Origin of the sequence: Anoxybacillus sp. FSL W8-0104 (genome assembly GCF_038004465.1) — a bacterium.
Lineage (GTDB): Bacteria > Bacillota > Bacilli > Bacillales > Anoxybacillaceae > Anoxybacillus > Anoxybacillus flavithermus_G.
This window is the reverse complement of sequence record NZ_JBBOQU010000001.1, coordinates 713,358-770,375: the sequence shown is the minus strand read 5'-3', so window position 1 is coordinate 770,375 and position 57,018 is coordinate 713,358. Positions and strand designations below refer to the sequence as shown.

Genomic DNA, 57,018 nt, shown 5'->3' with positions numbered 1-57,018 from the left:
GACTTCAGCGAAATGCTTTTTCGCCCAAAATAAACAAGTCGTGCTATCTTGGCCGCCACTAAACACGACGACTGCTTTTTCTTTTTTCATCTTTCGCTCCCCTTTCTAACATCGTGAGAAGAAAGAGCGTTCTAAAACAAAAAAGCTATCCCTCTACGGACATAGCTATCCCTAGTTTTTTTATAGAGGGTGTTCTAGAACCTCTCCTGCGCCGCGCACAGAATTCTTCTTCAATTGTACGCCTAACAATATATCATAAAACATATATTCATTCTACAAAAAAATTATGCTTTATTTGTGAACTGTTTTCAGGATATAATAACAACAAAAAAAGTTAGGTGATTCAACATGACAAAACGCCCTACATTTGATGCAGCGCTTCAACAACTGCGAGAAAAATTAATGACGATGGTGTCTGCTTCCCAACATGCTTTACACGAAGCAATTGAAGCACTCAAAACACAAGATTTGGCGAAAGCGGACGAAATTATCGAAAATGATAAAAAAATTAATGAGTTTGAGCGCGAAATTAATGAGCTTGCGATTATGACGATTTTAAAGCAACAACCGGTCGCATCCGATTTACGCCGATTAATTGTTGCGCTAAAAATTTCATCTGATGTAGGACGCATCGGAGATATCGCTGTCAACATCGCCAAATCCGTCAAATTTATCGGCACAGAGCCACACGTGAAACCGATCGTTCACATTCCTGAAATGGCAGCAATCGTCAATGAAATGTTAGATCATGCGCTTCATGCGTTCCATAACGATGATATTGAAGAAGCGAAACGCATTGCGCTTGAAGATGATCGCGTAGATGAGTTGCAAGGAAAAATTATTCAAGAATTAATCGACTTAATGAGCGAAAAACCTGAGTTTACAAACCAAATTACACAATTATCGTTTGTGACGCGCAATCTTGAGCGCGCTGGCGACCATGTAACAAACATCGCTGAAAATATTTTATATAGCGTTAAAGGAATTCGTATTGATTTAAATTATTAAGCATTCGGATGCCTCATACCGTTTGAGGCATCTTTTTATTATGTCGATTTTTCTATGATCTGGTGATATAATCGTGTCGGGGGGGAGGTGAGTGAACATGGATGAGATGCTCAAACGTATTTTCGATGAACTTGCATCGCTACGCAAACATATGGCTACAAAAGACGATATCGCCAGCATCGAACAACGTATGGCCACAAAAGACGATATCGCCGCCATGGACAAGCGTATCGGGCACATTGAGCAAACGATGGCCACGAAAGACGATATCGCCAGCATCGAACAACGTATGGCCACAAAAGACGATATCGCCGCCATGGACAAGCGTATCGGGCACATTGAACAAACGATGGCCACGAAAGACGATATCGCCAGCATCGAACAACGTATGGCTACAAAAGACGATATCGCCGCCATGGACAAGCGTATCGGGCACATTGAACAAACGATGGCTACAAAAGACGACATCGCCAGCATCGAACAACGTATGGCCACGAAAGACGATATCGCCAGCATCGAACAACGTATGGCCACGAAAGATGATATCGCCAGCATCGAACAACGTATGGCTACAAAAGACGATATCGCCAGCATCGAACAACGTATGGCCACGAAAGATGACATCGCAGATCTTCCTCTTATTAAACAAGCTGTATTTGAAATACTAGAGGCAGTCAATGAAATCCCAACGATCAAGCAAAACCTCGCTGACATGTCCGAGAAACTTGAAGATGTCATCGCAACCCAAGCACGACACGAGCTCGCGATTCAGTCGCTTGCTGTTCGATCACTTGTACATGAAAACGAAATTCGTGCACTAAAAGCAAAATAACGACGCAAAAGGCTGTCACAAACTTCCTTGGGACAGCCTTTTCCATTTATTTTTCCTCTTTTGCTAGTTGTTCAAACGACTTCACTTTCCCGTGCGGTTCATTTTGCGCTTGCTTTCGAACGGTCCATTGTCGCTCTTTTTGTCGTTTCGATTGAGTCATTGTGCCACCTCCCCTTTTATCATTTGTCCATTCGTTTATTTTATGACTTTTTTATTGTTTGAAAATTTTGTATATTTTAGATAAGGGGAAAAGAGGGAGAGGAAATTGCTACAATCGAAACAAGCAAAAAAAGCGTTACAAAAAGTGCAACGAGTCGCGAAAGAAGCAGCCGTGTTGGCAGAAAACGTCAATCAGCTGAAACAAATTTTACATCGGTTTGGTATTTCATAAAAACGACAAAAGCGAGCCTAGTGCGCATTGGCTCGCTCGTTTTTTGTGCGATAAACGTATGCCCCGATCCCGATGACGGAAAGAACGAACGGCAAAAGCATCTCCCCTGCTTCTAAACTAGCTACGACGCTACATCCGAAACAAAAGAGAAGCGGCTGTTTTAACCACGCTTCATGGCTAAACATCCACCATTCTAACAATCCTATCGTAAACGCCAACACATACATCGTTCCGTCGTTAAGCAAAAAGTACTGGCTAAACGCAAACGCCCCGCCCCATAGCGCAATGGCAGCCGGCAATAAAAGAAACGCTTCGTGCTCCCGCACACCGCGCTTAAACACATATATATGAACAATAAGTCCGAAAGAAAAAACAACTGTCGGCCATACACTCGCACGATACCATTGAATGATATGGAACGTTTCAAGCGTAAATAAAAGCAAACTGCCTACGCCGAAAGCAACCATCGCTTTTTTCACGCGCTCCCACCTCCTCTACATTCAATGTACTACACTTCTTTTTTTCTAGCTAGGCATTTTTCGATAGAAAAGTAAAAAAATAAAGATGATACTAACATACCCAAACAAAGGGTACAATACGGTTAAAAGCGCATGATACCCGACTAAACTAAACGCATACATCATAAGTAAAAGCACGATGAGAACAAAGATCGGCGTTTGAGAAAAAAGCGCCAATTTTCGATGCAGTCCGAACACCCCTGCAACAAACGATGAAAAAATTTCACCGTAAATGATCACAACATATAGCCCATAAAACGAAGCGAGCGAACGTTTCACGACTTCCGCCATCGGAATGCTGTAAGATAGCAAATTAGGAAGTAAAGAAAGCGCGAAATGACTGCTAAATAAAATAAACATAAGCAATAAGCCGCCAAGCCATCCCCCAAGGCGAATCGCCCGTTCATCTTTTACTTCAGTTGCAAGCGGAACGAGCACAACTTGTGCCATCGCTAAATTAAACGCCACATACGCAAACGGAGAGAAAAAAGCGGCAAGCGGCGGCTTTGTCCAAACGATCTCTCCCCCATTCATAAACGAAATCGATAAACTAAATGCGATCATAAGCGGCACGACAATGAGATTGACGCTTAAAATGCCGTTTAAACCAAACAACATCGTCACAAACGCAAGCAACACCGTAAACATAAGCCCGACATGCGCCGGCATATGAAGCTGTTCTTCAAACACCGCCCCCGCCCCAGACAACATAACAGACGTCACGCTAAATAGCACAACAAACATAAACAAATTGACAACTGCGCTCATTTTTCCAAACAAATATGCATTCATTTGTTCATACGATCGCGCTTGAAGCCGATTTGCCATCACCATTAAACGCGTCCCTAAAAAAATAAATAGACCTCCGCTTCCTGCAATCATGACCGTCCCAATTGCTCCGTATTGCGTAAAAAACTGTACAATTTCTTTTCCTGTCGCAAATCCAGCCCCGACTACCGTTCCGACATATACAAACGCAATTTGAATCGCCCGCATCCACATACGCTCTCCCCCACTCGTCCATTTTTTCTACATGTATATGAAAAAAAACGGCGAATATTTTCCGCCGTTTTTCTTATTCTACAACTATATCGACTTTTGGCATATTGTGCATATTTTTTGCCGTCACATGTGCCACAACCGAATACGTCCCTTTGTCTGGAAACGTATAGCGCGCGACATACTTTCCGTCGCCCGCATGCTTTCCTTCAATCATTTCGCGATTGTCATCGCCATGTTTCCATACTTCAAACTTCACTTCCAATGCATCGGTCACTTTTTCGTCACCGTATGTCACAAAACATGCAAGCTCGACTTCTTCATTTGCCGGAAGCTTTTCTTCTACCGCCATTTTGACGTCCAAATACGCCAGCTCTTCTTCTTCTGCTTTGTTTGCACAACCTGCCACAACAAGCAAAGCGAAGACAAACAACAACAACCACTTTTTCATTTTAATCTCCTTCCATGTTACAATAATTTCACAAAATCATCACAAATGTTTGCTACAATGATGATACATATACACGATGGAGGATGCGTACGATGCAAGTTCGTTTCTTTTTTTTGCTTATCATCGTCGTTTTATTGGCAAGCTGCACACCAGAGACGTACACCCCAATTCCCCGAAACAAATCGGTCGTTGGGGTCGTCAATATAAAGGAGCAAAGCTTATCCTTCGTTGATTATAACACAAAAAAAACGATGGCAACATGGAAGATGAAAAATCCGGTAACGAAAGCCATCCTCCTTCCTGATGGCGATACGGTCATGTTGTTTGGACAAGACATGGATGAAATGATGATGTACACGCTATCGACAGGGAAAGAGAAAAAACGTTGGCGCGTAAACAAAGGGGTTACCGATGTGCTCGTCACAAAACACGAATTGCTCGTTGTGAACGAAAAAGACGGAACGGTATCGGTCATGACGTTCGACGGAAAAGTAAAAGAGACGATCGCTACTCCCCCCTCCCCTTTTTCCATCGTCGCCGACGACAAACATCGGCAATGGATTGTCATTCATTTTAAAGACGGAGCAATCTCATTCATTGATCAGGCGACAAAACAAGTCAAACGAACGGTCGATACGCTCGATTTTGCGGTCAGCGGCTTAGTTGTTGCTGAAACGGATGAACTATGGGTCGGTGGACATGGCAGCGGAGCGTATATTCAGCAAGAAGCGTATGTTCATTCGCTTGTCGACGGACGGTTGCTTGCGCGTGTGAAGGCAGAAACGATGCCGATTCAATTTTCGCAAACGAGCGAAGCGGTATATGTACTTTGTCACGGTTCAAACATGCTATATGCATTTGAACCGAAAACGAAACATGTCATACACTCACTTAACATTGGCGCGAATCCTTTTGCGATGATAAAAACAAAAAGCGAGCTTATCATCGCTAGCTACGACAGCAACGAGCTCGTTTTTGTCGATGAAAAAACATTCAAACAAACGAAAACCGTTTCCGTCGGACAAGGGCCGTTTTACATCTTTTTCCGCGATGCGAAGGAGGAATAAATATGCCAACGATTTTAATTGTTGACGATGAAAAAGAAATGCGTGAATTGCTTCGTCTTTATTTAGAACCTGAAGGGTTTACGTGCATCGAAGCAGAAGACGGTGAAGCTGGACTTGCCGAGTTCGGACGAAAACATATCGATTTAATTTTGCTCGATATTATGATGCCAAAACTAGACGGCTACCGCTTTTGCATGCACGTGCGTGAACGTTCGCAAGTGCCGATCATTTTTTTAACAGCACGAAGCGATGAGTGGGATCGCGTTTATGGATTACAAATTGGCGCGGACGACTACATCGTGAAACCGTTTAGCCCAAATGAAGTCGTCGCACGCGTGCACGCTGTCCTTCGCCGAACGAAAGGAACAGACGTAACGACGTCATATGAAGCAGGCCCAATTGTTGTTGATGAAAAAGCACGAAAAGTGATCGTAAACGGAAAACCGGTTGTATTAACGTTAAAAGAGTTTGAACTGCTCGTGTTGTTTGTCAAACATCGCGGTCAAGTATTTACACGCGAACAGCTGTTAGATCGCGTTTGGGGCATTCATTACGTCGGCAGCACGCGCACCGTCGATACGCATATTAAAACGTTGCGCATTAAACTCGGCGAAGCCGGACAGTGCATTCAAACAGTATGGGGAGTGGGATATAAATTTGATGAAACGATTTAATTCTCTCTCACTCCAACAAAAACTATGGCTAACGATTAGCGCCTTTTTAATGCTTGCGGTGTTGCTTTTATATGCTGTTGCTGTTTATATATATGAAAACATTTATATCACCAACGTCGAACAACGTTTATTACAAGAAGGAATGAACATTGCCGCAAAATATAAAGGCGGTGCACTCACCGACTCGTTTCGCAACACCGTTTCTATCATCAATGACGTATCCGATACGGAAATTGTACTCGTGAACAACCCACGTGAATTGAGCGCATGCTTGCCGTTTGAAGTCGACCATCATGCGATTATTAGCGAAGCGGAACGACAACAACTACTCGCTGGAAAAACGGTAACGAAAAAAGGATATGAACAAACATTTAATCGGCATATTGTCGGTGTCATCATCCCGCTACTCGATGAACATCGCCTCATGAGCATTTTATATTTGTACGTGCCGCTTGCATCGATTGAAGATGTGCTTAAGCGCATTCAAACGTTCATCATTATTGGTGGAAGCTTTTTTTTACTCATTACTGTATTTGTCGGACGAAAAATCGCGATGCATTTCACGAAACCGCTGCAACATATGCAACAAGCCGCCTATCGCGTCTCGCAAGGCGATTTTTCCGCACAAGTGAACGTCGAAGCGGAAGACGAAATTGGGCAACTTGCCAAAACATTTAACCAAATGGCAAAAGCGCTCGCGCAAGAAGATGAACGAAAAAAAGAATTTTTAGCAAACGTCTCTCATGAATTGCGCACGCCGCTAAGCTATGTGAAAGGATATAGCGAAGCGCTACTAGACGACGTCGTGAAAGATGAAGCGCAACAAAAAAAATATATAAAACTCATTCATCGCGAGGCGAGCCGCATGCAACGCCTCGTGCGCGATTTGCTCGATTTAGCACAACTCGAAGGCACGTATCCGCTTGTACGCACACCATTTTCAATTGCACAATTAGTCGAGGAGACGATTGAAAAATATGAACCGATGTTGCAAGAAAAAAACATTCGCCTTTTGCTTGACCTCGATCACGACTTAATCGTCGATGGCGATCCCGACCGTATCGAACAAGTGTTGCAAAATATGCTCGATAATGCGTTGCGCTATACTTCTTTCGGCGGAACGATTTCGTTGCGTGCAGTAAACAAACAGCCGATGTGCGAACTCATGATCGCTGACTCCGGATGCGGCATGTCAAAAGAAGATATCGAACGATTAGGCGAACGATTTTTCCGCGCCGACCGCTCGCGCTCGCGCGAACATGGCGGCACAGGACTTGGCATTGCGATTACTAAACAAATTGTCAAGCTACACGGCGGCTCGATTCGTTTTGAAAGCGAACGAGGGAATGGAACGACCGTATACATCGAATTGCCGCTATACGATGCGATATAGTACAACAGACTTACCCCATGATTAGAAGGACACAGCGCGATGAAATTACATGCTATTCCTAAAAATAATGGAAAATGAACTCCCTAACCTCAATAAAAAATTAGCGCAATGGGCTTATGCAGGAATTGGAGGCTATGGGGATCCAAAGATTCATTGGGCAAAATATATGGTTGTTTTCAAAAATGAAACAAAAGAGATAGAAATGGAAAAAATGGATACGTACATTAAAAATATACTACAAAATACGAAAGGACAAATGGGAACTCCTTTTCAATAGACTTATCCATCTAAGAAAAAAGGAAAATCCATACAGCTAAAAGGAAAGATCGTTTAACTTTTTCTATTTGGAAAATGTAAGAAGGTGTCCAAATCTTTTAGGACACCTTCTCATGTTTTTCAGCTTTTACGACGATGCGATCGTCCTCTACGTCGATATGGATCGTGCGCACATCATGCTCATCAAGCAGCACGTCGGCAATTTGATCTTCGACATGTTCTTGAATGACACGGCGGAGCGGACGAGCACCGAACGTTGGATGATAGCCGAGTTCAGCTAATTTTTCTTTCGCTTTGTCGCTAATCGTCATCGTCACATGTTGTTCAGCGAGCGTACGTTGCAATTCCGCAAGCATAAGGTCAACGATTTGCAACATATGCGCTTTTTCAAGCGGTTTAAATTCGACAATGGCGTCGAGACGGTTTAAAAATTCTGGTTTAAAGTATAGGCTGAGGCGTTGAAGTAAGTCACCTTCTCCGATCGTACCAGCGTTTGATGTCATAATGATGACCGTATCTTTAAAGCTGACGGTGCGGCCTTGGCTATCTGTTAAACGACCATCTTCTAAAATTTGCAAGAACATATGTTGAACGTCTGGATGCGCTTTTTCCATTTCATCAAGCAAAATGATGCTGTAAGGGTTGCGGCGCACTTTTTCCGTCAATTGACCAGCTTCTTCATGACCAATGTAGCCAGGAGGTGCACCGATAAGTTTCGATACAGCATGTTTTTCCATATATTCGCTCATATCTAAGCGAATCATCGCATCTTTTGAGCCGAATAATTGTTCAGCAAGCGTCTTCGATAATTCTGTTTTACCTACGCCAGTCGGACCGACGAATAAGAACGAACCGATCGGACGGTTTTTCGCTTTTAAGCCAGCGCGGCTTCTGCGAATGGCTTTCGCGATTTTTCTCACCGCTTCTTCTTGACCGATCACTTTTTTCGCTAAGTTTTCTTCTAAATGTTTCATTTTCGTTTGTTCCTCAGCTTGTAATTTGCCGACTGGGATGCCTGTTTTTTCTTCAATGATTTGTTGAATGTGAATGACGTCAACGACAGGTTGTTCCGCTTGTCCGTTTTGTTGTAATTGTTTTTCAAGTTGCAATTCTTCTGTGCGCAATTTCGCCGCTAATTCGTAGTTTTCTTCTTGCGCAGCTTTTTCTTTTTCTTTTCTAATTTGTTCGAGACGTTGTTCGATCGCTTCTTTATTTGTCGGTGTCGCTTTTAAGCTTACTTTTGAGCCCGCTTCGTCTAATAAGTCAATCGCTTTGTCAGGAAGGAAGCGGTCTTGAATGTAGCGATGCGACAATGTGACGCAGGCGTGAATCGCTTCATCTGTATATTTCACTTGATGGAATTGTTCATATTTTGGCTGAATGCCTTTTAACATGTTAATCGCTTGCTCGATCGTCGGTTCATGGACGATGACAGGTTGGAAACGGCGTTCAAGCGCAGCGTCTTTTTCAATTTGACGATATTCTTTTAACGTTGTTGCGCCGATGATTTGTAATTCGCCGCGAGCAAGCGTCGGTTTTAATATGTTGCTTGCGTCCATCGAGCCTTCTGCCGAACCTGCTCCGACGAGTAAATGAATTTCATCGATGAATAAAATGACGTTTTTCCGTTGTTGCAATTCGGCAATTAATTGCTTCATTCGTTCTTCAAATTGACCGCGAATGCCTGTATTGGCAACGAGCGATGCAACGTCAAGCACGTACACTTCTTTATTTAACAATTTCGTCGGAACAGACCCTTCGGCAATTTTAAGCGCTAATCCTTCTACGATCGCCGTTTTACCGACACCTGGTTCACCGATGAGTACCGGATTGTTTTTATTGCGGCGATTTAAAATTTCGATGACGCGTTCAATTTCTTTTTCGCGTCCGATAACCGGATCGATAAGTCCTGCTTTCGCAAGTTGTGTTAAGTTGCGACCGAATTGATCAAGCAATCCATTTCGTTTCGGTTGTTGTTCTTGTTGTTGTTGGACATGGGAAACAGATTCGCTAGTCAGCGGTGCGAAGAAGTCGGAGAACAATTGATCGAAATGATCGAAGTGGAATCCTGCTGGAACTTTTAATTGTTGTTTTTGTTTTTCATAGCACGCATCGCAAAGGTGTAATTGTTGTTTTTCGTTATTGACTTGCACGTGTAAAAAGACGTTCGCTTGTTTTTGTTTACATACTTGGCACATCATAGGCACCAACCTCCTTTTGACTTTGACTATATTTGACCTTTCTGTCTTTATTATAATTTGACCTTTTTTGATTTTCAAGACCTTTTTTAAAAAAAAATAAAAAAAATGATAGAAAAATTCCCTATCATGTTTTCTTCAACCCATTCATCAAAAACTGAATCGTCCGATCGATTTCTTTTTCATCATCCCACGGATAATCCGGCATGACGATAAGGCGCGTTAATAAAAAACCGGCAATTGTCGTGACCTTTCCGGCGGAAGTGGATATTATATATATTCCGTTCCCTTCTTGTAAATATGTGCTAAAAATTTTTTCGTTGACGAAAGGAAAAGATTTTTGTACGATAGAAACGACAATGAAATACGAAATCTTTCTCGTCAACTAAGATGAGATAGAGGTCGCGGCAAATAAGAGTAGTTTCATCGAGGCGCAGAGACGCCGATGAAGTGGAATGAAAGGATTTGTCGCCGAAGTTTATAGCGTGCTCTGGCGCTATAAGCTGGGCCTGTGACCGAATAGGTGCAGGACTGTCATCGCGCATGCGGTGGAGAGCTATCGATCTTAAGTTTGATGCGGATGTGTCATATATTGTGCACCCGTTGAAAACTTAGGGTGCACTTTTTTATTTTTCGTATGACAACAGCCCTCCGCCCGCCTGCGTCGCCATAATCATGAATGAAAGGATGACGAACATGAAACAACAACAACTCGGGTTTTGGTTATTGACAGCGCTCGTTGTCGGCAATATGGTCGGATCGGGCATTTTTATGCTTCCGCGCTCGCTTGCTGAGGCGGCAAGCCCTGCTGGCGTGTTGCTCGGTTGGCTGCTGACGGGGGCTGGGGTGTTAATGATTGCGATCATTTTTGGCAATTTAGCTATTCGTAAACCGGAATTAAACGGCGGACCGCAAATTTACGCGAAGGAACTGTTTCCGAAAGGTTCAAAAGCATCCATTTTATCCGGTTTTATGGCTTCTTGGGGCTATTGGATCGGCAACGTCGCTGGAAACGTTGCGATCATTACGACGTTTGCTAGTTATTTATCGACGTTCTTCCCTATTTTAACGAGCGGACATGTCGTCTTCTCTGTTGGCTCATTTACATTAAAACTTGGCAATCTGCTCACGTTTCTCGTCTGCACCGCACTTTTATGGATGATGCATGCGATCATTTTACAAGGAGCAGAAAGTGCCGGAAAGTTGAACTTTGTCGCAACGGCAACGAAAGTGCTTGGCTTTTTCTTATTCATTGTTATCGGATTGTTTGCGTTTGAAAAAAGCTATCTCCAACCGTTTGTTGCTCCGCGTTACGATGAAGCAGGTCATACGCTCGGATTGCTTTCGCAAATTAACAACGTCGCGTTAAGCACACTTTGGGCGTTTATCGGCATTGAATCAGCGATCGTTTTTGCTTCGCGTGCCCGAAAACAAAGCGATGTCAAACGCGCAACGATTGTCGGACTATTCATTGCTTTAGCCATTTATATTGGCATTAGCATACTCGTCATGGGTCTGTTAAAACAAGATGTGCTCATTCAATCTGAAAAACCGCTCGTCGATGCAATCGGTACGGTATTAGGTCCTATCGGATCGCAACTGCTTGCCGGACTCGGTTTAATTAGTTTAATCGGCTCAACGCTCGGCTGGATTTTTTTAAGTGCTGAAGTGCCGTACCAAGCAGCGAAACAAGGATTATTTATTCGCGCCTTTTTACAAGAAAACGAAAAAAGCATGCCGCGCTTTTCTTTAATCGTCTCAAATATGATTGCCCAATTATTTATTTTTTCAACGATTTCAAACTCAATGGCGGCCGCATTTGATTTCGTCATTTATATTGCAACATTATCGTATCTCGTTCCGTATTTCATCGCCTCCGTCTTCCAATTGAAGCTCGTTTGGACGGGTGAAACATATGAAACGACGAAACAACGAATGACAGACGGCATCATCGCCCTTCTTGCGACCGTTTATTCCATTTGGCTCGTCAAAGCAGGAACGGCCGATATGAAAACATTTTTGCTCGGCGTCGCCTTGCTTGCAAGCAGCTTACTTTTCTATCCGCTTGTTGTCAAACAACATAACGAACAACCGAACAAACAAAAACAATCAGCATAACAAAACCCCCGTCCATATTTGGCGGGGTTTTTTCATTTTCTCAGTCTTTTTTTCATCTTTATGTTATAATATTCCTTGAATTTTGTTTTGTTGAGGGAGCGTATATGGGGAGAGAGAGAATGAGACGATGGTTGTACATCTTGCTTGTTATGATCCCATGCCTTGTAGGAAGCGCGTGGATTGTGCTTTGGCAAGATGAACAACAGCAACAACAATTGCTCGAAGAAACGCTCTTGTTTGCGAATATACATAAAAACGATCTCGATCGCTTTCTTGCGGAGACAACGACAAAACTCGAGACGTTAGCGTTTATGGTTAGCAAACATATGGCGATGTTAAGCGAAAAAGACATAAACGACATGTTGCAACAAATAGAAAAACAAGACGTTCGTTTTCATCACATATCGTTTTTTTCTGAAAGTACAAGTTCAGCGATGCGATTGGCGAAAACGACAAAACAAACGGTCATTGACAGCGATCATACAACAACAATCGTCACACCGATTGTCGATGAAAAAACAAGTGATACAGTCGGTTTTTTTGTGGCGGAATTACGTATGGATTACATAAAAAAACGGATGAAAATCATTGACCAAGACGCATCGTTTCGTTTATATGATGAGCGTGGAACGATGTTGTTGGCAACAAACGACATTCGCCCATCACAACAAACGGTGACGGTTCATTTAAATTATGCACCATGGATAATTGAAGCGAACGTGCCGCACGTAACGATGAAACAAAATGTGCAAACATCCCTTCCATACATCTTATTGCTGATCGTCGCCATCCATATTGTTTGGCTACTGATTCAATATTGGTTATTAAAACGGCAAACGATGCTTGAACGCATAGAGACCGAAGCACAAAAACTTGAATTAGTCGGCACACTCGCCGCAAGCACCGCGCATGAAATTCGCAACCCGCTTGCCGGCATTAAAGGATTTATCCAACTGTTGAGTGAAAAGCATAAAGATACCGAATCACAACTTTATTTTTCGGTCATTCAAAACGAAATTACACGCATTAACGACATCGTCAATGAGTTTTTAATTCTCGGCAAACCGACGGCACAAAAACTTGAAACGTGCGATTTGAACAATATCGTTTTAAGCATTCATCCAATTATTGAATCGCAAGCGCATTTGCATAACGTCGTGTATTCGTTGCAATGCGCTCGCGTACCTTTACCTATTCGCTGTTATAAAGACCATTTAAAACAAGTCGTTTTAAATTTAGCAAAAAATGCGATCGAAGCGATGACCGATGGCGGTGAGCTAACGATTTTGCTGACGAAACAAAACGACTGGGCGGTGCTGCAAGTGGCGGACAATGGATGCGGCATTCCAAACGACGTAAAAAACAAACTGTTTCAACCGTTTGTCACATCGAAGCAAACGGGAACAGGACTCGGGCTTGTCATATGTAAACGAATCGTTGACATGCATGAAGGAACGATCGACATTCATAGTATAGAAAATAAAGGAACGACGATTACCGTTCGCCTTCCTTTACAGTAGGAGGTGGAAACATGTTTGACATGCTTGTTGGCAGTACGTTATCTGCGCTAGCAACAGGTGCTGGCGCGATTCCCATTTTATTTTTATCGCGCTCCCTTACGCACCAATGGCGCGATATGTTGCTTGCGTTTACCGCTTGAGTCATGATGGCAGCATCCATGCTCGGCCTCATTCCTCAAGCGCTATCTTCAGGAACGTTTCTCTCGCTTGCGGTTGGACTATGCATCGGCGTATTGACGTTAACGCTTCTTGAAAAAATGGTGCCGCATATTGATTTAAAGCATACTGAAAGCAGCATAGCTGTTGATAAAAAATCGCTCCTTGTGCTCGCCGCCATTACGCTCCATAACATCCCGGAAGGACTATCAGTTGGCGTGAGCTACGCCTCTTGGGAAGGGGGCGAAATCGGCAACTTAATCGCCTTAGCGATCGGCTTTCAAAACGCTCCAGAAGGATTGCTCGTTGCGCTTTTTTTATTTAATCAACGCATTTCAAAAGGAAAAGCGTTTTTCATGGCGATGGGCACAGGACTTATTGAACTCGTCGCTTCGATCGCTGGCTATTATTTAACGTCCGTCGTCGATTCGCTCGTTCCGTACGGTTTGGCGTTCGCAGCTGGCGCGATGTTGTTTATCATTTATAAAGAGTTGATCCCGGAAAGCCATGGCGACGGAAACGAACAATCGTCCACGTATGCCTTTATTATCGGATTGTTACTGATGGTCTTTTTAATCGAAACGTTTTAAAGGATGAGGATCATGTCGAAATATTATATGCTTCTTTTATTGACAAGCGCACTATGGGGAGGCAACTTTGTCGCAAGCAAACTGCTCGTGCCGCACGCCTCCCCCCTTTCATTAACGTTTATGCGCTGGACGATCGCAGTTCTTTTTTTATTTCCGATCGTATTAAAAAAAGAACGGTCCGTCCGCCTGCAAAAACGCGGCATTATCCCGCTTATTGCGATGGGCATGACAGGCGTCGTATTATTTAACGTTTTTATGTTTCAGGCGCTTCGCTACACATCGGCCGATCACGTCGGGCTCATCTCAACGTTAAATCCGATGGCGATTGCGCTTGTTGCTTACGTCGTATACCGTGAGAAACTGACGATGAGACAATGGTTAGCCATGACCGTCTCCCTTATCGGCGTCCTTTTATTTATGACGCACGGACAGCTTCATCGCGTGCTACACGTCAATATCGGCGATGTATGGATGATCGCTGCCGTCATCGTTTGGGGCATCTATTCCGCATGCGCAAAAGCGGTCATGAAATGGTATTCTCCGCTTGCGGCAACGTTTTGGTCAGGCGTCTTTGGCGTCGTTGGATTGTTGCCATTTGTATCTTCCTTTTCCGTTCATCACGTAAACGTCTCGTTTTTGCTTGCGCTCATCTATACGAGCATCGGGGCGACAGTGCTTGCGATGTTTCTTTGGAACGTCGGCGTGAAACAAGTCGGTGCCACAACAGCAGGGATGTTTTTAAATTTTAATCCGCTTTTTACCGCATTGTTTGCATACATATTGCTTCATGAAACGTTAACGGTGGCACAATGGATCGGTTCGTTCATTACGATCACAGGCGTTGTGCTGTTTACAAAAAAATAGAAGGGGCGTTATTCCCCTTCTTTTTCTACGTATGGATGTGCCACCCATCCGGATGGATCAATAAACAAACGGACGGCAACGACTTGACGGTCGTCCATTAACGTAAAGAAATGCGGATTTCCTTCTGGTACGGAAATAACGTCGCCTGCCTCTAGTTCAACGTCAAAATAACCTGTTTGTTCATCGCCCTTAATGACGAAAATGCCATGACCAGCGACGATCGCCCGCACTTCATCTTCCGTATGTGTATGCACTTGTTCAAATTTTTTCAACAACTCTTCTAAATTTGGCGTTTGTTCACAAAGCGCCACGACGTCCCACGTTTTATAGCCTCTCCGCTTCGCTAAATCTTCAATTTCCGTCTGAAACGTCGCTAAAATGTCCGCTTTTTCTTCGTCTGTTAATACAAACTTGTTTTGTAAATGAGCAGGAAGTTTGCTTGCATCCCACCGTTCATACAACACCCCTTGGTTGTTTAAAAACGCCGCAACGTTTTCTTTTCCTTCAATCACTTCCCCTGTGTTTCGCACTTTAATGACTGCCATACATATTTTCCCCCTTATCGTTTAATAAGCAATAATTTCACATGATATTGACATAAAAACTCGCACGCTTCTAAAAACTTTTTCGCCTCTAACACATCTTTTCCCCAAACGGTAATGCCGTGGTTGCGAATAAGCACCGCACCAGCATCTCCATGGACATGGTCGGCGAACGCTTTTGCTAACGTCGGAATATGGGCGAAATTCGGAATAATCGGAATGCGAAATTGTGCATCTTCCTCCCATAATCCGAACGCTTTAATTATTTCTTGATTCGAAAAGACGACTTCCCCTTCGTCACCGTACAGTTCTGAAACGATATTGTTGTCGACCGTATGCACGTGCAAAACGCAACCGGCGTTCGTTTTGTTGTAAATTTCGACATGTAATAACGTTTCTGCGGACGGTTTCAAGTGCGTCGCCTCCGCTGGCTGTCCGTCAGCATCGACAAGTAAAAAATCTTCCGCCGTCTCTTTTCGTTTATCTTTTCCGCTTGCGGTGACAAGAAAGGTAAGCGGCTCATCGCTCACTTTCAGCGACAAATTGCCGCTTGTCGCCATAAACCAGTCGCGCGCCGCTAGCTCTCGTTTGACTTCCGCTAGCTCTTCCCATTTCTCTTTCATACAATCACCTCGCTCTCTTTCAACACATGAATGACGTCATAAAACGTCGTAAACGGCGTATGCGGTAAGTTTAGCTCACGGCATTTTTCAAGTAAAAAGTCGCGCGCGATGACGTGATCGGCTAGTTTCGCCGCCGCTAAATCGGTAATGGAATCGCCAATCACAATCGTTTTTGCCCCTTTTGGCGCGAGTTTACGAAGAAGCGACGGCTTGCAGCACCCGCATTCATTTTCGCAATGTTCATCGCACGCATACGGCCACGTAATGTGGATCGTTTCCCCGCTAAAATCGGCGCTATTACAAAAAATGCGCTCTTTTTCAATCAGTCCGTCAAGCAGCGGATAAACGAAAAAGTCGATGCCGCCGCTCACGATATAAAGCGGGATTTGCCGTTCGTTCGTAAACGCGACAAAGTCGGAAAATCCGTCGCGAATGCGGGCGGTGTCAATCAGAAATTGCACGATGTCTTCTTTCAGCGTCGTCGGCAACAACGAAAACATGCGCCCGACTCCTTCCTGCACCGTACATGCCTGCGCCAATATATCGTCTTTGATCGCTTCCCACTCCGGCGGAGCAAACTGTTTCATTAAAGCAATAATATTATCGTTTAACGTAATCGTCCCATCAAAATCGCAAAAAATGACCGGCTTCATCATGCGCTCCCCCATAAGTCAAGCGCTTGTTTTAACGCTTCGTTTTCCGTCGCAGCCTCATGAAGCGAACGCCCAGAAAGCACCGCTTCCACCGCGGCGCGAAACGCTTGCCCGCCACCGACAGCGCCTTGCGGATGTCCGTGCACTCCACCGCCCGCGTTAATGACACAATCGATGCCAAAGTCGCGCATAAGAAGCGGCACAAGCCCTGGATGAATGCCGGCAGATGGAACAGGGAATGCGCGTAAAAACAAATCTTCTTTCGTCAACTCCTCAGAAATGGCGAGCGCCTGTTGCTTTTCAAGCGCAACGCTTCCGTACGGCGATGGAAAGAGCGAAAAATCTGCCCCTGCCATGCGCAACAATTTCCCAAGTAAAAGCGCATAACTGACGCCATACACGTGCGACGAAGCGATCGCTCCGCTAAACGACGGATGCGCCATAATCGGCAAACGAATGTCATCATCTTCACGAAGCGCTTGCAACACGTCAAGTCCGTATGTAAACACGTTAAACAACAACACGTCCGCCCCTAGCTCCGCCGCACGCTTCGCTTTGTCTTTTAGTTCAAACGTTTTACCTGTTAAATTGACCGCATATAACGTCCGATGCCCTGTTTGTTCGTACACGTCTTGTAGCGCTTGTTTTCCTGCGACGATCCGTTTTTCAAAAGGGGTAAGGTCGTTATCAAACAAAATTTCATCATCTTTGACGAGATCGACGCCGCCAAGCGCTTGCAGTTTTAATTGTTCGGTGACGTATTGTAAATCACGCCCAATGACCGCTTTAAAAATGCTCATCACAAGCGGACGGTCAAAGACGCCAAGCTTTTCGCGAATGCCGTCAATGCCAAAGCGTGGACCGGGAAATGCCCGTTTTAATTCATCCGAAAACGTAAGATCAACGAGTTTAATCGTTCCGTCAAGCGACAACTTCCCAAACGTCGTCGTCAAAATCGCTGGAAAATCGGCGCTAAAATTGACGCTCGGATACGAAATGCGCACGAGCGCCCGTTTAAGCCGCTTCCCGAAATACGTATTGACGCGCTCGTCTTCGTCCAGCTGTTCGATACAGTCGACGATGCCTTTATGCTTTTTTAACTGCTCTTGTTCAAGCTGCGGCAAATCGGTCCACGAACCGACAGTGAGCCCAAGCGCGATTCCTTCCGCTTTTTTCGCCAAATCTTTGTCATCATGAATCAAATACGTTGCGGTAATCATACTCCCACTCCTTTACAAATAAAAAACCTCTTCATAAGAAGAGGCTCAATCGTTCGTCTCTTCTTATCTCTCAGCGCACTGCTGCGAGAATTAGCACCGTGCTTAACACTTGTTAAGTCGGTTGCCGGGCTTCATCGGGCTCGTCCCTCCGCCTACTCTTGATAAGAATTCGCAATGTATAAAATTTTTCAAACAGTTCGTTTTTCACAAATTTAATTCGAATTATGACAGCACATGTGGCGTTTGTCAATCATTTTTTTAAAAAAGTTGCAACCGCCCGATGCGTTCCGCTGCTTCTTGAAGTCTTGCTTCGCTTGTGAGCAGCCCTGTGCGCACATAGCCTTCCCCATGTTCGCCAAACCCAATGCCCGGAGCGACCGCCACGTGCGCTTTTTGAAGCAAAAGGTCAGCAAACGTTTCCGACGTATAGCCGTTTGGCACCGGAAGCCAAGCGAAAAACGAACCTGCTGGCGCTTGCACATCCCAGCCGATGTCACGCAATGCATGAACGAACGTGTTTCTTCTTGCTTCATACGTCGCGACAAGCTCGGCGACGCATTGTTGCGAATCAAGTAGTGCGACTGCTGCCGCTTCTTGAATCGCCCCGAACATGCTGACGTATAAATGGTCTTGTAATACGTTGATCGCTTCGATCATGCTTTCGTTACCGACCGCAAAACCGATGCGCCATCCTGCCATATTGTACGTTTTTGAGAACGTATAAATTTCAATGCCGACGTCTTTGGCCCCTTCGACTTGTAAAAAGCTTACTGGCTTTTTCCCGTCAAAGCCGATCGCTCCGTATGCGAAATCGTGTACAACACCGATACGATGTTTTTCAGCAAACGAAACCGTGTCTTGAAAAAACGATTTCGTTGCGGTTGCGCCGGTCGGATTGTTCGGATAGTTTAAAAACATCAGTTTCGCCTTGCGAACGACATCTTTGTTTAGCTCCTCGTAATTAGGTAAAAAGCCGTTTTCCGCCCGTAGCGGCATCATTTCCATGCGCGCCCGCGCAAGCACGACCCCCGACCAATAGTCTGGATAACCGGGATCAGGAACGAGCACAACATCGCCCGAATTTAATAAGCAAAGCGGCATTTCAACAAGCCCTGCTTTTCCGCCAAACAAAATAGCGACTTCTTTTTCAGGATCAATCGTCACGCCATACTCGCGTTTATAAAACGTCGCCACTGCTTCTTTCAAAAACGAATAGCCGCGAAATGGTGAATATTTATGATACTTAGGCTTTGCTACCGCCTGTTGCATCGCGCTTACAATGTGCGCTGGTGTCGGCTGATCTGGATTTCCTTGTCCGAGATTAATGACATCATGCCCTTTGGCAATGACTGCGTTCACTTTTTGCACGAGCGAAGCAAAAAATTGCTTCGGAAGTTGCTGTAACAAGTTCGATTGCGGAAATGTTTTCATTTTTCACACCTACTTCACAAAAAGGTTGAAATTCTAGTCAAGAATCATATATCGTAAAAATCAAAATGTAAAGAAAATTTTTTTGAGGTGAATGAGATGAATATCGCTTGCGTGCAAATGGACATTGCGTTTGGAGCACCGGAAAAAAATAAACAAACAGTCGTGCGCTACATGGAACAAATCGCGAAAGAAGCCGATGTCGTCGTTTTACCTGAACTATGGACGACAGGTTACGATTTAACGAGGCTTACTCATATTGCCGATGAAAACGGCGAACAAACGAAGGCGTTTCTTTCCGAACTTGCCCGCACGTATCGTGTGCATATCGTCGGTGGATCGGTCGCGAAAAAAGTGGCGGACAACATAACGAATACGATGTATATCGTCCATCGAAACGGCGATGTCGTTTGTGAATATAGTAAACTTCATTTGTTCAAATTGATGGATGAACATAAACATTTGCAAGCTGGGGAAACGACGGGTATATTTTCGCTTGACGGTGTGACGGGCGCAGGCGTCATTTGTTATGACATTCGCTTTCCAGAATGGATTCGCGCGCATACGCTAAACGGTGCGGAAGTGTTATTTGTCGTTGCGGAATGGCCCCTTTCGCGCCTTCATCATTGGCGCACGTTATTAATGGCGCGAGCGATCGAAAATCAATGTTACGTCGTCGCGTGCAACCGCGCAGGAAAAGACCCGAACAACACGTTTGCTGGGCATTCGATGATTATCGATCCGTGGGGAAATATTCTTGCAGAAGGAAGCGAACAAGAAACAGTCATCAAGGCAACGATCGACATAAGCGAAGTACAACGCGTACGCGCCCGCATCCCGATTTTTGCCGATCGTCGTCCAGACGTGTATAAAATTTTTGAAAAAAAAGATTGACAAACAAGCGAGAAGCGATGTATGATTCAAATCAAGCGAATTCACGAAACGTTTTCACTATTCAAAACATTCAAATAATGATAAACACTCTTATCAAGAGCAGGTGGAGGGACGAGCCCGATGAAACCCGGCAACCGGCGATGACGCACGGTGCTAATTCTTGCAGCAGTAGGCTGAGAGATAAGAGGTGCGAAGCAAACTTCAAACCTCTTTCGTTCAGCGAAAGAGGTTTTTTATTTATGCTAAGGGAGGAATTACTATGTACGAACCGTTAACAGAGCAAAAGGCGGTCGCGCTCGCGATTCGTTTAGGGCTATTCCAAGAAGATGCGCTTCTTTCATGCCAAGAAATTGGCGATGGCAACTTAAACCTCGTCTTTCGCATCGTCAACGAGCGCACAAACGACAGCATCATCATAAAACAAGCATTGCCGTACGCGAAAGTCGTCGGCGAAAGCTGGCCGCTTACATTAAAGCGCGCGACAATCGAAAGCCAAGCGTTGCGCACGTTCGCAAGCTACGTCCCTCAGTATGTACCAAAAGTGTATTATTCCGATGAGACTTTAGCGATTACGGTGATGGAAGATTTATCCCATTTACAAATTGCACGTCGCGGGCTGATCGAAGGAAAAACATTTCCGAAGCTTTCTGAACATATCGGCGAGTTTGTCGCGAAAACGGCGTTTTATACGTCTGATTTTGGCATGAATCAACAACAAAAAAAGAAGCTCGCCCAACAATTTACAAACCCTGAACTTTGTAAAATTACGGAAGATCTCGTCTTTACCGACCCGTTTTTTGACCACGACACGAACAGCTTTGAAACGGAGCTTCGTGCTGATGTCGAGCAGCTTTGGCAAGATGATGAACTCAAGCGCGAAGCAGCGAAATTAAAACGGCTCTTTTTAACAAAAGCAGACGTGTTGCTTCATGGCGACTTACATACCGGAAGCATATTCGCAAGCGACGATGACACGAAAGTAATTGATCCAGAATTTGCATTTTACGGTCCGATCGGCTTTGATTTAGGGCAATTTTTTGCCAATTTACTATTAAACGCCCTCTCTCGCCATGAAAGCGAACGCGAGCCGCTCTTTACGCATATTGAAAAAACGTGGGACGTGTTTGTTCGTACATTTACAACATGTTGGCAAGAAAGCAACGAACCGTATGCGCGCGTTTCTTTCGTGCTCGACGACATCGTAAGCGACGCGCTCGTCGAAGCGATCGGATTTGCGGGTTGCGAAGTCATTCGCCGCACGATCGGCTTAGCGCATGTGGCGGACCTCGATGAATTGCCGCTTGAACGGCGGCTAGAAGCAAAACGGCACGCTCTTCGCCTCGGACGCGAACTCATCGTGCAACGTGAACATTTGCCGATTCATGCTATCAAACGTCTCGTACAACAAACCGCACATGTCAACAGCTAGGAGGAAAATGATGAAATCTGTACAATGGCATGATACGCATATTACGATTTTAAACCAACAAGCGTTGCCTCATAAGACTGAATATTTAGACTTAAAAAACATAAAAGACGTATGGGACGCGATCGTCGCGTTAAAAGTGCGCGGGGCGCCGGCGATCGGCATGACTGCTGCCTTCGGGTTAGCGCTTGCGGCAAAATCATATGAAACAAACGACTTAGCACAGTTTCACGCCAATTTAAAGCGCGACCGCGACTATTTAGCGAGCTCGCGCCCGACTGCCGTCAATTTATTTTGGGCGCTTGACCGGCTTATGAAAAGCGTCGCCAACGCCACCTCGGTCAATGAAGCGAAAACGACGCTCATTCATGAAGCGATTTGCATTCAAGTTGAAGATGAAGACGTATGCCGACGCATCGGCGAACATGCCCTTTCTTTGTTCCAAGACGGCGACCGCATCATGACAATTTGCAATGCGGGGGCGATTGCTACCGCCCGATACGGCACGGCGCTCGCACCGTTTCATTTAGCGAAAGAAAAAGGAATGACGCTTCATGCGTACGCTTGCGAAACGCGCCCTGTGCTGCAAGGTGCGCGACTTACCGCTTGGGAACTTTCGCAAGCTGGCGTCGATGTGACGCTCATTACAGACAATATGGCAGCGCAAACGATGAAAGCCAAACATATTTCCGCAGTCATCGTCGGCGCCGATCGCATTGCCGCCAACGGCGATACAGCGAACAAAATCGGCACGCTCGGCTTAGCGATTTTAGCGAACGCGTTCAACATTCCGTTTTACGTCGCCGCTCCGCTATCGACGATCGACTTACAGACGGAAACAGGCGACGACATTCCGATTGAAGAACGGGCGAAAGAAGAAGTGACCCATATCGCTGGTGTAAACATCGCGCCGAATGTGAACGTGTACAATCCTGCATTTGACGTTACGCCGCATGAACTCATTACCGGCATCATTACCGAAAAAGGCATCGTGTCTGGCGACTACAAAACGAAGCTACCGACATTATTTGAGGAGGTTTTCGTGTGAACGTGCCATATTACGCTCAAGATATTGTCAAAGGCGCCATTTTAATTTTCGCACTTGCGTTGTCCCATATCGTAAAAAAATAAACCCACCTTATGCGAGGTGGGTTTCAAACGTCCGTTCTTTTTCGACTTTTTCGATGAGTTCATCGATGAGACGAATGACTTCGGCAAATATTTCTTGCTTGTGCGGGCAATGAGTTCATCAATTTGTTTTAACTTTGCGAAATCTTCCGTTGTAAAATGGCTATACGATAACGTATCGACGTCCTTCAAGCAGTTCGCTTACTGCCGAACGAAGACATCATATCCACCTCTTTAGCTGTCAGTCTATTGTACTACATATCGTTCGTCGCTGGCAGAGTAATATAAAACGTCGTGCCGACACCTACTTCGCTTTCAATATCGATGCGTCCGCGATGTTCTTCAATAATTTTATAGCTGACCATTAAGCCAAGTCCCGTTCCGCGCTCTTTCGTCGTATAAAACGGCTCGCCTATTTTTTTTATTTTTTCTTTCGGAATGCCGCAACCTTGGTCGCGAATGGCAATGCGCACGCCTTCGTCGACATGCTGAACGGACACGGTAATCGTCCCGCCTTTTGGCATCACTTCGATCGCATTTTTTAACATGTTAATAAACACTTGTTTCAGTTGTTTCGAATCGCAATAAACGGGCGGAACCGGCTCATATGTGGCTTCAATTTGAATGTTATGCATCGTCGCTTGCACGCTTAATAAGTCAACCGTCTCTTGCATCACTTTCGCGACATCGTTTTTTTCATAATGAGTGGCTTGCGGTTTAGCGAGCACGAGAAACTCGGTAATAATCGATTCAATTCGTTTTAATTCCGACGTAATGACCTCGAAGTACATATGATACGTTTCGCTCTCATGACTCATGCTTCCTTGTAACAGTTGAATAAACCCTTTTAACGCCGTCATCGGGTTGCGAATTTCATGGGCGATTCCTGCCGCAAGCTGCCCGACGACGTTTAACGTATCCGACTTGCGCAGACGTTCTTCCATTTCTTTTTTCTCCGTGATGTCGCGCACCATCATAAGTCCAACATGTTCAATGACGTTTCGTTTAAACGACAGTTCAACAATTCTTTGTTTCCCTTTTCCGTCCACCATGACGAATTCTTCTTCCCCTGCTTCGCTCAACCACGTTTGAAAATGTTTTAAATGATTCGTTTCGATAAAAGCGTGCACACGTTTTCCGATCAACTGTTCTTTTTTTAAAGCGAAAATGCGACACGCTACCGGATTCGCATCAAAAATGCGCTGCTCATCGTCAATTAACATCATCCCGTCCATCGCATGATTAAATATGCTGCGAAACTTTTGTTCTTGTTCGCGCAACTCTTTCTCCATTTTTTTACGTTCGCTAACGTTGCGAAAAATCGTTAAATGGTAGCCGTTAATGACTCCTTTTTTTGACGTAAATTCAAGCTGTTTTCGCTCTCCATTTGGCATATGAAACGTTAATTCGTCGCGAATTTCTCCGTCGCGGAAAAATTGCCGTAATACGCGACGTACTTTTTCATCTTTTGCATCAATAAACTGCATTAAGTTCGCACGGACAAGATCGTGGAGCGGCAATTCAAACGTTCGGCTTGCCGCAGGGTTGGCGCGCAAAATGTTGCCAAAATCATCGCAAATGAAAATCGCTTCGTGAGCTTGTTCAAAAATGGCACGAAATCGCTCTTCACTTCGCTGTAAGTTCATTTCCATATTTCGCTTTTCGGTGACGTCGCGCATAATCGCCATAAAAAAGCCGCTATGTACGTTCGCCGTGAGCGTCATTTCAAACAACTTTTGCATGCCGTCCGCTAAAATAAACGGCAGTTCGCTCGATACTGTCCCTGTGCGCTTTAACATCAGCAACAGTTGTTCGAACAAATGATGATATTCGATCGGGATAAATGTTTGAATAGAAAGCTTGCACAGCTCCTCTTTGTTTGCGTTGACGCTCGCGCAAAAGGAAGGATTCGCATCAATAAATCGCCCTCGTGCATCAAAAATGATGATGCTATCACCTGCGCGGTTAAACAAATCTTTAAATAACGTTTCGTTAATCGAACGTTCACGCTCAAGCACTTTTTTTGAGGAAATGTCGCGGATGATGTATAAATCAAATGATGGGTGGCGGCGCATAAACAATTGCACATGCTTCGTTTCGCCATCAGCTAAACGGATGACAAGCTCGTCATCGTATGACCCGAACTTATGAAGCATTTGTTTTTGAAATTGGAAAATATGTTCAGGAACAAGATGCAAATAGTCTTGAAAATGTTTTTGTAGCAGTTTTTCTTTTGACGCACGAAACAGGCGGCACGCCGCTTCATTCATGTCGATAAACGCACCGTCTTTATTCACTAACGCAATCGCATCTATCGCTTGTTCAAAAATAAAACGATATTGACGAATTTTCTCCTCTATCGCTTCTTTTTCTTGGTTGGCCATGTGGATGGATTGAGGTTTTTCAATCATATTTCCTTTCGCACTCAAATGGTTTCCCTCCCCGACTAACTCCCTCTCTACTATATTTTTGATTATATTCGCTACATTTTTTGTTATTCCTTCTTAACTTTCTGATAATTTCACTAATCTGATCGGAATAAAAAAGAGCAGCTTGTTCGCTGCTCATCGATCGGTAATGACGATATATGTTGCTTTCACCGGCCCATGCACGCCGACAACTAAGTTCATTTCAATATCTGCGGAGTTGCTCGGACCTGTAATGAAATTGATGCATGACGGAACATGCTTCTCCCGAATGATGTGCGCCGCTTGCGTCATTCGGGGAACGATTGTACTTTTCGGAATAAGCGCCACATACGTCGTCGGTAAAAAGCTAATCGTTCTCCCTTGATCGCGGTTGTTTAATAGCACAACCGTTCCTGATTCAGCTAATGTGATGTCGCTAAAGGTGATGCCAATATTGGCTCGCTCAGCCGCTTCGATATTCGCCCGTCCGAGCGTATGATCCCATACGTGTACATCTTCGCGCGTGAAAAGCGAGCTTAATCCAAACTGCTCGTAACGCTCATCGTTTGCGACGACAATCGGGCCGCCGCCATGTGCCGCTATAACGTCGTCTATCGCGTCAACGAGACAATCTGCTGTCGTTTCGACAAGCGTCGTATGAATGCGCGTACATTGCTTTTTTAATTCATCAAGCAACTCGTCTTGGCTATACCCTTGAAATACGGTATGTTGCGGGGCATGTTTCCATTTCGGGCGTTCTACAGACGTACGCACATCGCGTCCAAGTCGTGAAGCAATTCGTTGTAAAAAAGCTTCCATTTATTCGTTCCCCCTTTGTTTCAACCAGTCGCGGAATCGCTCTTTTTCTGGCGCTGGAAACTCGCGAATGTCCGTCCACGCTTTTAACGGTCCCGGTCCTTTCGAAATGCGGTCGTTGACGGTAAACGGATTCATAGCGCTCGGCGCCACTTTTGACCCGATTTTATATAAAAGCGACGATGCCGCACCTAATCCGAACGCTTTCATCGCTAATTTTTCTGAAATCGGCGCTTTTCCTTCCCGTTCGACAATCGTTTGACGATGTTTTAACAACAGTTCATGAAGCGGAATTTTAACCGGGCACGCTTCCGTACATGCCGCGCATAACGTGGACGCATACGGCAATTCTTTATAATCATCGTAACCGCCAAGAAGCGGGGACAATACCGCCCCGATCGGCCCGGAATAAATCGAACCGTATGAATGACCGCCGATATGGCGATATACCGGGCAGACGTTGACGCAAGCCGCGCAGCGAATGCATTGTAACACCGACTGAAATTCCGTTCCTAAAATGTCAGAACGCCCGTTATCGACAATGACGAGATGAAATTCTTCTGGTCCATCCACTTCCCCTTCCTCGCGCGGACCGGTTAATACGGTAATGTAGCTCGTCAACTTTTGCCCGACCGCACTCCTCGTCAGTAAACTAACGAGCACTTCCATTTCTTCAAACGTCGGTACGATGCGCTCCATTCCCATGACTGTAATTTGTGTTTTCGGCAATGCGGTGACTAAATCGGCGTTTCCTTCGTTCGTCACGAGCGTAATCGAACCGGATTCCGCAATCGCAAAATTGCATCCGGTAATGCCCACATCAGCTGTCATATATTCATGGCGAAGCATATGGCGCGCATGAAGGGCAAGCTCTTCCGGCTTTTCCGTTTTTGTGTACGCTAACTTTTCCTTAAATACGTCGCGAATTTGTTCTTTATTTTTATGAAGCGCCGGCGCAACGATATGAGACGGTGGATCGTGGTCGTCGACTTGCAAAATGTATTCACCAAGATCCGTTTCAATGACTTCACAGCCAAGCTTCTCTAATGCGGCATTCATATGAATTTCTTCCGTCACCATCGATTTCGATTTCACAATTTTTTTCGCTTGTTTGCTTGCAACGACGCGGCAAATGTAGTCGTTCGCTTCTTCTGCCGTTTGCGCAAAAAACACATGGCCGCCGCGCTTTTTTACATTTTCGCTCAGTTGCATTAAATAATAGTCTAAGTTTTCAAGTGTATGTTGGCGAATTTCTTCTCCGAGCGCGCGCCACTCTTCCCAGTTGCCAAGCTCAGCAGCTGCTTCCAACCGGCGCGTGCGCAGCCGCTCTTGCGCTCCAGCAACCGCTCCGCGCATAAACGTATTATGAATTCCTTTCTCGACGCGTTCGTGAAACTCTCCCATGTTAATTTTCATCGCCATATGAATCCCCCCTATCTACTATTGAGCACTTCGGCAATGTGCATGACGCGAATCGGTTTGCCTTTTCGTTCGATGCGCCCGCCGATATTCATTAAACAGCCACAGTCTGCACCGATTAAATAGTCGGCTTCGACTTGTTCAATACATTGAATTTTTTCATCGACCATCTGTTCCGAAATCGGTCCCATTTTTACTGAAAACGTACCGCCAAATCCACAGCAATTGTGCGCGTTTGGCAAAGGGACAACTTCCAGCCCTTTCACGTGTTGTAATAACGTAAACGGCGCGTCTTTCACGCCGAGCAGGCGCGTCATATGACATGATGTATGGTACGTCGCCTTCCCTTCTAACCGCGCGCCAACATCTTCCACTTTTAGCACATCAACAATAAATTGCGTCAGTTCGTACGTTTTATCGGCGAGGCGTTGCGCGCGTTCTTCCCATTCCCCATCACCTTGAAAAATGTGCGGATATTCTTTAAACATCGTTGCACACGAACCGGATGGGGTCACGATATATTCTGCGTGTTCAAACGTGCGAATCATATGTTTCATCGCTTCCTTCGCTTCTTTTACATACCCGCTATTGTACGCAGGCTGACCACAGCACGTTTGCCCCTCTGGAAAATGTATCGTACAGCCGAGCCGTTCTAATAGTTCAACGGTCGCCTTTCCGACGTTCACGTGAAATAAATCAACTAAACATGTAACGAATAATGTAACGTTCATCCCCGATCCCCTTTCGAAAACGTTTTCTTTTCCTTCACTTTACACGCAATTGCCAAATTAGTCAACCGGTCATCTGATGAGTATGTGTGGAGGGAGCCCTCCCATCATAAAGAAATGTAGTCAGAAAGCACTTTTTCTACGTGTCCTAAATGGTCTTTCATTCGCTCTTGCGCAAGTTCGATGTTTTGTTCGCGAATCGCTTCAAAGATGGCGATATGGTCTTCAAGCAGCTGCTCCGTCGTCGTTTGTTTCGCAAACAGCCAAATGCGTCGCGTTTCACGCATCGTTTCCATCATCATTCCCGACACGTTGTTCATTAAGCTAACTAATAACGGATTTTTCGTCGCCGTCGCAATCGCCATATGAAATAAAAAGTCGGCTTTTTCGCCAAGCTCTTCATTGCCGATCACCTCACGCATTTGCGCAAGGGCGCTTTGCATGGCGCGCAAATCTTCTTCCGTCCGTTTTCGCGCCGCCAATCCAGCTGCGCCAACTTCAAGCAGTTTGCGCACTTCTAATAAATGGGCCACGTCTTCTTTATTCATCAGCAAAGCAGCAGAAATCGGAAACGACAACATCGCTGGGTCAAATTCGCGCACGTATGTGCCTTCCCCTTGTTTCATTTCAATGAGCCCCATCGCCCTAAGCGCCGTTAACGCTTCGCGAATGGCCGCGCGGCCGACTTGAAAGTTTTCGGCAAGCTGCTGGACGGAGTCGAGTTTATCTCCGGGCTTTAACTGTCCCGTTTGAATCATATGTAAAATGGCTTCGGCTACTTCTTCATATATTTTTTTCGGCTTAATTTGTTTGTACACATTGTCCACCCCATCATCTTTTGTTTACTCCCCTATGTAAATAGCATATCATATCGTATTTTTCTAAAAAATAAAATTGTTGTTTATCTTCCTTCCTTTTTTCTTTCCCTTCCTATGTGATATAATAATTCGTCGCAACATATATGCAAAGGAGTCGTTTGCAGTGCATATCATCTGTACAACGTTGAATGCGAAATATATTCATACAAACTTAGCGATCCGGTATTTGAAAGCATACGCCCAACCGGAGTTTGACGTGGAGCTTGTCGAATATACAATTAAAGACCCGGTGTTAAACATCGTCACCGATTTATATCGCCGCAAACCCGATGTCGTCGGGTTTAGCTGTTACATTTGGAACATCGAACAGACGATTGAAGTTATTCAGCTTTTGAAAAAAGTGCATCCGACCGTTACGATCGTCGTCGGTGGGCCGGAAGTGTCATACGACGTCGCTTATTGGCTTGAGCGCGTGCCGGAATTTGATTATATCGTCATCGGCGAAGGAGAAGAAACGTTTAAGCAGCTCCTGACAGCGCTTCAGCACGGTGAAGATGTCGCAAAGATCGCTGGGCTTGCATTTCACAAAGACGGCAAACCGGTCATCAATCCGCAGCGAAATAAAATCAATTTAGCGAATATGCCGTCGCCGTTTCGCTTTCCAGAAGATATTCCGCATTTGTCCAAACGCGTCACATACGTCGAAACGAGCCGCGGCTGTCCGTTTAGTTGCCAATTTTGTTTATCGTCGATTGAAGTTGGCGTCCGCTACTTTGATCGTGAAAAAATAAAAGAAGATTTACGCTACTTAATGAAACACGGAGCGAAAGTCATTAAATTTGTCGATCGCACATTTAACATTAGCCGCAGCTATGCGATGGATATGTTCCAATTTTTAATTGACGAGCACGTGCCGGGCGTCGTGTTCCAATTTGAAATTACAGCGGATATTATGCGCCCAGAAGTGATCGAGTTTTTAAACCGTGAAGCGCCGCCAGGGCTATTCCGTTTTGAAATTGGCGTGCAATCGACGAACGATGAAGTGAATAAACTCGTCATGCGGAAACAAAATTTTGATAAACTTACCCGAACAGTTACGATGGTAAAACAAGGTGGAAAAATTGCGCAACATCTCGATTTAATTGCCGGACTTCCTGAAGAAGATTACACATCGTTTCGAAAAACGTTTAACGACGTGTTTGCCCTTCGCCCTGAAGAATTGCAGCTCGGGTTTTTAAAAATGTTGCGCGGCACAGGACTGCGCCGTCAAGCAGACGAGTACGGCTACATCTTTATGGATCGGGCACCGTATGAAATGTTGCGCAACCGCGTGCTATCATTTGACGACGTCATTCGCTTAAAACAAGTCGAAGATGTGCTTGAAAAATATTGGAACGACCATCGGATGGACGAAACGATTGAATATATCGTCACCCATTTATTTGACACACCGTTTGACTTTTTCCAATCATTCGGCACGTATTGGGACGAACAAGGATGGGCGCGCATCGGACATCAACTTGAAGATTTATTCCGCCGCCTCTATTCGTTTTTACAAACGTTACACACGAACGACTTGCCGATCGTCGAAGCGCTCATGAAATACGACTATTTGCGCAATCAAAAACAAAAACCACGCAAACCGTGGTGGGATGAAAAAACGGACAAACATGTACGCGCGCGCGTATATGAAAAACTGTCCGAACAACCGCACCTTCTTTCACTAAGCGAAAAAGAACTATTTAAACATACCGTCGTCGAAATGATCCCGTTCGACTTGCCGCATTATTTACAAACGAAACAAGTGCGCATATGCAACATGGCGATGATCGTATACTTTAACCAAACGACAATGAAAGCAGAGACGTATTTTTTGGAAATGGAAAAGTAGGAGCCTCCACTCCTACTTTTTCTTCTTTGCCTCTTCCATTAACTCCATCACTTTATGCGCATTGATGTCGCCTTGTTCGCTCCCGAATTCTTCCTTTAGTATATCGCTTGGAATTGGAATTGTTTTGCCCGCTCGTTTATTTTTCATGTTCCTTGCCGTCCTTTTTTCGAATTTCGGTTCGCCCCTCGGCTCATATCTTCTCCGCCAGCGTATTGCGCAGCAAATTCATCTTTCGGCATGCTTTCTGTCGGCGTTTGGTTGTTCGTTTTTGCGGCATCGTGTGTCACTTTTCGCTTCATCATCATTCACCTCGTCCGTCTGTTTGTTCTTTTTTGTATGCAATGAGTATAATGTCTTCGCCCGTTTGTTCACGAAGCTTTCGCTCAAATTGTTGCACTTGGGCGATGTCGCGCTCATGCAACTGCGCAATAGGAAAACGCATATAAATCCCCCCTACAAGTAATGTCATGCAAAACGACATATTTTATACGTTGTTAAGCCATATTAATAGCGAGGTGATGATGGATGGAAAAAGATATCGAATCGCCAATTTTGGACGAAACACAACCGCATCAAATACATGCTCCGTCGTTTAAAGGAACGGGCATGCGCATGCAGCCGCCGTTTGTCAATCAACACGGGGGCGTTATTGGCGACAGTAAATACAATTCGCCAAACTCCCCGCTCAATCAATGGAGCGATGAAACAGATCCGAGTGTCATGGCGGGTGATGAATGGGTGCATCCGACGAACGACATCGGCTGGAACACCCCTGAAAACCGTGCCCAATTAGAAGAAAAACGAAGCGAAAACGCTCCGTTTATGCATCCAGACAAAGACGTCGGATATGGGGCAGATTAAAGCTATTTCCCCCGTAAACGAAATACCTTTGAGAAAGTAGCGATTAAAAAATGCATAAATGACTAACACAGGCATCGTAAACACCATCGACGCCGCCATAATGTACTTCCAATAGCTAATGTATTGTCCTTGTTGATTTGAATTTCAACCAAACTTGAAACCGATTGCAACAAAAAATTTGTAACAAAATTCGTGGTATTTTGTCCAAAAATGTTCTCCCCTTCCCACGAACTGTCGTGCTATAATCATCTCAATCCGCCCATAATATTGAACAAGTCGCCGCAACGACAGAAGAACAAAACGCAACGATGCAAGAGCTGCTCGCCTCGTCGCAAGAACTCGCAAGCACAGCAGAGCAACTTCGTCAGGCGGTCGCACGCTTTCAAATGTAACAAATAGATAACCGTCCTTTCGCATCATCAAAAGGACGGTTTCTTCGTTTGTATTCACTCAGAAAGGAAGTGGACGCATGCTTTCCCCTCACCTTGCGAAAAAAATTGTGTCGGACGTCCGCCGCCTCATTCATGAAGATCTCATTATCGTCGACACGCATGGCATCATTATCGCCAGCACCAACCCGACGCGCGTCGGGCAATTTCATGAAGGAGCGTTTCTCGTTTGCCAAGAAAAACAAAAACGAATCATTACGAAAGAAGACGAAGGAAAGCTCAAAGGAGTAAAAGCTGGCATCAACTTACCTGTTTTTTTTCACGGTGACGTCATTGGCGTCATCGGCATTACAGGAGATCCAGCGAACGTATCACCATACGGTGAGCTATTAAAAAAAATGACCGAGCTTCTCATTCAAGAAAACTACTATACGGAACAGTTACAACTTGAAGCGCGTGCGCTTGAAACGTTCGTCTTCGATTGGCTGCAAGCGCGCGAATGGTCGCCATCCTTGCACGAGCGAGCCCAACTGTTTCATATCGACCTCGCTTGCTCGCGGCGCGTCATTATCGCTTCGTTAAATGAAACAAAACAAACGATTTCCGTTGACATGTGGAAATACGTTCAAATCGTTTGGAGCGATGCACGTGATGTCATCGTCCGCTGGGGAAACGATCGCTTACTTATTTTACAAACAGACGACGACAAAGAACGAACGATCGCTAAACTCAAAACGATGCAACGCTCATTATTAGACAAATACGATGTGACGCTTCATATCGGATGCGGAAAAATGGGAGATAGTAAACAGGTGTACCATTCGTATAAGCAAGCTGAACGTGCCCTTCATATCTCCAAACAAACAGGCGACATCGTTTTCGATGAAGATTTACGATTGGACATGTGTTTAGAAGACATTTCGCCTGCGACAAAACAAGAGTTGATTAAACGAACGATTGAACCGCTCATACACGATGAAGAATTGTTGCATACGCTGCGGACGTTGTTCGCTAACGACTTATCGCTCAAACGAACGGCAGAGGCGCTTCACATTCACATTAATACACTTCATTACCGGCTAAAAAAAATACAAGATTATACGAAACTGAACGTGCGCCATCTCGAACATATCATCACCTTATACTTAGCTATTCGTTTTTTAGATGAAACAACAAAAAAAATAATGTGTAAGCGTTTTATTTTTATATGTTTATACATAGCGGGTTTTCCCGCTTTTTTATATGCTTACAGTACAAACAAAGGGAAGAAGGTGGATGATATGATTACTGAACAAGTGAAACGACAGTTCATTCAAATTGTCGGCGCAGAAAACTACGACGATTCGAAAGCCGGACGGCTCGTTTATTCCTATGACGCAACACCAAACTTTCAATCGCTTCCTGACGCAGTTATCGCACCACGCAACACAAAAGAAGTGAGTGAAATCGTAAAAATTTGCAACAACGAGCGCATTCCGATCGTTCCACGCGGCTCAGGAACAAATCTTTGTGCAGGCACATGTCCAACGGAAGGCGGCATCGTCATCATTTTTAAACATATGAATCGCATATTAGAAATTGACGAAGAAAATTTGACGGTGACCGTTCAACCGGGAGTCATTACACTCGACCTCATTCAAGCGGTCGAAGCGAAAGGATTATTTTATCCACCTGATCCAAGCTCGATGAAAATTTCAACGATTGGTGGAAACATTAACGAAAATTCCGGCGGCTTGCGCGGATTGAAATACGGTGTCACACGCGATTACGTCATGGGGCTTGAAGTTGTACTCGCCAACGGCGACATCATTCGCACGGGCGGCAAGCTCGCAAAAGACGTCGCTGGCTACGATTTAACGCGCCTATTCGTCGGCTCAGAAGGCACTCTCGGCATTATTACAGAAGCGACGTTAAAACTCATTCCGATGCCGGAGACGAAACAAACGATGCTCGCGCTTTATGAAGATTTAGAAGCGGCAGCACGCTCCGTTTCCGCCATTATCGCCAACAAAATCATTCCGACGACGCTTGAATTTTTAGACCAGCCGACGTTACAAGTCGTCGAGTCGTTCGTCAACATCGGCTTGCCGACGGACGTGAAAGCGGTGTTGCTCATCGAACAAGACGGCCCGAAAGAAGTCGTTGAGCGCGATATGGAAGCGATGGCGCGCATTTGCCGCGAACAACACGCCATTTCTGTTCAAGTGGCACAAACGGAAGAAGAAGCAAACAATTTACGCACAGCGCGTCGCTCAGCGCTATCGGCGCTCGCTCGCTTAAAACCGACGACGATTTTAGAAGATGCGACCGTTCCACGTTCGCAAATTGCAAATATGGTGAAAGCGATTAACGATATTGCTAAAAAATATAACGTCAACATTTGCACGTTCGGTCACGCAGGTGACGGCAACCTTCATCCGACATGTCCGACCGATGTGCGCGACAAAGACGAACTGCATCGCGTCGAGCAGGCGTTTGAAGACATATTCGCCAAAGCGATTGAGCTTGGCGGCACGATTACTGGCGAGCATGGCGTCGGCGTCATGAAAGCGCCGTATTTAGAATGGAAGCTCGGCAAAGAAGGAATCGCTGCGATGCAGGCGATTAAACGAGCGCTCGATCCGAACAACATTATGAATCCAGGGAAAGTGTTCGCAAAAAGCACGCGCAAACGGGTGGTGATAACGCGATGAAAAACGAACAGCTCATCCAACAACAATTTCAAGCGCGCATGAATGAAGACGAACTACTAAACTGTATGCGGTGCGGTTTTTGTTTGCCGACATGCCCGACGTATATTGAATCCGGCTTTCAAGAGTCGCACTCGCCGCGCGGCCGGATCGCATTAATGAAAGCAGTCGTCGATGGACTGATTGAACCGGACGAAGATGTCGAACGTTCCCTTCAACTCTGTCTTGGCTGCCGAGCGTGCGAACCGGTTTGCCCTTCTGGCGTGCGCTACGGCCATTTACTAGAAGAAGCGCGCGACATTATTGCGCAACATAAACGATATCCGTGGTTCGTTCGTCTCGTTCGCCACGTCGTATTTAAACAACTTTTTCCGCATCCAAAGCGGATGCGCATGTTGACGGCACTTATCGGTTTTTATCAACGTTCAGGGTTGCAGGCGCTCGTTCGCAAACTCGGCTTATTGCGCGTGTTGCCAAATCATTTAGCGATGATGGAAAACGTGTTGCCGAACGTGCCGACGTGGAAACAAATGAACGAACGACCAACGCACATCGAAGCGGAAACGAAACGAAAAAAACGGGTCGCCTTTTTTAGCGGCTGTTTAATGGATACGATGTTTATGGACACGAACGATGCGACGATGAAACTATTGCAGCTTGTCGGCTGCGACATCGTCATTCCACCGGCCCAAACGTGTTGCGGTGCACTTCACGGGCATAGCGGCGAAAAAGCGGACGCGAAAACGCTCGCGAAACAAAACATTGAAGCGTTTGAAGCGCTCGATGTCGACTATATCGTCACAAACGCTGGCGGGTGCGGGGCGTTTTTAATCGAATACGACCATTTATTAAAAGACGATCCGATTTGGGCAGAGCGTGCGAAAGCGTTTGTCGCAAAAATAAAAGATGTGTCCGTCATTTTAGTCGAACTCGGCTTTCATCTCGAAGGATGGCGCTTGCCTGAGCAAATCGTGACGTATCAAGATTCATGCCATTTACGCAACGTCATGAAAACCGCAAACGAGCCGCGCCTGTTGCTTCAATCCATTTCCGGCGTCGAGTTTCGCGAAATGAAAGATGCCGATCGATGCTGCGGTTCAGCAGACATTTATAACATCATCGAGCCAGACATGTCGATGCAAGTGCTTGATTACAAAATGGAACAAGTAAAACAAACGAAAGCGACGACGATTGTGACCGCCAATCCCGGCTGTTTACTACAAATGAAGCTCGGCATTGAACGAGAAGGACTGACGAACGTGCGTGCCGTTCACCTTGTCGAGCTGCTTTTAGAAGCGGTAGAAGCGACAAAAGAAGCAAACGAGCCGGTGAAACAAACAGGGTAAGGGTATGGACATTCATGCCCTTACCCTCTTTTTTAAACGCTTTTCTAATTCAGCACGCTTTTGTTCTAACTGCGCTTCGCTATACGTTTTTCGCTCATATTGCGTATAGTCGATATGTAGCCATTCCGGAATCAATTCCGTTCGCACCGCTCGTTTTTCTTTTTTTATGCGACCATGCTTCTTCCAATTGCGCAAAATCCCCTCGGCATATTTCCACGTTTTCACTCCGTTTTTTAACGCGATCATTAACGCTTCGAGCACCCATTCCGCTGACGTGTCATTCACCCATAGCGCCATCTGTTCACCGACATAGCTACTGATCGTCCCGAAACCGTTTTGTTCATAAAAATAAATCAAGTTTTGTAACGTATGATCTGTTGTTATTTCTGTTTGTCTGTTCATATTGCGACGTGCGTCTTGGCAAGTTGACGCGTGCGATGCGTCATGTTGCATCGTCCGCTCGTCATGTTGACCGTTCGTTTTTTCGATACACATGTTCTCGTCATCTTCCGTCACTTGCTCGTCATGTACAACGTTTGTGTCAAGCACTTTGGCAAGCACATCGTAGTCAATGCGATACCATTTCGTTTTATCCATCTGTGAGCGATAGCGCGAGACGACGATCCCTTTTTTCTCAAGCCGTACGATCGTGCGCCGAATCGTACTTTCTGACCAAAACGGAAATTGCTTTTTCCACCCTTCGTACGTGTTGTACACCCATACATGTCCATCATGCGTATGCGTGCTTTTTCCGAGCCAATAATGAAGCTGCTGTAAAAAAATGCTTTCATTTAGTCCAAGCTTTACCGCCACCGTCGGCAATACGAACAACGGCTCATCATCGACTAACCACTTCTTCATCACAATCCCCCCTATATCCATTTATCGCCTCATACACGACATTTGGTTAGGGGGGATAAAAAAGAGAATGCCTTCGCATTCCCTTTACGGTTCTGGTGTAAATGTACGTTGTGCGAGTTCGTTGTCGAGCATAAATAGCGAATTGCTGTCGCCTTCGATGCGTTTCAGTTTTTGAATAAGCGTATCAAACATCGACTCTTCTTCTACTTGTTCGTCGATAAACCATTTCAAAAAGTTCATCGTCGCGTGTTCACGCTCATCTAACGCTAAGTCAGATAGTTTATAAATGCGGCGCGTCACTTCTTTTTCATGAGCGAGCGCTTTTTCGAAGCAGTCACGAACGGATGTAAATTCGTTGTTCGGTGAAGGAAAACCTGTCATAATGGCCCGTTCGCCAAGCGCATTAATAAAGTTGTAAAACTTCATCGCATGAAAACGTTCTTCTTCCGCTTGCACTAAAAAGAAATTTGCGAAACCATCCAATCCTTCCGCTGAGCAATATGCCGCCATCGCCATATACGCATGTGCGGAATAAAATTCGAAATTCATTTGTTCATTCAGTCCGTTTAACAATTTTTCACTTAACAACATCAACACTCCTCTCTTTCTTTATTATAACAAAAAGAGGAGGAACGTGCCTCCCCTTATTCGTTTTGCGCTTTTTTCAACGTTTGAATCGCTTCTTTCTGTTGTTTCGTTTCTTTTCCGGAGAAAAACCAGCCGCCAGCAGCAATCGCTAAAAGAACGATCCAGAAAATCGCTTTCCATAACGCCGAATGCGCGAAATGTTCAGGAACGACAGCTAAGCTCGGATGCGCAAGCGTATATACTGCCAACTTCACACCGACCCAGCCGACGATTAAAAATGCGGCCGATTCTAGGCTTGGGCGTTTATGCAACAATTTCACGAACGCATTTGCCGCAAAACGCATAATAATGACACCAATCAATCCACCAGCGAAGATGACTAAAAACTTTCCGCCGTCCAGGCCTCCAATAGGCGGTAAGTTCGTATCTGGCAACGTCATCGCTAAAGCGACCGCTGCTAAAATCGAATCGATCGCAAACGCTAAGTCAGCGATCTCCACTTTCAGTACAGTCATCCAAAAACCAGATTGCTTTTTCCCTTCTTTATGCGAACCGTCTCGATTTTTGTTTATAAAATGATGTACGGCAATAAACATTAAATACAACGCGCCGAGCGCTTGAATTTGCCAAATATTCACTAAATACGAAATGACGAAAAGCGCAGCGAAGCGAAGAATAAACGCCCCGGCAAGCCCGTAGAAGAGCGCCCGTTTTTGTTGTTTTTCTGGCAAATGTTTGACCATCACCGCCATGACGACAGCGTTATCGGCCGCTAAAATGCCCTCCAATCCGATTAAAACGAGAAGCACCCAACCATACTCTAACAACAATGATACATCCATCAATGATCCCTCCTGTAATATGTAGTTTTCCCTCGCCCGTCGGCAAAAAATCATGAAAACGCAAAAAAGACCTTCGCCGAACGGCAAAGGTCTCGCTAGACACATGTTGTGCCAACAAAGCCGATGGACAAGGTCCACGAATTGACGACTTTGTTTTCAGGCAACGCCTGAACGCTACTCCCCTTTGTAAAAGGAAAACTATAATTTAACTGTAATTTTATTATAAAGACATGAACGCATTTTGTCAACCCGTCAACTTACTTGTTTTTGTTCCGCATGCACCTCGTTTAGCTTGCTGTGCTTGCGACCATACAAAAAGTAAATGACGAGACCAATCGCGAGCCAACCGCCAAAGCTAAGCCACGTCATGGCAGGAAGCTGAAGGGCTAAATACGTACAAAACGCGACCGCAAGAAGCGGAATGACCGGTACAAACGGCACCATAAAGCTTCGTTTTAAGTTCGGCTCTGTTTTTCGCAACACTAAAATGCCGATCGCAACAGTCGTAAATGCAAACAACGTTCCGATATTTGTTAAATGCGCTAATTTATTTAACGGAATAACACCGGCAAAAATGGAAACAGCAATACCTGTTACCCATGAATTGACAAGGGGCACTTGTTTCCGTTCGCTCACTTTCGCAAACAATGACGGAAGCAAGCCGTCGCGGCTAATCGCATAAAAGAGGCGCGTTTGTGCATAAAGCATGACAAGAAGCACCGTCGTAATGCCTGTAATCGCACCGAGCGAAATAAATCCAGCAACCCAATCTTGGTTAATGTAATTTAACGCGAAAGCAACTGGATTTTTCACACCTAATTGATCGTACGGTACAATTCCTGTTAAAATGAGCGACACCGCAATATACAACAACGTACAAACAGCAAGCGAAGCGATAATACCGATCGGCATGTTGCGCTGCGGATTGCGCACTTCCTCTGCCGCTGTCGATACCGCATCAAACCCTAAATATGCGAAAAACACCGTCGCCGCTCCTGCCGCAACACCAGAAAAGCCAAACGGCATAAACGGCGTCCAGTTTTCTGGCTTCACATACCATACGCCAACCGCAATAAACAATAAAATGACTGCCACTTTAATGACGACCATCACCGCATTAAAGCGCGCTGATTTTCTCACACCTTGCGTCAATAAAAACGTAATAAGTAAAACAATAACGATGGCTGGCACATCAATAAACGTTCCTTTGGATGGATCGTATGCGCTTGTGAGGGCATGCGGAAGCTCAATGCCAAAACCGGCAAGCAACCCTTGGAAATAGCCCGACCATCCGGCCGCTACCGCCGATGCAGCCACACCGTATTCTAAAATTAAATCCCAGCCAAGCATCCATGCGATGATCTCACCAAACGTCGCATAGCTGTACGTATACGCGCTTCCCGATACGGGCACGCTCGATGCAAATTCCGCATAACAGAGCGCCGCAAATACGCACGCTAATCCAGATAAAATAAACGAAAGAACAAGCGCTGGTCCCGCATGCTCTGCCGCCGCTACGCCCGTCAAGACGAAAATGCCCGTCCCGATAATCGCTCCGATGCCAAGCATCGTCAAATCAAAGGCGCCTAATTCTTTTTTTAGTGCAGCGCCGCTTTTTCCTGACTCGCTCATGAGCGCGTCAATCGACTTTTTCCTGAACAAACTCATCGTTGTAAACTCCCCTTTTGAAAAATAAACATCTTGTTTTATACTTTAACGCCCAAAATCGTTAAAGGCAATACATTTTTATTATTTCGAAATATTTTTATTTTTCTAATAACAAAGGAAGCGTCACCGTCATCGTCGTTCCGGATCCGACTTTGCTTTTTATCGTCCACGTGCCGTTCATCATTTCAATGATGCGAACTGCCACCATCGCCCCAAGACCTGTCCCTTTTTGTTTCATGCTGAAATACGGTTCTCCGAAGCGCGCGATTTCCTCTTTCGTCATGCCGGCTCCTTCATCGCGCACAACGATCGTCACCGTTCGTTCATCGACGTGCATATGGACATATACCGCACCGCCATGCTGTATCGCTTCTATTCCATTTTTTATTATATTTAAAAAACATTGCCGAAAATATTGGGCGTTGCCACTTACTTTCGCAGGCATGAGCGTTGACACGATGTCTACCCCCGACATGTTCGCTAACGGACGCAACATGTCAATGACTTTCGTTAACTCATGATGCACGTCAAGCGGCTCCATTTTTTCTGGAAACGGCTTCGCAAACGTTAAATAATCGTCAATAATGGCGCAGGCGCGGTTTAATTCTTCAAGGGCGATATTGATATATTGTTCTCTCGTTTCCGCTAATATGTCTTTTGATTTCATGAGCTGCAAAAATCCTTTGACGACGGTTAACGGATTGCGTATTTCATGAGAAATGCTTGCGGCAAGCTGGCTGACGACTTCCATTTTTTCAAGCTTAATCGCTTCCGAGCGAACGAGCAACGCTTCACGCAACGTTTCAACGATAAGCACAACGAACGATACGGCAAAAGGAGGAACGAGAATAAAGTGAATGATGTACGACTCTGTCACTTGAAAATCAGAAATGACGATCGCCAAAATCGTAGCAACAATCGCTAATATAAACGTCACCACCCCCGAAGCGAATAATCGTTGTTTTCTCGACAGCCGTTGGAAAATAGGAGAAAACAAACTACCGAAAACGAACATCATGACATAAACAGCGACGGTAATGAATTGATAGCCGTACATCACCCAGCGCGCGAGCAGCAAAATAAGCAAGAGGGGAAAACTGACCGTCCATCCGCCGTAAAACGTGCCAAGTAAAAACGGAACTTGCCGCAAATCGTGCACGCAATCAGGGGCGATGTAAATCGGATATTTCATACATAAAATGATCGGAACGCTTGAACATGCGATAAGCAACAATCGTTGATGCGCCTTTTTTCTCTGGAAAAACCGAACGTGATCGTATAAAAAATAAAAGAAAAAAATGCTCACTAGCATGTAAAATAAATTGTTTAACACGTGCTCATTTATATATGTCATCTCTCATCTCTCCCGGCGTCATTCATACACGTTCAGTTTCGCTAAAATTTTTTCTGTTGTCAACGCATCGACATCTTTGAAAAATTGCCTCGTTTCCATTATGATAAAGATGCAAACTACATAGTGGAGATGGTCATATGAACGAACGGCGTTATTTGCCGCTTTTATTTATTGTCATGTTTTTCGTCATGATGGGATTCGGAATTATTATTCCCGTCCTTCCGTTTTTCGCTGAAAACATCGGTGCAACCCCAACAGAGCTCGGTTGGCTCATGGCTGTGTATTCTTTTATGCAATTTTTGTTCGCACCGATGTGGGGAAACTTATCTGACCGATACGGGCGAAAGCCGATGATACTTATCGGTATTTCCGGCTTGGCGCTGTCGTTTTTCTTATTCGCCTTAGCAACAAAACTTTGGATGTTGTTTGCGGCCCGCATCATTGGCGGCTTCTTATCTGCCGCGACGATGCCGACAGCGATGGCGTATGTGGCTGATGTAACGACAGAAGAAAACCGCGGAAAAGGAATGGGCATGATCGGTGCGGCTGTCGGACTCGGATTTATTTTCGGACCAGCGATCGGCGGCATCTTTTCCGCTACAAGCTTAACGGTCCCATTTTGGATCGCCGGCTGTTTATCGCTCTTGACTGCCGTGTTCGTTTTCTTTTTCTTACAAGAGTCACTTCCGAAAGAAAAGCGTTCGATCGGACAAGCGAAACGGCCATCGCTTTCCTCCGCCCTTCAAGGACCTTTGGCGCGCTTATATATGTTGCAGCTGATCGTCACATTTTCCCTCGCTGGTCTTGAAGCGACGTTCGCTTATTTTGCCGCAAAACGCGCAGGTCTTACGTCAAAAGAGCTCGGCTACATTTTTATGATTATGGGACTTGCTGGTGCGATCGTTCAAGGGGGACTGCTCGGAAAACTGATCGCATCGTTCGGTGAAAGAACGGTCATTCGCGCTGGTTTATTTCTTTCAGCGCTCGGCTTTTTTCTTATTTTGTTCATCAATCATTTTTGGACAGCGGCGCTTTACTTAACGATTTTCGGCATCGGTAACGGTGTCATTCGCCCATGTGTATCGTCCTTGCTTACGAAATATACAACGGGCGGACAAGGAAGCGCGACAGGCGTATTATCATCGTTCGATTCGCTCGGGCGCATCGGCGGTCCGGCAATCGCAGGTTGGCTGTTTACATTAAAACCGAGTTTGCCGTATGTGACAGGCATATTGCTGACGTTCGTTTCGTTCGCCCTATTTCAGTCGTTTCAACGAGCAATGATGCAAAAAGGCTCCGCGTAATCGGAGCCTTAGATTATGACTTGTATTTTTTAACAACAAATAAAAAATCCCCTGCCAATCGCAGAGGTTAAACAATGATCGCATCGTATCCTTTTTTTCTTAACTCTTCGACGAGACGTTCTGCATTTTTTTATCGCGAAATGCTCCGACTTGCACGCGGTATAACTTTCCATCGTCTTTCGGTGGAGCAGGCGGTTTCTTTTGCAATCCGAACGCTTTCGCCATTCCTTCTACATGACCGCGGGCAATTTGCGACAGAAATTCGTCTGATTTCAGCTTTGCGGCATCTCCTGCGTTGTCGATAAATAAGTTTTCCGTCAATAAAGCTGGCATATTCGTTTGACGAAGCACCGCATAGCTCGCACGTTTTTTTCCGCGATCGCGCACATCTCCAATCGCTTTCATCACTTCATCATGAATGATGTTTTGATATGAAACAGTTTCTTTGCTCACATTTCCATTGAATATATATGATTCAAATCCTGTTCCACCACCTGCGTTCACATGAACGGATAAAAAGAAGTCCGCACCGATCCGATTCGCCATCGCTGCCCGTTCCGAGAGTTCAATAAACTGGTCGTCTGTCCGCGTATAGTGTACATCGACACGTTCATACTCTTTCAACATCTCCCCTATTTTCGTCACAATCGTTAACGTTACATCTTTTTCACGAAGTCCGTTTCCGACCGCCCCCGGATCACGTCCTCCGTGCCCTGCATCTAAAACAATTTTTACCATCATATCCTCACACCTTTCTAACAAATTTTCTCTCTGCTAATGACATATACATGATCTCGGACAAAGGATACGGCCTTTTCGTATTTATCTATTTTTTCTTTCGCCCGCACATGAATCATCCGTCCTTTTATTTTTATACCTACATACGTATTTTGCCTATTCCTTCGCTGTTTATCATCTAATCAGCAATCTTTTTACTTTACAAAAGTGAGTAACAAACTATATTATAGTTATAGCTTTTCATATTAAAGCGGAATATAAGTAAGTATAAACTTACATCAAGGAGGATCTGTTATGGCAAAAGTACTTTATATTACTGCAAATCCAAAACAAGAACAACAATCATTTAGTTTATCAGTCGGTCGTGCGTTTTTAGAAACTTACAAACAACATCATCCAGAAGATGAAATCGTTGAACTACACTTGTACGATATCGACGTCCCTTACATTGATGCTGATGTATTTAGCGGCTGGGGCAAACTACAACAAGGACAAGCATTTGACCAATTAAGCAAAGATGAACAACAAAAAGTAGCGCGCATCAACGAATTATGCGACCAATTTATTGAAGCTGACAAATATGTATTCGTCACACCGATGTGGAACTTTAGCTTCCCTCCAAAATTGAAGGCATATATCGATACGCTTTGTATCGCCGGAAAAACGTTTAAATATACAGAAGAAGGGTCTGTTGGACTACTAAAAGGGAAAAAAGCGCTCCACATTCAAGCGCGAGGAGGTATATATTCTGAAGGTCCGGCGAAAGAAATGGAGTTTGGTGACCGCTATTTAAGAGCTGTTCTCGCTTTTATCGGCATAACAGACGTTCAAACGATTGCGGTCGAAGGCATGAACGCTTTTCCAAACGAAGCAGAAGCCATTAAACAACAAGCAATCGAACGAGCAAAAGAAGCAGCGAAACAGTTTTAATAACAAACAAAAAAGTCAGCGTGTTCAGCGCTGACTTTTTTATTTCCTCATAGGTACGATACAAACGACCGCTACCCATGCTGGACTAATTTTCTCCCTCGAACCTGTATTTGCGGCGCTGTTTGGCTATTTGTTTTTAGGAGAAGTATTGTCAGTCAAAGGGTACATCGGTGCTGCACTTGTGCTTTTTGGCATTTTATACGCCGAAATGCCGCGAAAACATGTGAGACGATACGCGCCATCTGTCGAACAAAAAAGCTGACATGTCGTCAGCTTGTCACAGTTTAAATGTGAATTTAATAATCCCTGCTTTTACCATCGCTTCAATGACAATGACGATGGCAGGGCCGACGAACAGTCCAAGAAAGCCAAGGAGGCGGAATCCTAAGTAGACGCTTACTAATGCGGCGAGCGGGCTAATGCCTAAGTTCGACGAGAAAATTTTCGGTTCGATTGTTCGGCGGATGACCGTAATGGCGACAAATAGGACAATTAACCCAATGCCTGTCGCGCTATGTCCGTTGGCAATATGAAAAATTCCCCATGGCACTAACACCGAACCTGTCCCTAAAATCGGCAAAATATCGACAACAACAATTAACAAGGAAAAAAGAATCGGATAATCGACCCTTAACATAAGCAAGCCGCCTAACGCAAGCAAAAACGTAATGACGCTCAATAAAAACTGCGCTTTAATAAAGCCGACACCTGCACGGCTTAGCTGCGTTATAATGATTGTCAACCGTTGCTTTGTGCGCTCGGACAAATGTTTTTCGAGCGCTTTTTTGAGCCGCGGCCAATCGAGACTAATAAGAAAAAGCGCAACTAAATAGACGAGAAAATGAATTAAAAATTCTGGAATTTTCGTCAAATAGCCAATCATCGCTTGCGTCAAATTTGTCGCAAACGACAAAAGCATATTTTTCACCGTTTCGACGCTATTTTCGAGCGATGTAATGATTTCACGCGGAATGTCGCTAGAATACGACTGCCATTTTTGAATGAGCTCATTGACAACTGCGGTAATTTCCGATAAAAAGAGCGGCATTTTTTGCGAAAACATCATCGTCTGTTCAACGAGAATCGCAACAACAAAATAAGCAAGTCCTCCCATCGCAAGCAAAAAGAGCATAAACGTAATCGTTACTGCGTGGATTCGTTTCAATCCGCTTTTTTGCAGCTTTTGTACTCCCGGCTCAAGGAGAAGGGCGGTAAAGAACGCAAACACGAGCGGTAAACTGTACGGAAGCAAAAAAAACGCGATTGCTGCCAATAGTGCAAGAACAAGCCACTTTTTCATCATGCTTCATTCAACCCATTTCTTTTTCAATTCCTACTTTATCATAATATAACACTCTCGCGCTTCCTGTCACCTATCAAAAAAAACCAGCGCCTAATGCGCTGGCTTGTTTACGCCGACGTTTTTGTCGGAAAACGACCGTTTTTTTCATCTGTTTGTACATACGTTTTTTGAACGTGCGGGGACGTCATGAGCGAAATCATCGCACCGTAGTCAACCGCAAAGCGAAGATGGTCGCCGACTTGAATGTCGGTGTATGTAGCGTCAACAATCATATGGTCGCTGCTTGAGCCAATGATTTGAACGGGTTGTAGAGGAGTTAATCCGTTGACGTACACGTCTTGGCGGCCGATGCCGACAATGGCGCGTTTCATCATGCCGCGCTCTGGAAACGTCGGCGCTTCGCCAAATGCATTGCGGCTTTGTACACCATATGGGACAGACGGTTTCGTTTTTACTTCAATCACTTCTGCGACGAAACAAAACGCATCTTGATATAGGCCGGGGATGGCTGCGCCACGAATCGTCTCGCGTCCTAAAAAAATGGCTTCACCTAATCGTAAATGGTTAATGCAACCGACGTCTTTCGTTTGTTTTAACCAATAATAGTTCGCGGAATTGCCACCGGATACGTACGGTAAAAATAACGAATACTCTTTTTGAATATGTTTCGCAAGTGACGAAAGCTCACGCATTTTTTGCTCTGTTGGAATAATGCCGCCAAAGCAGGCGAAATTCGCCCCGATGCCGACCACTTGAATGTTTGGCAACTGCAAGATTTGTTCAATAAACGCCGGCACATCTTTCGGCATGACGCCTTCGCGCAAATCGCCCATCTCGACCATCACAATGATCGCATGCGTTTTGTTTTGCTTCACCGCTTCTGCAGAGATGGCACGCACGACGTCGATTTCCGATTGAGCGCTCACATCGACATGTCGAACAACTTCGCTCACTTCGCTTAGCGCAGGCGTGCGAATAAGCATATACGTTGCTGGAATTTGCGCTGATTTTAATTTTGCGATGCGCTCGACTTTCGTATCCGCTAAACTTGTGATACCGCTATCGACAAGAGCGCGGGCAATTTCCATATCTCCGTTTACCCCTTTGATGACAGCGGTCATTTGAATTCCTTTTTCTTCGCACCATTTTTTCAGCGTTTTAGCATTATGACGAATTTTCCGCAAGTCAATTTCGACTTTCGCCGTCATGACACCGCCACCTCAAGTTTTTGTAGAGATGGGAAATAGTCAATGAGACGATCAACGACTTTGTCGGCTCCGTATTTTAATACATCAGTCACAGGCATACGGAATTTTCGTTCGTATTCGTAAATGGTTTGTTTTAGTTCGTCATCTGTCATACCTTCATGATTTAACGTAATCGCAACAACTTTTGTTTTTCCGAAATGTTCAATTAACGCAATTTCACTTTCAACTGTTGGCATTTCAACAAACGGGAAATCACCAAGCACTTTTCGCTTCGGTGGGTGTTGTAAAATAACGGCTTGCGGCCGCGCCCCTTTTAAAATGCCAGCCGAGCTGACGTAAGCTGGGTGGCTAAGCGCCCCTTGGCCTTCAACGATAATAATATCTGGACGTTCTGTTTCATATGCGCGCACAACTTCTCGTTCAAGTTCGCCGATCATATATTGAAGCGGAAACGCATCCATCGCAAAGCCGTATGAAGCGCCTTGAATTAAGCCCGTTTGCCCTGTGGCAACAAATGCCGTTTTATAGCCGCGCTTTTGTAATGCTTTATCAACGATCATCGCTGTCGTCCGCTTCCCGCACGCTCCGTCTGTCCCGAGCACCGCCACAATTGGCGTTTTCACTTGCAAAATACGTCCCGTAAACAACGTCCATTCTTTTTTCGGACGCGGTTTGCGAACGTCGCGAATCGTTACCCCGTATCGCTTCGCCATCGTCATCATTTCTTCATCTTCTGTTAAAAACTCTTGAAGTGGATTAATGATGTGCATGCCTGCTTCCATTGCTTCGATGATTACTTGGCGTTCTTCTTTTTTGAGAAAAGCGTTCGCTGGAGCAATTCCTAAGATGAAGTAGTTCGGTTTTTCTTTTGCGGAGGCTATTGCATCTTGAAGGTTTTTACAAATCGGAATGCCATTTTTCTTTTGATCAAGCACCTCTCCGGCATCTTGACCAGCTTTTGTCGAATCAATGACTGCAACGATCTCATACAGCCCTGAATCGCGCACAAGCCCATTCGCTGTTTTTCCATCCATGGAACCAAATTGATGTTCACAATACACAATGGCGTATTTCTTCATCAGAAATCCCTCCATTTCTTTGTGAAATCAATATTTCCACGAAAAAAACATCTCACTTTACCATAATCGGAAAGAAAGATGTTCTCTACCTTATATTATAACAAATGTTAAAGAAAAAGTAAAATGGTATATACAAAAAAATCCAGACCCTAACATACTGGTTCTTGTAGGTACGATACAAACCAAACGAAAAAGCTCAAGTAATTGAAGAATTTTTACAAAGGTGTTTCAATTCCTCATAGGTACGATACAAATTAATTCATCGCCTATGACTTATGTACATGGGGTACATGTTTCAATTCCTCATAGGTACGATACAAATTGTTCAACCTGTTGGATCGGTTGATCGGCTGGAGTCTGAGTTTCAATTCCTCATAGGTACGATACAAATATTCATAGAAGTTATGAGAAGAAAGAATGGAGACCAGAAGTTTCAATTCCTCATAGGTACGATACAAATGAATACGGAATTCACGTTCCATATCCGTCATGATCTCCGGTTTCAATTCCTCATAGGTACGATACAAATGTATTCATTAAATGGACGCCCATGTTTTGCGTAATGTCGGTTTCAATTCCTCATAGGTACGATACAAATCCGCGGATGCGGAAGGTACACAGCAGGAACCGCGACAGTTTCAATTCCTCATAGGTACGATACAAATTCTGACGAATATTTTTTCGTATAAAATAAAAACGAGGGTTTCAATTCCTCATAGGTACGATACAAATCCTGCTTAAACGCTTGAACATTATTAATGCTCACCCATAGTTTCAATTCCTCATAGGTACGATACAAATTCTGATAAAAAGACAAAATTTCATCTATCATGCGTAGTTTCAATTCCTCATAGGTACGATACAAATTTCTAACCGAATCCCAAAGATCAGAAAGAATATTCGTTTCAATTCCTCATAGGTACGATACAAATTGGTCAGCTTTCGATACACGTACATAATAGTGATAAGTTTCAATTCCTCATAGGTACGATACAAATGACCGTACTCGCTAAACGGACGCCCATGTTTTGCGGTTTCAATTCCTCATAGGTACGATACAAATCCCAGCAGAGCCTTTTTTATTTTCTCCTTCTTCCGCCAAGGTTTCAATTCCTCATAGGTACGATACAAATCACCGTAATAATACCGCCTCTAAAACGAGACGGACCAGTTTCAATTCCTCATAGGTACGATACAAATCTAGCGGTCGTCCAGTAGGCGAACTTGCGTCTGGCATACTGTTTCAATTCCTCATAGGTACGATACAAATTTACTTTCGCCGTCGATTAGGAAGTCGACCAGCAAGTGTTTCAATTCCTCATAGGTACGATACAAATGAGCCGAGCAAGTGGGGAGGACACTTGCTCGGCATTTGAGTTTCAATTCCTCATAGGTACGATACAAATTCAAAATCAATATACATCTGTCCGTCATCACCGATTTGTTTCAATTCCTCATAGGTACGATACAAATCCCAAAAAGTGCTGATAAATCAATACTTGGAAAAGCTATACAATGTCATTATACATACATTCGAAAATTCTGTCAATCGTCTTGATGCGTTGATACGTCTAAAAAAGTTGCAAAAAACAAATTGTCGTCGATCCCCTGGGGTTTTTGCAAGATTGGAGGTCGACGACGGTTGTGAAATTATGCGCAAATTACTTATTCCTTTTCTAACAACTCACGCACTTCATCTTCCGCAAGGTCTGTGATGTTTGCGATATCTTCTACACTCATCCCTTTTTTGGCCATCGTTTGTACAAGGTGCTTCATCCCTTGTTTGATTCCTTGTTTGATTCCTTGTTCTATCCCTTCTTCTCTTCCCTTTTCCAACGCCTTTTGTTCATACGAAATAATCAACTCCATCACTTGTTCTTTTTCTTTCGTCTCCATTTCATTCACCTCGCTTCGCAGTCTTCGTTCTTCTTCGTCTGATAATTTCACATATGTTTCAAAAAAGCCAAACAATAACCGTTGTTTCGCTTCGTCTAATTCCATTCGGACAAGCATGCGTAAAAATTGTTTTTTCAGTTCTACCCGTTCACTTTCAGTATAACCCATCTTGCTTAACAATGCAGCGGCGATCGGGTTGTCTTGGCGGATGTAGTTGCGCCAGTTTTGTTTCCGAAGTTCCACAGTGAAAAAATGAAAATCGAGGACTTTGCCAAAAGGAAAGTGGATCATAAATGTAGATCGTTCGTCGCGGATCGGATCGTAGCTAAATACAGCAATCGGTACAATATGTTTACGGTACTTTTCAAACAAACGGCTAAAATAAATAAACATGCGTTCAGGGAACGACGGTTGGACGTAGCTTTGGTTTTCGATATGGACAATAATGAGGCTATCCTCTCCTTTTAATTTCGTTTCGACCAACAAATCAACGCGGTATTTCTCCCCTGCCGTTACATCGGTAAACAACTCCTCCGATAAAAACGATACGTGGCGAAAGTCGATATGCTCATGCATCGTTGGAAAAAAGAGAACGATAAACTCCTCAAAAAACGTTTGGATCAATTCTTTAAACAAACGGTCGTGGTCAATCGGCATACATTCACCTCACATACAATCGTTTCGATGGTTTTATTCGACAATATCATCTCTTTTCCTGCATGTCATAATAAAAAGCCAACTCCTAGCGAGCTGGCTTTTTATCGCCTAATCGGCAAGCTGATAACAAACGTCGTTCCTTTCTCCGAACTGTCGTGAAGCGCAATCGTTCCGCCATGGTTTTCAATAATTCGTTTCACGATCGTCAGCCCTAAGCCTGTCCCCGATGACTTTGTCGTGTTGCAATTCATCCCAGTGTCTAAAGGGGCTTTCTTGCGCTTCCTCGTAAATAAGAAAGACGTGATATGGGCGGAAAAGGTTAACAAAAAATATGGCGTCATTGCGCCATGTTTTTATCGAAACATCATATCGTCTTTACGGGCAACGCCTGTTTTGTATGCCGCTTTCATGACGGCTTCGCGCACGCGTTCGGCGACTTTGTTGTTAAAGACGCTTGTTCGCTTAATTCTTCGTCGGTGACGACAGAGGCGATCGCTTGGGCCGCGGCAAGTTTCATTTCTTCGTTAATTTCGATGGCGCGGCAGTCCAACGCCCCGCGGAAAATGCCAGGGAAACATCGGAAAGTTTTCCGCCGCACGCATCGTTTGAATGCCGTAATACGCATCGTACGGAATTTCTTTTTCGCCGAGCAAATCTTGTTCGATTCGTACTGCTTTTGTTTGCAACATCTATGCATCCCAACTTTCTTCATGTTTTTTTGTCATGTCGTTTGCGATTGGCGTTTCCATCATGTTTTTAATTTCCATCAAATTGCTCGTTTTTCCTAACGCCCACATCAGTTTCGGTACGATCGCTTCCGTATTCATATCGCCTGATAAAATGACCGTATTTTGCGCCACTTTTCGCCCGACTTCATATAATGTTAAATCTTCTCCTTCTTCTAAACATTGCGTCGTAATAACAACCGCCATGCCATCGTCGATCAGTTCCTTCATTTTCGGCAATAAATTACGCCCTTGAAACGGCACGCCCCCGCTTCCAAAACTTTCAATAATCACACCGCGATATAAATGGCGAATGTAATCAAATATTTCTGGCTTCGTACCCGGATGAAGCTTCAGTAAAAACACGTCCGGGCAAAGCGACGGATCAAATTGCAACTCGCCGCTCGGCTTTGGCAGTTCGTATTGATAATTGATGCGATCGTGATGAATGTAAGCGACGTACGGATGGTTAATGCTTTCGAACGCATCATAGCTTTTCGTCCGCATTTTTACTGCCCGCGTACCTAAAATAACGCGCCCATCGAAAACGACGAACACCCCACTCACATCTTCGCACGCAAAGCGAAGCGCATCGCGTATATTTTTTTTCGCATCCGTTTTCGGAAAGCCGATCGGCACTTGAGAGCCAGTCAATACAATCGGCTTATTCACGTTTTGAAGCATATATGACAACGCAGCTGCCGTATACGCCATCGTATCCGTTCCGTGCGTCACGACAAAGCCGTCATAGCGATCGTATTGCTCATAAATCGCCTCCGCAATGTCACGCCAATGCTCCGGCTGCATGTTTGTGCTATCGATGTTCATTAAAATTTGGCTATCTAAATGATACGGCTGATTTTCAATCGTAATGTAGCTTGTTAATTCTTTTGCGGTTAGTTTCGGTGTCAATCCTTCTTCACTTGGCACGGAAGCAATTGTGCCGCCTGTCGCAAGCAACAAAATTTTTTTCATCATCGTCACCTCAAATATGGCGATTTTAAGTCATCTATTGTATTGTTTGTGTCATGTAGTGTAAACTATGAATACATTCGTTCGCGATTCGCGTACATTCATTTCAATTATATTTAGGAAAAAAGAAAATAACAAGTGTTTTTATTCATTTCGCGAACAGCAATAAGGGGGGAAACATGATGATTTCAAAACGACTATCGGAATTAAGAAAGAGAAAGCAATGGTCGCTGCAATATATTGCCGACCAGCTAAATATTGCTAAAAGCACGTACGCAGGCTATGAATCTGGGTATCGCCAACCGTCGCTCGAAGCGGTCAAGGAGCTGGCAACGTTGTTTGGCACAACAACAGACTACTTACTCGGGACAACAGACGAGGAACAACCGTCGATCGAGCTCACTCGCCCGACGGTTCGACTGACAGTAGACGGTGAACCGTTAACGGAAGACGAAATCATTCAACTCATCGCATTCATCCGCGCAAAACGCGACATCGAAAATAAAAAATAGGCGTCAACAACGCCTACTTCATCACGTATGCGACATCGCGCGCTAGCCGTTCAACAGATGCATACGGCAGATCCAACTGCAACATGCGCCGCAACACGTGGCGTGCTTCTATTGACAAGGAAAGTTCGTCTTCCCAACTTTTCTCTTTGTCCTCTGTTGGCTCATAAGACGAATATAACAAAAACAGTAAAAAATGACCGAGGGCATATATGTCGCTCTTTACATGAATGCTTCGCCTTAGCCGCTGTTCAAGCGTGAACAACCGTTCGTTTTTTTCATATAAAAAGCGCGCAAGCCCAAAATCGAGCACATATACAATCCCATTGCGAAAGACGATATTCGGAATGCGCAAATCGCGATGCACAATGCCGTGCGCGTGGATGTATTGCACGACACGTAACACATCTGCCAATAACGAAAACGCTTCTTTTTCCCCATACGTTTGTTTTTTCTCAAAAATAAGCGTTTCGATCGTATCTCCATCGATATATTCCATGACAAGATGCGGAATGCCGCGCACATCGAACATATCATATAGCTTTGGAATTTGCGGATGGTTTAGCTTTCGTAACATGAGCGCTTCTCGTTCAAACGATGCGATTCGCTTCTTTGTTTTCGTCCGCTTCATTTGCTTTACAACGACAAGCTGGTTCGTCTCCTCATCGCGCGCCACATATGTTATCCCGTAGCTTCCTTCACCGAGCCGCGCTTCAATCGTGTATCGCCCGTTTACGACCGTTCCTTCCCGATACGGCTTTTCAATAAAAATCATGAACTGCCAAAAAAGCTAGAAAATACGCTATGGCTACGATGCTTCTTTTTATAATGTTTGTAGCCGTATTGCGACGGATGGCGATGCGGACGGTACGTATAGCGATCGCTGCTGCTGTAACGATGCTTGTGCATATTTTTGTGTAAAAGCATCTCAAGCAATTTTTTCAGCATGGTTATCATCCCCTTCATAACGGATAGCTTACTATACGGAAAAATAAGAAAAAAGTTTCATATTTAAAGTATATCCTTGCGAAATAGAAAAAATTTTAAGAAAATACACAGGAAGGGGGGGATACATATGTTTCATAGTGGTGTCAAAGCAGGAATCGCCATTGCGATTGGATATGCGCCCGTTGCGCTAACGTTCGGTTTGTTAGCCAAGTCGACAGGACTTTCGATTGTAGAAACAACGCTGATGAGCATGATTGTATTTGCGGGGGCGGCGCAATACATTTCGCTCAATTTACTTTCTCTTGGGACAGGCGCATTTGAAATCATTTTAACGACATTTATTTTAAACATTCGCCATTTTTTAATGTCGGCATCATTAAACGAAAAAGCCGAACGCGAGTCGCTTTGGAAAAAAGCGTTGTACGCATTCGGCATAACGGACGAAACGTTTTCTGTCGCTGCGATGAAAGAAGGGACCGTCTCCGCTTCGTATATGTTCGGGCTTATTTTTATTTCTTACAGCAGCTGGGTAATCAACTCTGCGATCGGGCATATCGTCGGCGCATATTTGCCGGAAAACGTACAACAAAGCTTATCTGTCGCCTTGTATGCGATGTTTATCGGCTTGTTAGTCCCAGCCATCAAAACAGAGCGAAAAGCGCTTTGGCTCGCGATCAGTTCCGGGCTAATGAACTGCGCGCTCTTCTTATGGCTCAACGTCCCAAAAGGATGGGCGATCGTCATCGCCACGATTGTATCGGCTGTGGTCATCCAATGGCTTGCCGAGAAAGGAAAGGAGACGGAATATGCGCAGTGACATCATTTTTATCATTCTCGGCATGGGCATCGTCACATACATTCCGCGCATGCTTCCATTGACGCTTTTTCATCGCATCGACTTGTCGCCGTTTTGGCGCGGCGTGTTGCGAAACGTACCATACGCTACGCTTGGTGCGCTCATTATCCCAGGCATTTTTCTTATCCAAGACGATCCGTGGTTTGGCATTCTCGGCTTTTTTAGCGCCGTACTCGCCGCTTCACTCGGCGCTAACGTCATGATCGTCGTTTTCGTTGCGGTGCTTGTGTTAAGCGTGTATACGACACTATAAAACAATCCCCCACTTCAACAAGTGAAAGTGGGGGATGTTCATTTAAGCTCTTTTCTTTTTCATTAACCACACAATAAAAGCAATAAAAAGAACGATTAACAACGCATAAACAGCATGTGAATACATGTTCATATACTCGACAATATTTTCCCACGATTCGCCAACCATCGCGCCAATTTTAATGAGTACAATATTCCAAATGGCTGTACCAATCGTTGTCAACAATAAAAAGATGCTAAATTTCATGTGCGCCATGCCAGCTGGGATGGAAATTAAACTTCTTATTAAAGGAATAAAACGGCATAAAAATACCGCCCACACCCCGTATTTTAAAAAGCGAGCATTCGCATGATCGACATCTTTTTTCGTCAGGCGGAGAATATGTCCCCATTTGTCAACGATTTTTCCGAGCCGCTCAATATCCATCAACAAACCGACACCGTAAAGGATTGCAGCCCCAAACACAGAACCTAGCGTCGATGCAACTACGACGCCACCGATCGTTAAATCCGTTTTCGTCGTCATGAATCCGCCAAAAGTTAAAATCACTTCAGAAGGGATCGGGGGAAATACGTTTTCCAACGCAATTAAAAAGAGAATGCCGATGTACCCGTATTGTTCTATAATATGTATAATCCAATTTTCCATAACCCACCTCATGAATGAATTTCAAAGACTACAATATTATAATATGACCAAGCAATAAATATTCACCTAAGTTCGTCACCTTACCTCCTGCTTACTACTTATTTATAGAATTCAACATATTGCACAACCTTAAACAGAAGGATATAAAAAAACAACCATACAGTCAACTTTGACGCTATGTAAAAAGGTCTTTGCTAACATGTAGCAAAGACCTTTTTACATTATTCGCTAGCAGAAGCTTTTTCGTTTAGCGTGCTATGTTTGCGTCCGTAGGTGAAGTAAATCACAAGACCAATCAATAACCAAGTCACGAAACCGATCCACGTCGTTAACGGCAATTGAAGCACTAAATAGCCGCAGAACGCCACCGCCAATAATGGCACAAGTGGAACGAGTGGTGTTTTAAACGCCCGTTTTAAATCTGGCTGCGTTTTACGTAAAACAAGAACACCCGCTGAAACGACGATAAACGCGAACAATGTTCCGATATTTGTCAATTCTGCAAGTTTATTTAATGGTACAACTCCTGCAAAGAACGCAACTAATAAACCTGTTAGCCATGTGTTCACAAATGGAACTTGTCTAACTGGGCTAACACGTGAAAATACTTTTGGCAACAATCCGTCACGGCTAATTGCATAGAATAAACGAGTTTGACCGTACATCATAACGAGCAATACTGTTGTAATTCCTGTAATTGCTCCAAGTGAAATAAATCCAGCGACCCAATCTTGTTGGATGTAGTTTAAAGCAAATGCTACCGGATTTTTTACGCCTAGCTGATCATACGGAACAATACCTGTTAATACGAGTGAAACGGCAATGTACAATAACGTACAAATTAAAAGTGATGCGATAATTCCGATTGGCATATTGCGTTGTGGATTTCTCACTTCTTCCGCAGCAGTAGAAACGGCGTCAAATCCGATGTATGCGAAAAATACTGTCGCCGCTCCTGTCGCAACGCCTGAGAAACCGTACGGCATAAATGGCGTCCAGTTTTCTGGCTTCACATACCATACGCCAACTGCAAGGAACAATAATATAACCGCAACTTTAATAATTACCATCACCGCATTAAAGCGAGCCGATTTTCTTACTCCACGCGTTAATAAGAACGTAATAAGTAAAACGATTAAAATGGCTGGTAAGTCAATAAATGTTCCTTTTGCTGGGTCGTAAGCGTTTGTAAGTGCTTTCGGAAGTTCGATGCCAAAACCTGCTAACAACCCTTGAAAATAACCGGACCATCCTACCGCAACGGCAGAGGAAGCGACCCCGTACTCTAAAATTAAGTCCCAACCTAAAATCCAAGCCATTAATTCACCAAAAGCTGCGTAGCTA

At 44.6% G+C, this 57,018-nt stretch carries 56 protein-coding genes, 8 pseudogenes, 1 CRISPR repeat array and 4 riboswitches (2 of these 69 running past the window's edge); of the genes and pseudogenes, 25 read left to right on the top strand and 39 right to left on the bottom strand.

What is annotated here, in order from left to right; translation table 11 throughout:
* A protein-coding gene (queC, locus tag NST18_RS04180; RefSeq protein ID WP_004891434.1) for a 7-cyano-7-deazaguanine synthase QueC crosses the window boundary here: on the bottom strand, positions 1 to 90 show its start. It extends 576 nt beyond the left edge of the window; the window shows 90 of its 666 coding nt (coding positions 1–90); the start codon lies at positions 88 to 90; its stop codon lies beyond the left edge, outside the window.
* Positions 91 to 165: 75 nt separating this feature from the next.
* A riboswitch (PreQ1 riboswitch) is annotated at positions 166 to 210 on the bottom strand.
* Positions 211 to 348: 138 nt separating this feature from the next.
* Here queC and phoU point away from each other — a divergent pair.
* Both phoU and NST18_RS04170 read left to right on the top strand, forming a co-directional pair.
* Positions 349 to 1,008, top strand: a complete 660-nt coding sequence (gene phoU / locus NST18_RS04175) for a phosphate signaling complex protein PhoU (RefSeq protein WP_340721252.1) — start codon at positions 349 to 351, stop codon at positions 1,006 to 1,008.
* Positions 1,009 to 1,105: 97 nt separating this feature from the next.
* Complete coding sequence (locus NST18_RS04170; protein WP_340721251.1) at positions 1,106 to 1,840, top strand: hypothetical protein; 735 nt, start codon at positions 1,106 to 1,108, stop codon at positions 1,838 to 1,840.
* 46 nt (positions 1,841 to 1,886) lie between these two features.
* Here the strand turns inward: NST18_RS04170 and NST18_RS04165 are convergent, their stop codons facing one another.
* Positions 1,887 to 2,000, bottom strand: coding sequence for a DUF6254 family protein (locus tag NST18_RS04165; protein WP_003396753.1), 114 nt, complete (start codon positions 1,998 to 2,000; stop codon positions 1,887 to 1,889).
* A gap of 105 nt (positions 2,001 to 2,105) precedes the next feature.
* Here NST18_RS04165 and NST18_RS04160 point away from each other — a divergent pair, with 105 nt between their 5' ends.
* A complete protein-coding gene (locus NST18_RS04160; RefSeq protein WP_268915715.1) occupies positions 2,106 to 2,231 on the top strand; it encodes a hypothetical protein in 126 nt (41 codons plus the stop codon).
* 17 nt (positions 2,232 to 2,248) lie between these two features.
* Here the strand turns inward: NST18_RS04160 and NST18_RS04155 are convergent, their stop codons facing one another.
* The 3 genes from NST18_RS04155 to NST18_RS04145 all read right to left on the bottom strand — a co-directional run bounded on the left by NST18_RS04155 (position 2,249) and on the right by NST18_RS04145 (position 4,199).
* Entirely contained in the window at positions 2,249 to 2,698 is a 450-nt protein-coding gene (locus NST18_RS04155) for a hypothetical protein (RefSeq protein WP_064214360.1), read from the bottom strand.
* A 57-nt stretch (positions 2,699 to 2,755) separates the two neighbouring features.
* Complete coding sequence (locus tag NST18_RS04150) at positions 2,756 to 3,751, bottom strand: YkvI family membrane protein (RefSeq protein WP_192948387.1); 996 nt, start codon at positions 3,749 to 3,751, stop codon at positions 2,756 to 2,758.
* Positions 3,752 to 3,824: 73 nt separating this feature from the next.
* Positions 3,825 to 4,199: a FixH family protein gene (locus NST18_RS04145; RefSeq protein WP_340721250.1), complete on the bottom strand. Its 375-nt coding sequence runs from the start codon at positions 4,197 to 4,199 to the stop codon at positions 3,825 to 3,827.
* A gap of 92 nt (positions 4,200 to 4,291) precedes the next feature.
* Here NST18_RS04145 and NST18_RS04140 point away from each other — a divergent pair, with 92 nt between their 5' ends.
* From NST18_RS04140 to NST18_RS04125, 4 genes are all read left to right on the top strand, one after another.
* Positions 4,292 to 5,266, top strand: coding sequence for a YncE family protein (locus NST18_RS04140; RefSeq protein ID WP_004891445.1), 975 nt, complete (start codon positions 4,292 to 4,294; stop codon positions 5,264 to 5,266).
* 2 nt (positions 5,267 to 5,268) lie between these two features.
* Positions 5,269 to 5,940 carry a response regulator transcription factor gene (locus NST18_RS04135; protein WP_004891448.1) on the top strand — a complete coding sequence of 224 codons (672 nt, stop codon included), beginning with the start codon at positions 5,269 to 5,271 and terminating at the stop codon, positions 5,938 to 5,940.
* Positions 5,927 to 7,333 carry a sensor histidine kinase gene (locus tag NST18_RS04130; protein WP_340721249.1) on the top strand — a complete coding sequence of 469 codons (1,407 nt, stop codon included), beginning with the start codon at positions 5,927 to 5,929 and terminating at the stop codon, positions 7,331 to 7,333. The genes NST18_RS04135 and NST18_RS04130 overlap by 14 nt, the downstream gene beginning before the upstream one ends.
* Before the next feature lie 67 nt (positions 7,334 to 7,400).
* A complete protein-coding gene (locus tag NST18_RS04125) occupies positions 7,401 to 7,610 on the top strand; it encodes an MspI family type II restriction endonuclease (protein ID WP_340721248.1) in 210 nt (69 codons plus the stop codon).
* A gap of 97 nt (positions 7,611 to 7,707) precedes the next feature.
* Here the strand turns inward: NST18_RS04125 and NST18_RS04120 are convergent, their stop codons facing one another.
* A complete protein-coding gene (locus NST18_RS04120; RefSeq protein WP_064214356.1) occupies positions 7,708 to 9,810 on the bottom strand; it encodes an ATP-dependent Clp protease ATP-binding subunit in 2,103 nt (700 codons plus the stop codon).
* Between the two features lie 124 nt (positions 9,811 to 9,934).
* A pseudogene (locus NST18_RS04115) lies at positions 9,935 to 10,057 on the bottom strand (TetR/AcrR family transcriptional regulator); the annotation flags it as partial.
* 138 nt (positions 10,058 to 10,195) lie between these two features.
* Positions 10,196 to 10,374: riboswitch (Lysine riboswitch) on the top strand.
* 129 nt (positions 10,375 to 10,503) lie between these two features.
* Between NST18_RS04115 and NST18_RS04110 the strand changes: the two are divergent.
* The 4 genes and pseudogenes from NST18_RS04110 to NST18_RS04095 all read left to right on the top strand — a co-directional run bounded on the left by NST18_RS04110 (position 10,504) and on the right by NST18_RS04095 (position 15,055).
* On the top strand, positions 10,504 to 11,925 hold the full coding sequence (locus tag NST18_RS04110) for an amino acid permease (protein WP_004891455.1): 1,422 nt from the start codon (positions 10,504 to 10,506) through the stop codon (positions 11,923 to 11,925).
* A 104-nt stretch (positions 11,926 to 12,029) separates the two neighbouring features.
* Complete coding sequence (locus NST18_RS04105) at positions 12,030 to 13,445, top strand: ATP-binding protein (protein WP_004891456.1); 1,416 nt, start codon at positions 12,030 to 12,032, stop codon at positions 13,443 to 13,445.
* An 11-nt stretch (positions 13,446 to 13,456) separates the two neighbouring features.
* A pseudogene (locus tag NST18_RS04100) lies at positions 13,457 to 14,191 on the top strand (ZIP family metal transporter).
* A gap of 12 nt (positions 14,192 to 14,203) precedes the next feature.
* Positions 14,204 to 15,055 (top strand): DMT family transporter, encoded by an 852-nt coding sequence (locus NST18_RS04095; protein ID WP_064214355.1) that lies wholly within the window; start codon positions 14,204 to 14,206, stop codon positions 15,053 to 15,055.
* Between the two features lie 8 nt (positions 15,056 to 15,063).
* On the opposite strand, the gene NST18_RS04090 is transcribed toward NST18_RS04095, so the two are convergent.
* The 5 genes from NST18_RS04090 to NST18_RS04070 form a co-directional block, all read right to left on the bottom strand.
* A complete protein-coding gene (locus tag NST18_RS04090) occupies positions 15,064 to 15,600 on the bottom strand; it encodes a 1,2-dihydroxy-3-keto-5-methylthiopentene dioxygenase (protein WP_004891460.1) in 537 nt (178 codons plus the stop codon).
* Positions 15,601 to 15,614: 14 nt separating this feature from the next.
* Entirely contained in the window at positions 15,615 to 16,220 is a 606-nt protein-coding gene (locus NST18_RS04085; protein WP_004891461.1) for a methylthioribulose 1-phosphate dehydratase, read from the bottom strand.
* Entirely contained in the window at positions 16,217 to 16,876 is a 660-nt protein-coding gene (locus NST18_RS04080) for a 2-hydroxy-3-keto-5-methylthiopentenyl-1-phosphate phosphatase (protein ID WP_004891464.1), read from the bottom strand. The genes NST18_RS04085 and NST18_RS04080 overlap by 4 nt, the downstream gene beginning before the upstream one ends.
* Positions 16,873 to 18,093: a 2,3-diketo-5-methylthiopentyl-1-phosphate enolase gene (gene mtnW, locus NST18_RS04075; RefSeq protein ID WP_064214354.1), complete on the bottom strand. Its 1,221-nt coding sequence runs from the start codon at positions 18,091 to 18,093 to the stop codon at positions 16,873 to 16,875. The genes NST18_RS04080 and mtnW overlap by 4 nt, the downstream gene beginning before the upstream one ends.
* A gap of 60 nt (positions 18,094 to 18,153) precedes the next feature.
* Positions 18,154 to 18,261, bottom strand: a riboswitch (SAM riboswitch).
* Positions 18,262 to 18,351: 90 nt separating this feature from the next.
* On the bottom strand, positions 18,352 to 19,524 hold the full coding sequence (locus tag NST18_RS04070; RefSeq protein WP_004891468.1) for a pyridoxal phosphate-dependent aminotransferase: 1,173 nt from the start codon (positions 19,522 to 19,524) through the stop codon (positions 18,352 to 18,354).
* Between the two features lie 96 nt (positions 19,525 to 19,620).
* Between NST18_RS04070 and NST18_RS04065 the strand changes: the two genes are divergently transcribed.
* The 3 genes from NST18_RS04065 to mtnA all read left to right on the top strand — a co-directional run bounded on the left by NST18_RS04065 (position 19,621) and on the right by mtnA (position 22,889).
* Positions 19,621 to 20,415, top strand: a complete 795-nt coding sequence (locus NST18_RS04065) for a carbon-nitrogen family hydrolase (RefSeq protein ID WP_004891470.1) — start codon at positions 19,621 to 19,623, stop codon at positions 20,413 to 20,415.
* A gap of 87 nt (positions 20,416 to 20,502) precedes the next feature.
* Positions 20,503 to 20,602, top strand: a riboswitch (SAM riboswitch).
* Between the two features lie 72 nt (positions 20,603 to 20,674).
* Positions 20,675 to 21,844, top strand: a complete 1,170-nt coding sequence (gene mtnK, locus NST18_RS04060; RefSeq protein WP_004891473.1) for an S-methyl-5-thioribose kinase — start codon at positions 20,675 to 20,677, stop codon at positions 21,842 to 21,844.
* A 7-nt stretch (positions 21,845 to 21,851) separates the two neighbouring features.
* Complete coding sequence (mtnA, locus tag NST18_RS04055; protein WP_004891475.1) at positions 21,852 to 22,889, top strand: S-methyl-5-thioribose-1-phosphate isomerase; 1,038 nt, start codon at positions 21,852 to 21,854, stop codon at positions 22,887 to 22,889.
* Between the two features lie 334 nt (positions 22,890 to 23,223).
* Here mtnA and NST18_RS04050 read toward each other — a convergent pair whose 3' ends face one another.
* The 5 genes from NST18_RS04050 to NST18_RS04030 form a co-directional block, all read right to left on the bottom strand.
* Entirely contained in the window at positions 23,224 to 25,380 is a 2,157-nt protein-coding gene (locus NST18_RS04050; protein WP_035019245.1) for a PAS domain-containing sensor histidine kinase, read from the bottom strand.
* Positions 25,381 to 25,533: 153 nt separating this feature from the next.
* Complete coding sequence (locus NST18_RS04045) at positions 25,534 to 26,196, bottom strand: LutC/YkgG family protein (RefSeq protein WP_064214353.1); 663 nt, start codon at positions 26,194 to 26,196, stop codon at positions 25,534 to 25,536.
* On the bottom strand, positions 26,197 to 27,615 hold the full coding sequence (locus NST18_RS04040) for a LutB/LldF family L-lactate oxidation iron-sulfur protein (protein ID WP_004891486.1): 1,419 nt from the start codon (positions 27,613 to 27,615) through the stop codon (positions 26,197 to 26,199).
* An 11-nt stretch (positions 27,616 to 27,626) separates the two neighbouring features.
* Positions 27,627 to 28,343, bottom strand: a complete 717-nt coding sequence (locus tag NST18_RS04035; protein ID WP_004891488.1) for a (Fe-S)-binding protein — start codon at positions 28,341 to 28,343, stop codon at positions 27,627 to 27,629.
* A gap of 104 nt (positions 28,344 to 28,447) precedes the next feature.
* Entirely contained in the window at positions 28,448 to 29,167 is a 720-nt protein-coding gene (locus NST18_RS04030; protein ID WP_340721246.1) for a FadR/GntR family transcriptional regulator, read from the bottom strand.
* A 154-nt stretch (positions 29,168 to 29,321) separates the two neighbouring features.
* Between NST18_RS04030 and NST18_RS04025 the strand changes: the two genes are divergently transcribed.
* Positions 29,322 to 31,049 carry a B12-binding domain-containing radical SAM protein gene (locus tag NST18_RS04025; RefSeq protein ID WP_004891493.1) on the top strand — a complete coding sequence of 576 codons (1,728 nt, stop codon included), beginning with the start codon at positions 29,322 to 29,324 and terminating at the stop codon, positions 31,047 to 31,049.
* A 12-nt stretch (positions 31,050 to 31,061) separates the two neighbouring features.
* Here the strand turns inward: NST18_RS04025 and NST18_RS04020 are convergent, their stop codons facing one another.
* From NST18_RS04020 to NST18_RS04010, 3 genes are read right to left on the bottom strand one after another with little or no spacing between them, the layout of a single operon-like run.
* A complete protein-coding gene (locus NST18_RS04020) occupies positions 31,062 to 31,196 on the bottom strand; it encodes a hypothetical protein (RefSeq protein WP_340721245.1) in 135 nt (44 codons plus the stop codon).
* Complete coding sequence (locus tag NST18_RS04015; RefSeq protein WP_340721656.1) at positions 31,193 to 31,351, bottom strand: hypothetical protein; 159 nt, start codon at positions 31,349 to 31,351, stop codon at positions 31,193 to 31,195. Before NST18_RS04015 ends, NST18_RS04020 begins: the two co-directional genes overlap by 4 nt.
* Positions 31,351 to 31,491: a hypothetical protein gene (locus NST18_RS04010; RefSeq protein WP_004891500.1), complete on the bottom strand. Its 141-nt coding sequence runs from the start codon at positions 31,489 to 31,491 to the stop codon at positions 31,351 to 31,353. Before NST18_RS04010 ends, NST18_RS04015 begins: the two co-directional genes overlap by 1 nt.
* Before the next feature lie 83 nt (positions 31,492 to 31,574).
* Between NST18_RS04010 and NST18_RS04005 the strand changes: the two genes are divergently transcribed.
* A complete protein-coding gene (locus tag NST18_RS04005) occupies positions 31,575 to 31,910 on the top strand; it encodes a DUF3905 domain-containing protein (RefSeq protein ID WP_004891503.1) in 336 nt (111 codons plus the stop codon).
* A 9-nt stretch (positions 31,911 to 31,919) separates the two neighbouring features.
* Here NST18_RS04005 and NST18_RS15160 read toward each other — a convergent pair.
* Positions 31,920 to 32,042 (bottom strand): annotated as a pseudogene (locus NST18_RS15160) (carbohydrate ABC transporter permease); the annotation flags it as partial.
* A 337-nt stretch (positions 32,043 to 32,379) separates the two neighbouring features.
* Here NST18_RS15160 and NST18_RS04000 point away from each other — a divergent pair.
* From NST18_RS04000 to NST18_RS03990, 3 genes and pseudogenes are all read left to right on the top strand, one after another.
* Positions 32,380 to 33,444: pseudogene (locus NST18_RS04000) on the top strand (CdaR family transcriptional regulator); the annotation flags it as partial.
* Between the two features lie 135 nt (positions 33,445 to 33,579).
* Positions 33,580 to 34,992: a glycolate oxidase subunit GlcD gene (glcD, locus tag NST18_RS03995; protein WP_004891507.1), complete on the top strand. Its 1,413-nt coding sequence runs from the start codon at positions 33,580 to 33,582 to the stop codon at positions 34,990 to 34,992.
* A complete protein-coding gene (locus NST18_RS03990; protein ID WP_340721243.1) occupies positions 34,989 to 36,335 on the top strand; it encodes a (Fe-S)-binding protein in 1,347 nt (448 codons plus the stop codon). The genes glcD and NST18_RS03990 overlap by 4 nt, the downstream gene beginning before the upstream one ends.
* A 12-nt stretch (positions 36,336 to 36,347) precedes the next feature.
* Here the strand turns inward: NST18_RS03990 and NST18_RS03985 are convergent, their stop codons facing one another.
* The 5 genes from NST18_RS03985 to NST18_RS03965 all read right to left on the bottom strand — a co-directional run bounded on the left by NST18_RS03985 (position 36,348) and on the right by NST18_RS03965 (position 41,648).
* A complete protein-coding gene (locus tag NST18_RS03985; protein ID WP_004891513.1) occupies positions 36,348 to 37,217 on the bottom strand; it encodes a DnaD domain-containing protein in 870 nt (289 codons plus the stop codon).
* Positions 37,218 to 37,280: 63 nt separating this feature from the next.
* Positions 37,281 to 37,784: a ferritin gene (locus NST18_RS03980; protein ID WP_035019246.1), complete on the bottom strand. Its 504-nt coding sequence runs from the start codon at positions 37,782 to 37,784 to the stop codon at positions 37,281 to 37,283.
* A 56-nt stretch (positions 37,785 to 37,840) separates the two neighbouring features.
* Positions 37,841 to 38,626 carry a TerC family protein gene (locus NST18_RS03975; RefSeq protein ID WP_004891520.1) on the bottom strand — a complete coding sequence of 262 codons (786 nt, stop codon included), beginning with the start codon at positions 38,624 to 38,626 and terminating at the stop codon, positions 37,841 to 37,843.
* Between the two features lie 252 nt (positions 38,627 to 38,878).
* On the bottom strand, positions 38,879 to 40,294 hold the full coding sequence (locus NST18_RS03970) for an amino acid permease (RefSeq protein WP_064221125.1): 1,416 nt from the start codon (positions 40,292 to 40,294) through the stop codon (positions 38,879 to 38,881).
* 97 nt (positions 40,295 to 40,391) lie between these two features.
* On the bottom strand, positions 40,392 to 41,648 hold the full coding sequence (locus NST18_RS03965) for a sensor histidine kinase (RefSeq protein ID WP_064221124.1): 1,257 nt from the start codon (positions 41,646 to 41,648) through the stop codon (positions 40,392 to 40,394).
* Positions 41,649 to 41,785: 137 nt separating this feature from the next.
* Here NST18_RS03965 and NST18_RS03960 point away from each other — a divergent pair, with 137 nt between their 5' ends.
* Positions 41,786 to 42,952, top strand: a complete 1,167-nt coding sequence (locus tag NST18_RS03960) for a tetracycline resistance MFS efflux pump (protein WP_004891525.1) — start codon at positions 41,786 to 41,788, stop codon at positions 42,950 to 42,952.
* Between the two features lie 67 nt (positions 42,953 to 43,019).
* Here the strand turns inward: NST18_RS03960 and NST18_RS03955 are convergent.
* A pseudogene (locus NST18_RS03955) lies at positions 43,020 to 43,690 on the bottom strand (N-acetylmuramoyl-L-alanine amidase).
* A gap of 294 nt (positions 43,691 to 43,984) precedes the next feature.
* Between NST18_RS03955 and NST18_RS03950 the strand changes: the two are divergent.
* Positions 43,985 to 44,620 (top strand): FMN-dependent NADH-azoreductase, encoded by a 636-nt coding sequence (locus NST18_RS03950; protein WP_004891529.1) that lies wholly within the window; start codon positions 43,985 to 43,987, stop codon positions 44,618 to 44,620.
* Positions 44,621 to 44,663: 43 nt separating this feature from the next.
* Positions 44,664 to 44,882, top strand: a pseudogene (locus NST18_RS03945) (EamA family transporter); the annotation flags it as partial.
* A 15-nt stretch (positions 44,883 to 44,897) separates the two neighbouring features.
* On the opposite strand, the gene ytvI reads toward NST18_RS03945, so the two are convergent.
* The 8 genes and pseudogenes from ytvI to NST18_RS03905 all read right to left on the bottom strand — a co-directional run bounded on the left by ytvI (position 44,898) and on the right by NST18_RS03905 (position 52,463).
* On the bottom strand, positions 44,898 to 45,920 hold the full coding sequence (ytvI, locus tag NST18_RS03940; RefSeq protein ID WP_004891532.1) for a sporulation integral membrane protein YtvI: 1,023 nt from the start codon (positions 45,918 to 45,920) through the stop codon (positions 44,898 to 44,900).
* Positions 45,921 to 46,030: 110 nt separating this feature from the next.
* A complete protein-coding gene (locus NST18_RS03935) occupies positions 46,031 to 47,131 on the bottom strand; it encodes an alanine/ornithine racemase family PLP-dependent enzyme (RefSeq protein WP_004891533.1) in 1,101 nt (366 codons plus the stop codon).
* On the bottom strand, positions 47,128 to 48,210 hold the full coding sequence (locus tag NST18_RS03930) for a DUF1611 domain-containing protein (protein WP_035018798.1): 1,083 nt from the start codon (positions 48,208 to 48,210) through the stop codon (positions 47,128 to 47,130). The genes NST18_RS03935 and NST18_RS03930 overlap by 4 nt, the downstream gene beginning before the upstream one ends.
* 225 nt (positions 48,211 to 48,435) lie before the next feature.
* A CRISPR array of direct repeats spans positions 48,436 to 49,683; the repeat unit is 30 nt; unit sequence GTTTCAATTCCTCATAGGTACGATACAAAT.
* A gap of 192 nt (positions 49,684 to 49,875) precedes the next feature.
* A complete protein-coding gene (locus tag NST18_RS03925) occupies positions 49,876 to 50,763 on the bottom strand; it encodes an Rpn family recombination-promoting nuclease/putative transposase (protein ID WP_004891539.1) in 888 nt (295 codons plus the stop codon).
* 101 nt (positions 50,764 to 50,864) lie between these two features.
* A pseudogene (locus tag NST18_RS03920) lies at positions 50,865 to 51,002 on the bottom strand (ATP-binding protein); the annotation flags it as partial.
* Positions 51,003 to 51,116: 114 nt separating this feature from the next.
* Positions 51,117 to 51,340, bottom strand: a pseudogene (locus NST18_RS03915) (malic enzyme-like NAD(P)-binding protein); the annotation flags it as partial.
* Complete coding sequence (locus NST18_RS03910) at positions 51,288 to 51,452, bottom strand: hypothetical protein (protein ID WP_155116433.1); 165 nt, start codon at positions 51,450 to 51,452, stop codon at positions 51,288 to 51,290. The pseudogene NST18_RS03915 and the gene NST18_RS03910, both read right to left, overlap by 53 nt.
* Complete coding sequence (locus NST18_RS03905; RefSeq protein WP_004891543.1) at positions 51,453 to 52,463, bottom strand: asparaginase; 1,011 nt, start codon at positions 52,461 to 52,463, stop codon at positions 51,453 to 51,455.
* A gap of 179 nt (positions 52,464 to 52,642) precedes the next feature.
* On the opposite strand from NST18_RS03905, the gene NST18_RS03900 reads away from it, so the two are divergent.
* Positions 52,643 to 52,972 (top strand): helix-turn-helix domain-containing protein, encoded by a 330-nt coding sequence (locus NST18_RS03900; protein WP_035019248.1) that lies wholly within the window; start codon positions 52,643 to 52,645, stop codon positions 52,970 to 52,972.
* Between the two features lie 13 nt (positions 52,973 to 52,985).
* Here NST18_RS03900 and NST18_RS03895 read toward each other — a convergent pair whose 3' ends face one another.
* Both NST18_RS03895 and NST18_RS03890 read right to left on the bottom strand, forming a co-directional pair.
* Entirely contained in the window at positions 52,986 to 53,744 is a 759-nt protein-coding gene (locus NST18_RS03895; protein WP_004891548.1) for a serine/threonine protein kinase, read from the bottom strand.
* Positions 53,741 to 53,917, bottom strand: coding sequence for a hypothetical protein (locus NST18_RS03890; protein WP_003399256.1), 177 nt, complete (start codon positions 53,915 to 53,917; stop codon positions 53,741 to 53,743). Before NST18_RS03890 ends, NST18_RS03895 begins: the two co-directional genes overlap by 4 nt.
* Before the next feature lie 127 nt (positions 53,918 to 54,044).
* On the opposite strand from NST18_RS03890, the gene NST18_RS03885 reads away from it, so the two are divergent.
* Positions 54,045 to 54,734 (top strand): AzlC family ABC transporter permease, encoded by a 690-nt coding sequence (locus NST18_RS03885; protein WP_004891551.1) that lies wholly within the window; start codon positions 54,045 to 54,047, stop codon positions 54,732 to 54,734.
* Entirely contained in the window at positions 54,724 to 55,026 is a 303-nt protein-coding gene (locus NST18_RS03880) for an AzlD domain-containing protein (RefSeq protein ID WP_004891553.1), read from the top strand. Before NST18_RS03885 ends, NST18_RS03880 begins: the two co-directional genes overlap by 11 nt.
* A 42-nt stretch (positions 55,027 to 55,068) precedes the next feature.
* Here the strand turns inward: NST18_RS03880 and NST18_RS03875 are convergent, their stop codons facing one another.
* Both NST18_RS03875 and NST18_RS03870 read right to left on the bottom strand, forming a co-directional pair.
* Complete coding sequence (locus NST18_RS03875) at positions 55,069 to 55,674, bottom strand: DedA family protein (protein ID WP_128356956.1); 606 nt, start codon at positions 55,672 to 55,674, stop codon at positions 55,069 to 55,071.
* 221 nt (positions 55,675 to 55,895) lie between these two features.
* Positions 55,896 to 57,018, bottom strand: partial view of an amino acid permease gene (locus NST18_RS03870; protein ID WP_004891557.1) — the 3' portion only. It continues 284 nt past the right edge of the window; the window shows 1,123 of its 1,407 coding nt (coding positions 285–1,407); the start codon falls outside the window, past its right edge; it ends in the stop codon at positions 55,896 to 55,898.

Coding starts and splice junctions, on each gene's coding strand:
- NST18_RS04035 (WP_004891488.1), bottom strand. CDS start 28,343: ATGAACGTTACATTATTCGTTACATGTTTAGTTGATTTATTTCACGTG.
- NST18_RS04120 (WP_064214356.1), bottom strand. CDS start 9,810: ATGATGTGCCAAGTATGTAAACAAAAACAAGCGAACGTCTTTTTACAC.
- NST18_RS03935 (WP_004891533.1), bottom strand. CDS start 47,131: ATGACGGCGAAAGTCGAAATTGACTTGCGGAAAATTCGTCATAATGCT.
- glcD (WP_004891507.1), top strand. CDS start 33,580: ATGATTACTGAACAAGTGAAACGACAGTTCATTCAAATTGTCGGCGCA.
- NST18_RS04050 (WP_035019245.1), bottom strand. CDS start 25,380: ATGATTGAAAAACCTCAATCCATCCACATGGCCAACCAAGAAAAAGAA.
- mtnA (WP_004891475.1), top strand. CDS start 21,852: ATGATGAAATCTGTACAATGGCATGATACGCATATTACGATTTTAAAC.
- NST18_RS04145 (WP_340721250.1), bottom strand. CDS start 4,199: ATGAAAAAGTGGTTGTTGTTGTTTGTCTTCGCTTTGCTTGTTGTGGCA.
- NST18_RS04135 (WP_004891448.1), top strand. CDS start 5,269: ATGCCAACGATTTTAATTGTTGACGATGAAAAAGAAATGCGTGAATTG.
- NST18_RS04010 (WP_004891500.1), bottom strand. CDS start 31,491: ATGCGTTTTCCTATTGCGCAGTTGCATGAGCGCGACATCGCCCAAGTG.
- NST18_RS03975 (WP_004891520.1), bottom strand. CDS start 38,626: ATGGATGTATCATTGTTGTTAGAGTATGGTTGGGTGCTTCTCGTTTTA.
- NST18_RS03990 (WP_340721243.1), top strand. CDS start 34,989: ATGAAAAACGAACAGCTCATCCAACAACAATTTCAAGCGCGCATGAAT.
- NST18_RS04070 (WP_004891468.1), bottom strand. CDS start 19,524: ATGAAAACATTTCCGCAATCGAACTTGTTACAGCAACTTCCGAAGCAA.
- NST18_RS04165 (WP_003396753.1), bottom strand. CDS start 2,000: ATGACTCAATCGAAACGACAAAAAGAGCGACAATGGACCGTTCGAAAG.
- NST18_RS03965 (WP_064221124.1), bottom strand. CDS start 41,648: ATGACATATATAAATGAGCACGTGTTAAACAATTTATTTTACATGCTA.
- NST18_RS03925 (WP_004891539.1), bottom strand. CDS start 50,763: ATGCCGATTGACCACGACCGTTTGTTTAAAGAATTGATCCAAACGTTT.
- NST18_RS03950 (WP_004891529.1), top strand. CDS start 43,985: ATGGCAAAAGTACTTTATATTACTGCAAATCCAAAACAAGAACAACAA.
- NST18_RS04090 (WP_004891460.1), bottom strand. CDS start 15,600: ATGGCAGTCATTAAAGTGCGAAACACAGGGGAAGTGATTGAAGGAAAA.
- NST18_RS03880 (WP_004891553.1), top strand. CDS start 54,724: ATGCGCAGTGACATCATTTTTATCATTCTCGGCATGGGCATCGTCACA.
- NST18_RS04105 (WP_004891456.1), top strand. CDS start 12,030: ATGGGGAGAGAGAGAATGAGACGATGGTTGTACATCTTGCTTGTTATG.
- NST18_RS03930 (WP_035018798.1), bottom strand. CDS start 48,210: ATGAAGAAATACGCCATTGTGTATTGTGAACATCAATTTGGTTCCATG.
- phoU (WP_340721252.1), top strand. CDS start 349: ATGACAAAACGCCCTACATTTGATGCAGCGCTTCAACAACTGCGAGAA.
- NST18_RS04150 (WP_192948387.1), bottom strand. CDS start 3,751: ATGTGGATGCGGGCGATTCAAATTGCGTTTGTATATGTCGGAACGGTA.
- NST18_RS03900 (WP_035019248.1), top strand. CDS start 52,643: ATGATTTCAAAACGACTATCGGAATTAAGAAAGAGAAAGCAATGGTCG.
- NST18_RS04155 (WP_064214360.1), bottom strand. CDS start 2,698: ATGGTTGCTTTCGGCGTAGGCAGTTTGCTTTTATTTACGCTTGAAACG.
- mtnW (WP_064214354.1), bottom strand. CDS start 18,093: ATGATTACCGCAACGTATTTGATTCATGATGACAAAGATTTGGCGAAA.
- NST18_RS04045 (WP_064214353.1), bottom strand. CDS start 26,196: ATGGAAGCTTTTTTACAACGAATTGCTTCACGACTTGGACGCGATGTG.
- ytvI (WP_004891532.1), bottom strand. CDS start 45,920: ATGAAAAAGTGGCTTGTTCTTGCACTATTGGCAGCAATCGCGTTTTTT.
- NST18_RS03875 (WP_128356956.1), bottom strand. CDS start 55,674: ATGGAAAATTGGATTATACATATTATAGAACAATACGGGTACATCGGC.
- NST18_RS04080 (WP_004891464.1), bottom strand. CDS start 16,876: ATGATGAAGCCGGTCATTTTTTGCGATTTTGATGGGACGATTACGTTA.
- NST18_RS04020 (WP_340721245.1), bottom strand. CDS start 31,196: ATGAAAAATAAACGAGCGGGCAAAACAATTCCAATTCCAAGCGATATA.
- mtnK (WP_004891473.1), top strand. CDS start 20,675: ATGTACGAACCGTTAACAGAGCAAAAGGCGGTCGCGCTCGCGATTCGT.
- NST18_RS04170 (WP_340721251.1), top strand. CDS start 1,106: ATGGATGAGATGCTCAAACGTATTTTCGATGAACTTGCATCGCTACGC.
- NST18_RS03960 (WP_004891525.1), top strand. CDS start 41,786: ATGAACGAACGGCGTTATTTGCCGCTTTTATTTATTGTCATGTTTTTC.
- NST18_RS03905 (WP_004891543.1), bottom strand. CDS start 52,463: ATGAAAAAAATTTTGTTGCTTGCGACAGGCGGCACAATTGCTTCCGTG.
- NST18_RS03890 (WP_003399256.1), bottom strand. CDS start 53,917: ATGCTGAAAAAATTGCTTGAGATGCTTTTACACAAAAATATGCACAAG.
- NST18_RS04085 (WP_004891461.1), bottom strand. CDS start 16,220: ATGAAAGAGAAATGGGAAGAGCTAGCGGAAGTCAAACGAGAGCTAGCG.
- NST18_RS03910 (WP_155116433.1), bottom strand. CDS start 51,452: ATGTTGCAAACAAAAGCAGTACGAATCGAACAAGATTTGCTCGGCGAA.
- NST18_RS03895 (WP_004891548.1), bottom strand. CDS start 53,744: ATGATTTTTATTGAAAAGCCGTATCGGGAAGGAACGGTCGTAAACGGG.
- NST18_RS04065 (WP_004891470.1), top strand. CDS start 19,621: ATGAATATCGCTTGCGTGCAAATGGACATTGCGTTTGGAGCACCGGAA.
- NST18_RS04130 (WP_340721249.1), top strand. CDS start 5,927: ATGAAACGATTTAATTCTCTCTCACTCCAACAAAAACTATGGCTAACG.
- NST18_RS04125 (WP_340721248.1), top strand. CDS start 7,401: ATGGAAAATGAACTCCCTAACCTCAATAAAAAATTAGCGCAATGGGCT.
- NST18_RS04005 (WP_004891503.1), top strand. CDS start 31,575: ATGGAAAAAGATATCGAATCGCCAATTTTGGACGAAACACAACCGCAT.
- NST18_RS03970 (WP_064221125.1), bottom strand. CDS start 40,294: ATGAGTTTGTTCAGGAAAAAGTCGATTGACGCGCTCATGAGCGAGTCA.
- NST18_RS03985 (WP_004891513.1), bottom strand. CDS start 37,217: ATGGATATAGGGGGGATTGTGATGAAGAAGTGGTTAGTCGATGATGAG.
- NST18_RS04095 (WP_064214355.1), top strand. CDS start 14,204: ATGTCGAAATATTATATGCTTCTTTTATTGACAAGCGCACTATGGGGA.
- NST18_RS04140 (WP_004891445.1), top strand. CDS start 4,292: ATGCAAGTTCGTTTCTTTTTTTTGCTTATCATCGTCGTTTTATTGGCA.
- NST18_RS04015 (WP_340721656.1), bottom strand. CDS start 31,351: ATGATGAAGCGAAAAGTGACACACGATGCCGCAAAAACGAACAACCAA.
- NST18_RS04110 (WP_004891455.1), top strand. CDS start 10,504: ATGAAACAACAACAACTCGGGTTTTGGTTATTGACAGCGCTCGTTGTC.
- NST18_RS04040 (WP_004891486.1), bottom strand. CDS start 27,615: ATGGCGATGAAAATTAACATGGGAGAGTTTCACGAACGCGTCGAGAAA.
- NST18_RS03885 (WP_004891551.1), top strand. CDS start 54,045: ATGTTTCATAGTGGTGTCAAAGCAGGAATCGCCATTGCGATTGGATAT.